This is a genomic window from Shewanella sp. SG41-3 (assembly GCF_014164545.1).
Classification (GTDB): Bacteria; Pseudomonadota; Gammaproteobacteria; order Enterobacterales; family Shewanellaceae; genus Shewanella; species Shewanella vesiculosa.
The window spans coordinates 461,372-519,042 of sequence record NZ_JACJFJ010000002.1 but is presented as its reverse complement, the minus strand read 5'-3'; the positions used below and the strand labels follow the sequence as shown (position 1 = coordinate 519,042).

The window sequence follows — 57,671 nt, the reverse complement described above, 5'->3', positions numbered from 1 at the left end:
TTGGTGCACTGGCTGTAGCTTCTGGCATGGCGGCCATTACTTATGCTATTCAAGCGTTAACTCAAGTAGGCGACAACATTGTCAGTACTAGCCAATTGTATGGCGGCACTTATAACTTATTTGCCCATACATTACCGCGCCAAGGCGTTGAAGTGCGTATGGCAGCCTTTGATGATTTCGATGGCCTCGATGCGTTAATTGATGACAACACTAAAGCATTATTTTGTGAATCAATTGGTAACCCTGCCGGCAATATTGTCGATTTACAGCGTTTGGCCGGTATTGCCCACAAACATGGGGTGCCGTTAATTGTCGATAATACTGTGGCCACGCCAGTGTTGTGTCGCGCATTTGATCATGGCGCCGACATTGTCATTCACTCATTAACTAAATACATTGGCGGCCACGGTACCACTATTGGTGGGGTAATTATCGACTCGGGTAAATTTGATTGGGTCGCCAATAAAAAACGCTTTGCGATACTTAATCAGCCTGATCCGTCTTATCACGGCGTAGTTTATACCGACGCCTTTGGCCCCGCGGCATTTATTGGTCGCTGTCGTGTTGTGCCACTGCGCAATACTGGCGCAGCATTATCACCACACAGTTCATTTTTATTACTACAAGGTTTAGAAACCCTAAGTTTACGCATGGAACGTCACTGCAGTAATGCGCTCACACTAGCGGAATATTTGCAGCAACACCCAAGCATTAGTTGGGTAAACTATGCCGCATTACCTGACAGCCCACACCATGCAACTTGCCAAAAAATCACTGGCGGTAAAGCCTCTGGTATCATTAGTTTTGGCATTAAAGCCGCTAATGCTGAAGCGGGTAAAGTGGCTGGTGGTAAGTTTATTGATGCATTGCAAATGGTGCTTCGTTTGGTCAATATCGGCGACGCTAAATCACTGGCTTGTCACCCAGCCAGTACCACTCATCGCCAACTGAGCGGCGCAGAGTTAGCTAAAGCAGGTGTATCAGAAGACTTAGTGCGGATATCTGTGGGTATTGAACACATAGACGACATCATCGCCGATGTTAGCCAAGCATTAGAGAAAGCAATTGTGTAAGCCTATTTTTACCTAAGCAATATAATGAAAAAGCCCCATCAATAGCGTTTATTGATGGGGGCTTTTTCTATTCTGTTATGTTTAATTCCTACCTTCTACAAAGTCTAGTTGGTATATAAGAGGAACCTGCAGTATCAAGGTGTCTGCGTCCAAAGTGTCCTAAATAGCATGATGAAAATGCCGTAGTGACATCATGGCCTTTATCACACATGCCTGTGTTTCAAGGCATGTAGACTCCTGTTTTGCAGATATGTAACAGGCTCGGGGGGCATGGTCGTTTTTTGACATCCATGTCATCACGACATCCGTCAGTCCATTCACATCAGATGTACCATCTGAGTCGTTGGGTGATTTTTATTATGCTATGAGGACTAACATTTTGCCGGAGCTGGCGGGGAGATCTAAGAGGGGGAACAGTTTTCCCCTTCTTGGTCTGGTGTGGGCGAAGCGCCACAACCTTAATAGTATTAAGCTATTTTAAATAGCTAATCGTCTCGTTGGGGTAATAATCACTGGTAAAGGCATATCCCAAAACTCGGTAGGAACTTGGCTCACTTGCTGACAATCGTGGGCAAAGCCTACTGCTAACGGCTTGTTATCGACCACTTGTGCCAAAGTGCGGTCGTAATATCCGCCGCCCATGCCCATACGGTTACCGTGTTCATCAAATGCCACCAAAGGGGTGATGATCATATCGAGTTTATCGACAGTAATAACATGCTGCACATTCAATTGTGGTTCTTTAATAGCGTATTGATTTTCAAGCATCACAGAATCGCGATCATAACGAATAAACAGTAAGTTGCCTTTACTGAACGGATGAAGCCGGGGCAAATACAGGTTAATGTCGAGATCCCATAATGCTTCAATCAGCTTTTGAGTCGCTAATTCGCCGTCTTGGGTAAAATACAAGGCAACATGCTTAGCCGATTGAGCTTGAATTTCAGCAAGCATATGGCGGCTAGCAATTAAGGCTAATTGGCTTTGTTCTTCAGGACTAAGGCTATTTCGCTCTTGGCGAACATGGCGGCGAATATTGTCGCGGCTCATGTCTGTGCTATCGAACAGCGGTTCTTGAAACTCAGAAGGGGTGGCAAAGTAGCTAATACGTGCCGAAGATGTTGACGTAACCGGACGATTTTCTGTGTTAGTCATAAAACGAGTGATGGTCATAAAATTAGAATGCTCCCCAAAATACCGCTGCCGGCGTAGCCCTTGAACCGTAGGTTCAAGGCGGGTAAATGTTCATTTCCTAAGGCTTCTCGGTACGAGCCGAGCATGCACAGTGTCAACAAAAGCATTCACCCTGGGTTTGTAATTATCGGCACAGGGACTTAGCCAACTGGCGAATATCTCAGGGAGCAAAACTGGTTGAATCAAGCTTTGCTTCATTCTTAAATCTTAGTCTAGCCTTCCTAGCGGCTTCGTTCAACCAACGATGTCTCCAAGGTTGATTGCAATAACGAAATACGCTCATCCATTTGCGCCATGTACTGCTTATTCTTTTGCTTTTCTTCGTACAGTTCATTACCAATGTTTAATGCTGCCATAATGGCCAGCTCTTCACGGCTCAAATTGTTAGTACGAGATTTTAAGGTTGTCAGTTGGTTTTCAACTTCTCTGGCTACCGTGCGCAAGGCATCTTCGCGTCCTTTTGGACATGCGATAGAGTAGGTGCGCCCTAATAGGGTGATATCAACAGCACTGTTACTCATAATGTCGCCACAGATCCTTAGTTAAACTCAAGCATGTGGCGAACTATATAGGGCTGAATTTAAAAGAGCAAGGCAACAACGCGCCTTTTTAACTATTTGCTGGTTGTCTGAACAAATACACTCATTGTCAATTATTATAGTCACTTTATGGCTCACAAATTTAACCACATTACACACTAGCATTTGGAGCATCATCCTAACTCTGCTAGCATTGATGCAGATATAGCGCTATTAGGAATTAACCATGGCAACCCCACCTTCATTATGTATTGAAAAACTAAAACAGGCCCTAGATTACGCAGAAGTTGGCCAGCATCCAGTAGAAGTGCACGGCGCACTGGTTGGGCTTATTTGTGGTGGCGTTAAACAAGAAAATTTAGCCTGGTTAACACCGTTAGTTGAGTTAATGAACGATGGGCAACCGTTAGAGCCTAATTTACAACTGCTGATCAGCGAATTGTATCAAGATACGGTTAATCGTTTAGTGGATTTCGAATTTGGTTTTACCCTCTTATTGCCAGAAGAAGAAGCGTCACTAAGCGATCGCGTCGAAGCGTTAGCCCTGTGGACTCAAAGCTTTTTAACCGGCATTGCCATTATTCAACCACAGCTAGCCAAAGCATCGCCAGATGTACGTGAAGTGATTAAAGATCTGGCCGATATTGCTCAAGTAGAATTTGATGTTGGTGATGATGAAGAGTCAGAAGTTGCTTACTTTGAGCTGCAAGAGTTTGTCAGAATGTCAGCTATTTTATGCTACTCAGAGTTTGGCTTAGACATGCCATTGAATGACACCGATGAGTCTTCAACTTTCCACTAACATTTTTGGTATAGGCAGCAACGCAGCGTATGACCACAGCACACACCATCACAGCACAGCTTAATGTTGATATTGCCATTGTCGGTGGCGCCATGGCCGGAGCCACGCTAGCCCTTGGGCTAGCTAAGTTATCTGCCACCTTGTCGCGTCCGCTGCGCATCGCCTTAATCGAAGCCCACCTAGCGAGCAATAATCACCCAGGTTTTGATGCTCGCTCCATTGCCATTGCGCACGGTTCTATTTTCGAACTGACTCGTTTAGGTATTTGGCCCAAGTTGCAGCATCTAGGCACGGCGATCGAAAATATTCATGTTTCTGATCGCGGCCACTTTGGTATGACCGAACTTAACGCTAAACCGCTTGGCTTAGGAGCATTAGGGCAGGTGGTTGAGTTAGCCCAAGTGGGCAAAGTGTTGTTTGAACAATTGGCTAAATCATCTGTTGAGGTGTTTTGTCCGGCTACCGTGACTGAGTTGCAGGCTCAAACCAATGGTCACTTATTAACTTTAGATAACGGCACGCAATTGCATTGCCAGTTATTAGTTGCTGCCGATGGTGCTAATTCCGTGGTGCGTCAACATCTTGGCCAACCCACAGAACAAATCAATTTCGATCAAACGGCCATTGTCGCCAATGTGAGTACTGACCAGCCGCACCAGCATTGGGCTTACGAACGCTTTACGCAAACAGGACCATTAGCTCTGCTGCCTATGAGTTCAGTGCCCATGACCGCTGCGGCGCATACTGCCGTGTCAGCCAGCCCTGCTCAGTCGCGTTTTTCCGTAGTGTGGGCATTACCGCCCGCTCAAGCAGAGCAACTAAAACATGCCGACAAAGCCGAGTTTTTAACCGCATTACAACAAGCCTTTGGCCATCGCGTTGGTCGCTTCGTTGATGTCGGTCAGCGCAGCAGTTATCCACTGACGTTATCGTACATGCCAAGACCGATTTACCATCGCTGCATCTTTATTGGTAATGCGGCGCAAACCCTACACCCGATTGCCGGACAAGGTTTTAATCTTGGCCTGCGTGATGTTGTGGGCTTACTGGATGTACTGAAACAGGCTTTCAGTACGTATCAATTAGCCCATCCCTCAACCGAGGTCGATGTCGGCAGTAATGCTATCTTGCATCAGTATTTAGCCGCACGCCAAGCGGATCGCGACAGCACGCTGAGTAATATCGAATTTTTAGTACGTGGCTTTTCCAACCAATATTGGCCGATGGTAGCGGGTCGCAATCTTGGTTTACGCCTATTGTCTTGGCTACCACCGTTAAAACGTCCCATCGCACAAACCGCAATGGGCTGGCGTTAACTCATTTTAAGGTAAGGATTGAGCATGTTTTCTACTCAAACATATGATGTTGCTATTGTTGGTGGTGGTATGGTCGGGCTGGCAACGGCAATTGGGTTAGCGAATGCCGACCTTAATGTGGTGGTCATTGATGCTGGCGAAACCCAAGCCGTGAGTGGTGAGCCCAAATTGCGTGTTAGTGCCGTTAACAAAGCCAGCCAACAATTGCTCGAAAATCTCGGTGCGTGGCAATACCTTGATGACAGCCGTGTTAGCCCTTACCAAAAAATGTCGGTTTGGGACAAAGACGGTCTAGGCAAAATTGAATTTGACGCTCACAGTATTAGCGAAGCCTATTTAGGTTCAATTATCGAAAATGATGCCATTAGCTATGCACTGGCTAAGCGCGCCAGCGAAATCAGCAATCTAACTCATTTACAAGGTCAACGCCTTGAACGCATTGCCTTTGGCGAACGTGAAGCCTGGCTAACCCTAGCCGGCGGCGACAACATCAGCGCCGCAGTGGTGGTGGCCGCCGACGGAGCCAATTCTTGGGTGCGTGAACAATGCAATATTCCGCTGACATTCTGGGACTACGGCCACCACGCTATAGTGGCTACTGTGCGCACTGAGTTAGCCCACGATGCGACCGCCAGACAAGCCTTTTTACCCGGTGGTCCGCTAGCCATGTTGCCCTTGTATGACGATAATTTATGTTCCATCGTCTGGTCGGTATCGCCCGATCAAGCTGAGCAGTTATTAGCATTAGACGATATCGAATTTGGCAAAACGTTAACCGCCGCGCTCGATGGCCGTTTAGGCCTGTGCCAGGTGATTAGCGAGCGGCAATCATTCCCATTACGTATGCGTTATGCGCGCCATTTTGCCCGCCATCGATTAGTGCTGGCTGGTGATGCTGCCCATACCATTCACCCGCTTGCTGGCCAAGGGGTTAACCTCGGCTTTTTAGACGCCGCCAGTATTATCGACACCTTTAGCCAATTGCACGAACAAGGCAAAGATTTAGGCGAATACAGTCATTTGCGCGCCCTTGAACGTTGGCGTAAAGCTGAAGCCATGGAGATGATTGCCACCATGGAAGGCTTTAAAAGATTGTTCGCCGGCAGCAATCCGCTTAAAAAAGCCATGCGCGACATAGGCCTAACCCTAGTTGATAATGTCGCTGGGCTGAAAACAGTGTTCATCAAACAGGCTATGGGTAACAAAATGACATTACCTAAACTTTGTCGTGAGCCAATTTCATCGTAGCGAATATAGAAACTTGTTTAATATCAGTCTATACAGCTAAGTCGGCGTTTTTATTGTAAAAAATTATGTAAATAAATTACAACAATAGATTAGCTAAACTAATGCAACAGGACTCGGATTAGAAAAATTTTTTGTATACAAAGTAGGTCTGCGGAGTATAATTTTGGCCGCATTTTATCAAAAACCTACATAAGAAAGGCCTCAAAAAAAGGGATAATAATGGCTAGCAAAACGGTACTTTTTAACAAGCATTTAGAATCTAAAGCCAAGATGGTTGATTTCCACGGTTGGGACATGCCGATTAATTACGGCTCTCAAATCGAAGAACACCACGCAGTTCGTCAAGATGCAGGCATGTTCGACGTGTCTCACATGACGGTAGTTGACGTTACCGGCAGCGATGCTTGTGCCTTTTTACGTAAGTTACTTGCTAACGATGTCGCCAAGCTTACCGTACCAGGTAAAGCCCTTTACGGCGGAATGCTAGACGAAACCGCTGGCATCATCGACGACCTTATCACCTACTACTTAACCGACACTCATTACCGTGTCGTGGTTAACTCCGCAACCCGCGACAAAGACATGGCTTGGATCAACAAGCAAGCTGCAGCATTTGATGTGGTGGTGACTGAACGTCCAGAGCTTGCGATGATTGCCGTGCAAGGTCCTAATGCTAAAGCCAAAGCGGCTAGCGTATTTTCTGCTGAGCAAAATGCTGCGGTTGAAGGCATGAAGCCATTCTTTGGTGTGCAATCTGGAAGCTTATTTATTGCCACCACAGGTTACACTGGTGAAGCGGGCTACGAAATCATAGTGCCAGAAGCCGAAGCAGAAGCCTTATGGCAAGCGCTATTAGATACAGGCGTTAAGCCATGTGGTCTAGGTGCGCGTGATACCTTACGCTTAGAAGCGGGCATGAACCTATACGGTCAAGACATGGACGAGTCAATTAATCCATTAGCCGCTAACATGGGCTGGACCGTAGCGTGGGAGCCAAGCGATCGTGACTTTATTGGCCGTGACGCACTTACTGCAATTAAAGCGGCAGGCACTGACAAATTAGTCGGTTTAGTCATGGAAGAAAAGGGCGTATTACGCCATGATATGGCTGTGTTTTTTACCGACGCTGAGGGTGTTGAACATCAAGGTGTGATCACCAGCGGGTCGTTTTCGCCAACATTAGGCTATTCTATTGCCATGGCCCGTGTACCTAATGGTATTGGTGCGATAGCTGAAGTTGAAATGCGTAAAAAGCGTGTTAACGTAAAAGTCATCGCCCCAAGTTTTGTACGTAACGGTAAACAAGCTTTCTAAAGATTCAATAAAATGAGTTGCGGTTTACCCAAAAAGAATTTATTGATTAAGTATTAGAACATCTGATTAAGGAACAACAATAATGAGCACTATTCCAGCAGACTTGAAATATGCATCTTCACATGAGTGGATCCGTAAAGAAACAGACGGAAGCTACACAGTGGGTATTACTGAGCATGCTCAAGAGTTACTAGGCGACATGGTATTTGTCGAATTGCCAGAAGTCGGCGACACAGTCACTGCCGGTGAAGATTGCGCCGTAGCAGAATCTGTTAAAGCAGCATCAGACATTTACGCACCGGTTTCTGGTGAGGTTATTGCGGTAAACGAAGCTCTAGAAGATTCACCAGAGCTTGTTAACAGCGATGCTTTTGGTGAAGGCTGGTTCTTCCGCGTTATGCCTTCTGACGAATCAGAAGTTGATGGACTGCTTGATGCCGAAGGCTATCAAGAAGTGATTGACGAAGAATAATCGCCAATGACACAGGAAGCTCCCTAGGGAGCTTCTTTGTTATGTGCAGCTAAAAACAATGACGAGCGCGCAACATAATAAACCCTAAACAGGTTATTCACGTATTACCCATTTTCACCCTAATCCAGTTCTGTGCCCTACAGCCATAACTGGTCGATTTGGAACAAGGTTTAACATGACCAAGCAAACCCTGACACAACTAGAACAGCACGAACTTTTCCTGACTCGCCACATCGGCCCAAGTGAAGCACAACAACAAGAAATGTTGAACTTTATTGGAGCAGAGTCACTAGAAGATCTCACCGCCCAAACCGTTCCTGGCAAAATTCGTTTACCCCAAGATCTCACCATAGGTGACTCATGTGGCGAAGCCGAAGGTATCGCCTATATCCGTAACATAGCTGACAAAAACACTGTATTTAAAAGCTATATCGGTATGGGTTACTACGGCGTGCAAGTCCCTAATGTCATTTTGCGTAATGTATTTGAAAACCCAGGTTGGTACACGGCTTACACGCCATACCAGCCAGAAATCGCCCAAGGCCGTTTAGAAGCGATTTTAAACTTCCAACAAGTGTCAATGGACCTTACCGGTCTTGACCTTGCGTCAGCCTCATTACTGGACGAAGCCACTGCAGCTGCAGAAGCTATGGCATTAGCCAAACGGGTATCTAAAGCTAAAAAAGCCAACATCTTCTTTGTGGCCGATGATGTATTTCCACAAACATTAGACGTCGTTAAAACTCGCGCTGAATGTTTTGGTTTTGAAGTGGTTGTTGGTCCAGCAAGCGAGTCTGTTAATTACGAATTATTTGGTGCCTTGTTCCAGTACACCAACCGTATTGGTCAAATTACCGATTACACTGAGTTATTTGCCAAGCTACGTGACAACAAAGTCATCGTGACTGTGGCTGCCGACATCATGTCATTGATGCTACTTAAATCACCAGGCGCCATGGGTGCAGACGTGGTATTTGGTAGCGCACAACGTTTTGGCGTACCAATGGGATACGGCGGACCACATGCAGCCTTCTTTGTTGCCCGTGACGAGCACAAACGTTCAATGCCTGGTCGTATTATTGGTGTGTCAAAAGACAGCCGCGGTAACAGCGCATTACGTATGGCCATGCAAACGCGCGAGCAACATATTCGCCGCGAAAAAGCCAACTCAAACATTTGTACTGCGCAAATTTTACTCGCCAATATGGCGTCGTTTTACGCGGTATTCCACGGCCCACAAGGCTTAAAAACCATAGCTTCACGCATTAACCGTTTTGCCGACATTTTAGCAGCAGGCTTAACCGCTAAAGGCGTATCACTGGTTAACACTACTTGGTTTGACACCATCAGTGTTAAAGGTGCCGACCTTGCTGCCATTAATGCCCGTGCGTTAGCGGCACAAGTTAACTTGCGTATCGATGCTGATGGCGTATTTGGTATCAGCGTAGACGAAACCACTATCCGTGCCGACATCGCTGTCTTGTTTGACGTTATCTTAGGCGCAGGCCATGGTTTAGACGTAGCAGCACTCGATGCAGACATCATTGCTAACGGCAGTCAGTCAATCCCTGAAGCCTTAGTACGTCAAGACGCTGTATTAACCCATCCAACGTTTAATCGCTACCAAAGCGAAACCGAGATGATGCGTTATATCAAGCGTCTCGAAAACAAAGATTTAGCCCTAAACCACTCCATGATCTCGTTAGGCTCGTGCACCATGAAGCTCAACGCGGCAGTGGAAATGCTACCGGTAAGCTGGCCAGAATTTGCTAACATGCACCCATTCTGCCCACTAGACCAAGCACAAGGTTACACCCAGTTAATTAACGAGTTGTCTGAGTTTTTAGTGAAAATCACCGGTTATGACGCTGTGTGTATTCAACCAAACTCAGGTGCACAAGGCGAATACGCGGGTCTGTTAGCGATTAAGAAATACCACGAATCTCGCGGCGACGCGCATCGTAACATCTGCTTAATCCCGCAATCTGCTCACGGTACTAACCCTGCATCAGCGCAACTGGCTGGTATGCAAGTGGTGGTGACTGCTTGTGACAAGCAAGGCAACATCGATTTAGAAGACTTACGTGCTAAAGCATCTGAGCTTGCTGGTAACCTATCGTGCATCATGATCACTTACCCATCGACTCACGGTGTGTATGAAGAATCTATCCGCGAAGTATGCGAAATCGTCCATCAATATGGCGGTCAAGTATACTTAGACGGCGCGAACATGAACGCACAGGTTGGTTTAACATCACCAGGCTTTATCGGTGCTGACGTATCGCATTTAAACCTACACAAAACCTTTGCTATCCCGCACGGCGGCGGTGGTCCAGGTATGGGCCCAATTGGTGTTAAAGCACACCTTGCGCCATTTGTAGCCGGTCACGTAGTGGTTAAGCCAGGGCGCGAAAGCGACCATAACGGCGCCGTATCTGCTGCACCGTATGGTAGTGCCAGCATCCTGCCGATCAGCTGGATGTACATTAAGTTGTTAGGCACTAAAGGGGTTAAGCAATCTACCCAAACTGCGCTATTAAACGCTAACTACATCATGAAAAAGCTCGCCCCACATTACCCAGTATTATTTACTGGCCGTAATGAGCGCGTTGCCCATGAATGTATTATCGACTTACGCCCATTAAAAGAAACTTCTGGCGTAACCGAAATGGACATCGCTAAGCGTCTAAACGACTACGGTTTCCATTCACCAACCATGAGCTTCCCAGTAGCGGGAACCTTGATGATTGAACCTACTGAATCTGAGTCTAAGGTTGAGCTGGATCGTTTCATCGAAGCGATGATTTCTATTCGCGGTGAAATTACCAAGGTAGAAGCAGGCGAGTGGCCAGTGGACAATAACCCACTGCACAATGCACCGCATACGCTGGCTGACATTATGGACACCGAGTTTGATTCACGTCCGTACAGCCGTGAAGTGGCCGTGTTCCCAAGCGCTGCAGTTAAGGCTAATAAGTTTTGGCCAACGGTTAATCGTATTGATGATGTGTACGGGGATCGTAATTTGATGTGTGCATGTGTTCCCTTAAGTGATTATGAATAATCATTATTAATAGTGGTTCCTGAATAGGAACTTCAATTTGAAAGCGACTGAAAGGTCGCTTTTTTATGCCTGTCGTTCCCATTTTTACGTCATTCCGGTAATGCTTTTGAGCCGGAATCCAGCTTGTTTCTTTTGTCTTCATCTTAGCTATGGCCTGCGGCCACTAACGTCGTGGTGCTTCGCCCACACCTGACCAAGAGGAAACCAACAGCTGTTCCCTCTTGACTCTTTTTAAAAGAATTAGCCCAGCCGCCCAGCAACATTTTCCTTTATGATTTAAATAACAGCGGCGAAAAGGTCGCCATGGGGATTGATCCAGCTTTTAATTTCGCTTGTAGTCTGCTTCGGCCTTCTTCGAAAATGCTAACGCTTCCGTGTACCGCGAAAGCTAGCCTGACGTCCTGTCAGGCTCACGCTATTTTCATTAACGATCTCAAGACAATAGTTGATTGGATATTACTAAGCGGTCCTCATGTCTATTTAAATTTCACTTGCCAAAAGATAAAATGTTCATTAATTTATAAGAAATCATTTTTATCACAGGCAGTAAAGCCTGTTAATAGATTAATGCTTAGTAAACTCGTAAGGGTGAAAAGCAGGGCTGGCAGCCTTTCTATTTGATACAAACCATGCGGTTGTATTGTGATATTCAATTGGGGCTTTCTTCTTAAGGAGTAGCCGGTTCGCATACAGAAGGCCATTATCTGGCATGCGGCATCAATTAAATATTGGATACCGCTATGCCTGTCAAAAATATTCAAAGAACCGCACCCGCAAATAAATACTATAGAAATACCTCTTTCGAAACCTTAGCTGTTAGTTGGTTTACCTATGATGGTTGGGAAGTTTTTACTCCCGTTATTGACCATGATATGAAGACCGATTTACTTATAAGTGATGGATTTAATTATTACCGCATTCAAATCAAGACGGTTGAAACAAACGATGAGGATTTTCAAGTAGAGAATAAATGGGGCAATGCTGGAATTGATTTCGTAATCTACTTTTCTAAGAGTGCCGATTGGGGGTATATCATGAAACCCTTTAGGCAGAAAAAAATGGCGTTAAGTGCGGAAGGTCATATTAGATTTCACCAGCATGCTAAGCCTTTTATTAGGGCATTTAATGAGATTTAAATAGCATTGATGTCACTTTTTACTGTTAATCAAATGATTGTATCATTTGGTTAACAGTATCAGTTTTTTGAGGAGTAAAAAGCAAATCAACATGATTTGTCATAAATACCCACGCGTGGATCTCGACATGAAATTTACGTGAATATTCTTTTAGCCAACCATCATAGGCTTTGAAATCTTGTTCAGCCGTGACGTTGGCTTGGTAAAATTATTATCTCGCTGAATAATATGTTGTGAAATTCCGATAGGGCTAACTCTTGGTTTGCTTTGCATGGGCAAGTTTCATGTGCAAAGAGACTTAATTAAAAGAGTGTAGCTAACCATGTTAAGTTTACTCTGTCCCCATTTATTCCAACTTATTTTAGCGTTGGTTGCGATAGCAGGCTGGGGTGATGCCGAAGACTTGTTTGAATTGGCTTGTCATATGGCTCTGGTGACTGAAACCAGTCTGAAGACTGATGTCGGCGAGGCTATCTTTGCCATTGAACAGCATTTTAGCTTGTTGCAAGCGACTTAGGGTGATGTACTGCGCTGGAGTGATGCCGAAGCTGATTTTAAACATACGTGCGAAATGAAAGGGGCTGAGATTGATGCGCTGGGCCAGTTCATCTAGGGTTAGTTTTCCGCTGAGACGGCAGTGGATCATTTCGTTGATAATTCGCATATGAGTCACAGATAGACCGCCACTGATCTGCTGTTTTTTAAGATGAAAAACATTGTGTTGTAACAAGAGTCGATTGAAAATTTCGTTACCGCATTGCTCCTGTGCCAGCAAGGAATAGGCACTCCTGTCGCGGCTTAGGTGCAGAAAACTTTTCATTAATAGCTGCAGCTGCGGCTCGTCGGCGTACAGTAAATCCCGCAGTTCGACGCAACGGACATCCACATTGAGCGTGCTGGCGGCAAACTGTTTCAACTCAGTATCGCTGATATAACAATGGATGAACTCGGTTGGTTGCTCAATATGCCATTGGCTATTGTGTGCTTGGGGCATGATAGAAACACAACCAGGCCCTCCCTTATGCAGTCGGCTATCCAGCCGATAACTGCCTTCGCCTCCCGCTAGGTAGAGGCTAAGGGTGTGCCCGCTACTGCGTTCATAGTTAACAGCTTGTTTATTGACTCGCCACTGTCCAGCAGTAATCCCTGTTCGGGCAATATCGTCAACCTGTAGCACAGGCGTGACAGCTTGATGGAAGGCGCTGCTATGACAGTCGTCTGGAATCTGCTTACTCTTCATCACTTATCTGCTGCTCCAGAGCTGCTAAGGTTTGTGCACATATTTTTCACCAATTGATTAGCGCTTCTAGCATCTACGTTTGAGGCTGCTTATCGAAGCTTAGAAATGAATATAGCATTATAACCGCAAGATCTTGATATCGACTTTGTAACCGCTGATGAACAATGCTCCTAACGCAAATGTTACTAATACAAACCCGAAAATACCTTTTGGGCCTATGGTCAATTTATCCGTAAGGAAGTCAAATTATGCAGCAAGTATTAAGCGGACCCTGTTTATCAGCCCCTCTGTTTGAGCCATATCCACAGAAACACAGGGTCACCTGGCCCTTGGCGTTGCCATTGGTGGTGTTTGCCTGTTTCATCCTAGGGCAAATGATCGCGGTTGTGCCAGTGGTGGAGCTTGGGTTAATTGACCGCGATGCCTTCGAAGCCTACCCCAATATCCTTTATACCCTAGCGGCTTCTTTTACCGCCGTCCTCTGCTTAGTCATACTGTGGGTTAAATTTTTCGAGCGGCGTTCATTGGCGAGTATCGGCTTAAGCTGCAGTAAAAATACGCCTAAAAACCTGCTGCTTGGCTACCTGACGGGGATAGGCATGGCAACGCTTATTGTGGGTTGTATTTATCTTGCAGGTGGTTATCAGCTGGAAGACCAGGCGCTGACCCGGGCCATGAGTCTGCTGCCTATTTTGCTGCTGTTGTTGACGTTCAGCGTGCAATCTTTCGCAGAGGAAATTATCTTCAGAGGCTATTTGTTCAGCCGTTTTACAGAGCGTTATGGCCTGTGGACTGGCGTTGCCGTTAACGCCATCCTCTTTACCTTGATACATTTACCTGGGTTTGATTTTGACAGCCGCAGCCTGCTCACCTTAATACTCTTTGCCTTTATGACACTGGTCTTTTCAGTGTATTTAAGCCTGAAAGTTATCGAGACTGGTAGCATCTGGTTTTCATGCGCCTGGCATGCTGGCTGGAACTGGCTATTCATCTGTGGCTTTGGTTTACCCACCACGGGCATAGCCTTAGATATCCGCCCACTGCTTGTGGATTTTGGGCTAGATACTCAGGCCAGTGACTGGCTGACCGGTGGCATAGGTGGGCCCGAAGACAGTATTGTTACCTCGATACTGTTAACTATAGTGTGCCTAGTGGGGATTTATCGCTGCCTTAAGCCGACCAGCCGGGCCGTATAATTGGGTTTATAAGTGGGTCCAGATTCTGACCCCACTTATTATTAACCTATCTCATTATTTTTATTCATTCTTTCGTGGGGATTCGTCAGACACTGACCCTATTCATTCCACTTTTTTGCATTTAAATATATAGTGTTATGCCACCTAATGCTAGTTTCAGAAATGTCATGCAACAATGTCATTTTATGACCTTCATTTCCGCTAACTTGTCCGTCGGCAGCGAACGTAATAGAAAATTTATCTAATAGAACGTGATGATTTGGGCATAAGCACAAGACATTCGATTCCTTGTCAGGCCCGTGATGTGGAGCACCCAATGGAATGATGTGAGCCCCTTCAGAATAACCCCCGCCTGGGGTGACTAGCTTAACCCCACATATTTGACATGAATTTCGGTATAACTTTTTTATTTTTTTTGAAATCTTGGTGTCACGTATAATCCTATCTATTGTCTGATTTTTGCGTTGGGCGCGAGTGTTATTGCTAGGCTCTGATTCTTCTTCATAATCTAAAGGAACAGCTCTAAATGTTTTACCATCGACATCTATTAGCTTCCTTTTCTCGATAACACTGTCAAATGCAATAGTTCTCGTCTCACCTTTGCTATTCTTCTTAGTCCATACCCTAAAAACTAAAAGCTCATACCCTTCATCAGATATTTTTTTTATATGTTTAATTGCTCGAGCATAACTATTAGCTGACCAGTTAGGGCTTAGAATAATGTCACCATTCTGGGCACCTAAACTAAATAGAACTTGCATCTTTGCGTCACTACAATATGAGTACCCTCCTTGAGTTGACCCTAAAGACAGTCCTAAGGTTCTATTGATGAAGCTCGTTTTTGTTTCTTTATTCAATTTTAATTCCTCACTGAATATTCCATTCTCAAATTGGCATTTTGTCTGTTAAAAATTAATGTAAACTGTATTATTTTTTTAAATCTAGCGTCCGAAATATAACGTTTTTTAGTAAATCAGCTCAATTATTTGTAGTCTTTGCCGTGCTTGATAGCACTAGTTCAAACAATGTTAGCTAGTACAGACGTAGGTAAGCCAAAAGATCATTGTGTTGTTTATTTATTGTGGGTGGCCATTTATTTCACTCATTTATTTTATTTTTGATAATTTTTAAATTTTCAAATATTTCATGTTTATATGATTCTATTTCTGAAAGTATATTTTGAATAACTTTTCCTTTAGGTAAGCATTTCTGTCCATTTGGGGCGAGATCATTTAATTTTAAATTATTAACACTTAATACTAGTTCTGCATTAGAATCTTCTTTTGATATAAACCCATTAAAGTCATATGTAATATTACATATACCTTTGTATTCCTGATTATCTAAATGGTAAAATCCTACTATTTTATATAATTGAATGTGTTCGTGAAATTTTTTATTTTTAAAAAATAATGTTGAGTGTAATTTTTTACCTTGTAGTGACATGTTTGAAACATTATCTTGCATCCAAGATATGTCACTTGGTAATGTAGAATTTTGTTCTGGTTTGAAGCCAATGTCTTTTGTATCTTTAAAATATAATGTTTCAGTGCCATTTGGTCTTTGACTTAGTTGTTTTAAAAACTCTATTCTGTTCCTATTTGTGAAAGAATTAAATCTTATCTTTATTAATTTTTCTCTTTCATTTACAATGCCTGATTTTTTTAGCTCGGATAGAAAATAAGATACAACTTTATTAGCAATTATTTTTGTTTCAAGTGATGAGTGTGAAGTGGTTGTTTTTATATCAATACCATTATTTTCTTTTTTTATTATAACTTTACCATTTAACTCTGTAATATTTTTATAACTGCTATTGGTCATTTGAAATCGTTCGATGCTGAAGTGTAACTCTATATGATCTTTACCGTTATCGATCGCTTTAAACGTCGGGATTCCAATTATTTTATAATTAGAAAAATCTTCTTGTGCGATACTATTTAGATCAAATGTTGTTGGTAATATATTAATCAGGTTACAATTTTTTGTTTGGCATCGTATAATTTGAGATTGATACTTAGGGTTTTCTTCCTTTGTTATTATGCTATCTATAATCTCACTTAATTCAGAAGGAGATATTCCAGTACTTACTAAAGATTGTACGTATTCTGGCTTGTCATTGTTACATGTGAAAATTCCTCTCTTACGAGAGATCTTCCTTAAAGTTGATGTCGTAACATTGCTATCATTTAGAAGATCTCTTAAGGAGTTACCAAAAAGAAGCTTTTCTTTTAGTTTTATTTTATTCATCGCCTAAACTCCAAAACTCATTTTGGAATGAGTGAATTTTTACAATAGTTCTATTTTGCTTTTTATTAAAACGTCCGGCTACTTTTTCGTAAATATTTTTATGTTCAAGGTTATCATAATCTGGAAATAATATAATTAGTTCATTAGTGAAGTCTTGGGAAATGTCACTAGCATAGGCGAGTATGCTATTTAAGTTTTCCTCAGAGAAATTATCATTTATAGATATTCCAAATATGGTTTCTTGATCATTTATCAATCTAAATGGAATGATGTCAGCAGTTAAATATTCTACCGGCATTATTGTGCCATACTTTATTATGTCAGGATCTGAAAAATTAGCATCACTCTGATTATAATGGAAGTTTACCTCATGATTTTCATATTTGTTTTTTAGATAGGTGATGGTTTTGTGAATAAATGAAACTCTGGAGTTGTCTACCAAATATATTTTTGAGAACTTAAGTTCCTTTGGTATTTCGATGTTGGCAACTTCTTTAACAATGTTCTGTTGAGATTTTTTACAGTTATTTATCCAAAACAGTACTCCTAAGTCATCAGCTTTTTTGATGCTTCTTTGATCATTGAACTCTGCAATAGAGTCTGTTCTCAAATTAGAACGAATAAAGCACTCTAGAGTTTGTGATAAATCTGTAATATGTTCTTTAAATTTAGTTGAAGGATATTTTGGGTATTCTGAGGCTGAGTATTTAACAGATATAACAATGTTGTCTAAAGTGTTTATTTTTAAATTTGATTTGTTTGCATAGAAATAGTCAATTCCATGGGTCTTACGTTCTTTTTTGGCTGTTGTTGATTTATGTTCTATTGAGTGCATACAGTTTATAGGAATATTTGACTGATACGCCACCCAGCCAATCAGCTCTAAGAACCTCCGAACTATAAGTTCACCTTGTTCACCAATGCTTTTTGAATCTTCACCCATATATACACCTTCAAATTAGTATTAAATGATTCGAATTTATCTCTATTTCCCCACACAATCAATCTCTTACCTTCTAGGTGGGGATTTATCAATATTTTTATAATGATACTTAAAATATTTCATCGCCAAAATGAACTCGAATTAAGAATTTAATTCCCATCATTTCCCCGTTTCGCTTTTACTCATACACCGCTGCGCAACTTGATACACAATCGCGTCTACTTGTTGTTGGCTGATTGTTTGAGTCCTAATCGAGGGCAAGGTTTTGACCAGCTGTTTGTGATTTAAAATGGGAAATGGTGGCCGTGTTTGGCTGCTGACGTACCAGCCGGGGAAGACCAGTACTGGGCTGGCGAACACTGGTTGGCCAGTGGCTCTGGTGAGCCATTGGCTGACCCACTTTGCTTGGCGTTCGGCTTGTTCGATTGGTTTGGTTTCCGTCCAAGAAGGGAAGCATAAGCGGCCGTCTTTATAAAATAGTTGGTAGTCTTTACCTTGGGTCGCGCTAGTCGTTTTACTGTCGCGTTTGCGCTTGTGGCGGCCTTTGGTTTCGATGGCGAATACGCCATTTTTACCTATGGCTAAGTGATCGATGTTAAAGCCGTCGGCTTGGATGTCGTGAAACACTTGATAGCCCAAAGCTTGCAAGCCGATGAGCTCATTGGCTGTGGCGATTTCTGCGGTGTGGCCTAAACGTAATTTGGTGAGTTTGGAAAAGTTTTTCCGCGTTTTGTGGCCGCAATATCCTAGGCCAAGGATGACAATCGGTGCGAAAGCGATTGGGAATGAGCTGTCGCTAATATGCTTGACGATACTTTCGTAGGCAAACGGAAACGTTACAACAATAACCGCCATCGTTAGGCCGGCGACGAGATCAAACTGTAAGTCTTGAATTTGTTGCTGTAAGCCATATGCAGGGATTCGCTGAAGTTGTTCGCGATCGACAGGCAGTTTTACCGTGTGGTCACGGTATTTAAGCATTAGGTGCATAATCAACACCATCAAAAACATACCCGAAAGCAAGATGATGGTGGCGAGTACATTAGTGAACAGGTTTGCCATTGTCATCCTTGAAATTTAGTGTGGTTATACAATCGGTTGCTAATATAAATCCATTATATGGCTTGATTAATATACTCCAGTTTTACAAAAATGTAATAAAAAGTAGCCCAAATGTGATTTTTTGTGCTTTAGCTCTAATTGTCACTGGAGATGACGCGTTTGCACGAGTTGATGCTAGCTAACATATGCGGGTATTTTGTGGTTATGGCAGCGATTAAGTGCTGCCACTGTTTGCTTTATTTTATGATTCGAAAGCATCAATAATTTATCGTCACGCTATGGTGCTTACTGCTGAAATATCAAAAAATGCTGTGTAATCAGTGCTGATACGGTAGACTTTGCCTTAACTTTTAGATAACAAATGGATTTATATTTAGATGCACGGTAAAAGCTTAGTTATTTTAACTCTACTCATCAGCGTGTTTAGTTCTGCGGTTTATGCTCAAGCAGAACCCATTAAACCTGTGTTGGCTGAAGCCAATCCATGGGCTCAGATTGCTCAAACGGACTTAACCTATATCTACCAAACGGTTAAGGCTAATCATCCCGGTGCCATAGATGATCAAAATTTATATTTTTCACAGTGGTTAGAACAAGGTTATCGTGAGGGGTTGGCGCGGGCAAAAAAAGCGACATCGTTACAGGATGTAACCAATAGTTTGAGCTATTTTGTGGCTGGTTTTGCTGATGGTCATTTTGGCATTGCGTTTAATCAACACCCTGATATGCAGTCTTGGGCTGGCATCGGTATTGAAAAACAATTTCAGGATTATAAAGTCTATTACACTGCCGAAAATTGGGGCGGGCGGCTTCCTGCGGTTGGTGCCAAGCTTATTTCTTGTGACAATATTGCGGTCGATACCATGATGAATGAGCATATTCTTAAATATCGATTCAACAACAATCAATTGAATGCGCGCAAAGTGTCTTATGCTAAAAAGTTACTTATCGATGATAAAATTGGTGAATTTACTAGACCAAATAGTTGTGTGTTTGAGTCAAAGGGTGAGCAAACTGCCTTTTCATTGCATTGGCAAAAAATTGATCGCAATGATTTATACCAAAGGCTTACTCCTGTGGCGTTACCCAAAGAATTTAGTATTGATGAATTTACACCTAAGCATTATTGGCTCCGGTTGCCCAGTTTTTATCCATCGGGTGCTGATGAAACCAAATTGCAAGCCATGATAATGGCGCTTGCTGGTTTGCGTGATGCAGAACTCGTGGTGTTTGATGTGCGTGGCAATGGTGGTGGCAGCTCGCAGTGGGGCCAAGATTTAATGAGTAGCCTTTATGGTAAAGCTTATATCGCGCAAGTAATGCAAAATAACCCAGATAATAGTTACGCTATGTGGCGTGCAAGTGAAGATAATCATGCTTACCTTGTCAGCTTGAAACCTATGTTAATTCGTCAGTTTGGCGCTGACAGTGATATCACTACTTCGTTTTTACAAACCACTTTAGATATGCGGCAAGCGATAGATAATCAACAATCACTGGTGAAAGAAGCGTTACCTAAAAATAGCCAAGCCTTGCAGGCTACTGCTGTTAATCGCCATCTGACTGAGAAAAGCCTATATCAAGGTCGTACGATTTTACTTACCGATAAATCTTGCGGCAGTGCGTGTTTAGATTTCGCCGATTTGAGTTTATCAATACCGCAGCTTATTCATGCTGGCCAAGAAACCTCTGCCGATACTGTGTATATGGATGTTCGCGGGATTAATTTACCTAGCAAACTTGGCGCTTTTTCACTGGCGCAAAAAGTATATCGAGATCGAAAAAGAGGCCATAACCAAAGTTTTGTTCCACAGTATCAGTTTAATGGTTCAATGACGGATACACAGGGATTACAACACTGGGTTTTAAGCTTGATCGCTCAGGAATAGTGGCTTAGATTTGCTGTGAGTGGGGGAGAACATTTCCCCCTCACTTAAAGTCATTACACTAGCAATAGCTTTAAATCCGCTTACAGTCTTTATCAATCACTTTTTAATGTTTTTGAGATGTTTAGATTGAACAAGTCATTACACAATAATGACTTGTGCGAAACGGTATTTATGTTGATCAGTTAATTCCCTACAAGGGTTATTGAATCGCAGCGACAACGCAATTGCGTCCTGCGGCTTTGGCTTGATATAGGGCGGTATCGGCGGCTATCAGCAAGCCTTGGGCGGTGTCTTCATTATGATGTAATATTGCATAACCTATGCTGATGGTGACGCTAAGTAATTGGCCCTTATCTTCAACTCTTAACTCACTGACTTTCTGGCGTAACTTTTCAGCTATCAGCATGCCGCCTTCTGCCTCAGTGTGGGGCAACACCACCACAAACTCTTCGCCACCATAACGGGCGACAAAATCTGCGGGTCGATTTAAGCTTAGTTGCAATTGTTTGGCGACGGCCACTAAGCAGCGATCGCCGCTCAAATGACCGTGCTTATCGTTAAACGCTTTAAAGTGATCAACATCGACAACCAATAAACACAGTGGCTCTTGGTATCTTTTGGCGTGGTCTATGTCTATTGCCAGTTGTGTTTCTAGATAACGGCGATTAAATAAGCCTGTTAACGTATCTTTGACACTTTGCTGATATAAGGATTCATTGGCCCTGTGGGCTGCGACATACAGACGGTTGACCTCCCATAACAAGGCGAACAGTAACGCCATAGAAGAAACCGAGCTGCTCACTCTTGCAGCATACCAACCTAAACTGAAGCGGGCGCCAGCCAATAGGGTTAACGTGACATCAATCAGGCTGGCCAGCAACGCCACACTCAGCCATGTGTAAAGCACATTGTTACTGCGTGCCCGTCTTACCATAAAGAATAATGCCAGCACATTTAATCCCCACACCATTAAGGCATAAGGGCTATTTAATAGCTGCTTATAGCTGTCTTTATCAATTAAGACGGGTAATAAATGGCTACCCCATGTGGCGAATAAGGCCAAACCTAAACTAACCAGTAGGGAAATAAATACAAAGGCAATCAGCCAATATTTGATATTGAGATCAGCAGGGTTTTGGTTAATGATTTTTTTCGGAGCAATTAATGCTAGCAAGAGCAAGATCGGAAACGATGCATGCCAAAATACCCAAATCCATACCGCACTTTGCTCCCCTGCATGCAGTAAACCACTAGGTGAAAAAACACCCGGAAACACTAAAAGTTGCACCGTCACTAAAGGGATAAGGAATAAATAAGCACAAGCAACAAACCCTGAGAAAACCTGCCGGTTACTGGCAAACTGCGACAGCAGTAAATAGGCCGTAATACTTTCAAGCAATACCACTGAAGTGCTGTATGCCGGAAAAAAAGGGGCAATATCGACCAAAGGTATTGAAATAAAAGGGCTAATTATCAGCGCTGAGATCAGTAATAATGAGGCGACAAAAAAAGCCGCCCGTTTATGTGGTTGTTTGGATACAAAAGGATAAATGCCCGGCACTACAGCTCGCTAATCGAATGTGTTTATGTGGCCACTATAGGAAAATATCCATGTATTTACCAGCATTTGCATCCAAAGACCCGTCAGCAAAGTGATCATCTGTGGCTCAGTGCTATTTGGGTTTTAGGTGTTTTATCCCCTCGTTGATGCTAGTTAGGTGCTCGGTTTATCAGTGTCATTATGCAAAGCCACTATGGCTGAATTAAAACACGTTTACGGCCTGACTATTTGTCTAGAATACGTGGTCAGAGTAAACTTTTAGCATTAACTCAAGTCTCCAGGTTTTATGTAAAATGCCTCAATAAACATCAAAACGGGTAGGGCGTTAAGCGAAGTATTGGCTTTGTATTAACGATAGCGCTGCGTTATGGTTTCTTACCTGACTGTTGTTCGTTCACGACTAGCCTGCTTAATGATTAGGAACCCATGAATAAAGAATACCAAGTACGGATCGATCGGGTGCTTCAATATATTGAGGCTAATCTGACTAACCAGATTTCACTAACAGAAGTGGCAAACGTCAGCTATTTTTCGCCTTATCATTTTCATCGTATTTTCTCTGCCATTATGGGGGAGACAGTTAATGATTACATTGTGCGCCGCAGGCTTGAGAAGGCGGTCAACATACTGATTTTTAAAACTCAACTGCCTATCACCCAGGTGGCATTAGACTGTGGTTTTTCATCCAGTGCTAACTTTTCTAAAGCGGTAAAACTCTATTTTGGCTTTAGCCCGACTGAAATAAGAAACCCAGATAAAATAAAAGATAGCAAGATTGGAAAAATATACAGCAAGTATGGAAAAGTGTTTTGCCCTGCTGATTTGTATCCTAGTCGTATCACCAATGAGGTGACGAAGAGCCCTAATTTAGAGGATACCAATATGAAAGTGGAAGTGAGAGATTTTGATAGCCGACGTGTATGTATTTTGGCTTCAAAACGCGGTTATGAACCTGAGTCGATATATACCGCATGGGACAAACTGATTGATTGGGCTTCAAGCAATGGCATAACGCAAGATGCGCAACAACGCTTTGCATTTGCTTATGATAATCCAACGATAACACCAGTGGATAAATGCCGTTATGATGCTGCGATAGTCATTGGGAGCAATATAGAGGTTAATCCTCCGTTTACCACATCTGAAATCCCCAAAGGTAAGTATGCGGTACTTTATTTTAAGGGCACCCCTGAAGACACGATCAAGGCTCAACTGGGTCTGTACTCTGATTGGTTGCCAAATAGCGGATTTGAACCTGATAATTTTCCGATGTTAGAACATTATTTGAATGACGCCAGAGTTGACGGTTATGTTGAGATGGAAATTCATGTCAAAGTTAAGACCATTTAATTGTGGTTACAAAAGTGGGGTGGGCAGAACCTGCCTCACTTTTTGTCGTTTAGGTTTTACCAGTGATTGTATTCATGTATAGGTGAAATATAGCTCTATGGCTAGCCGGAATAAAATGGTGAAAAAACCAATAATAAATGATAAAAATACTAAAAAAAATATAGGGGAATAAGCTAAAACGCCTTCATTTGCTCGAAGTGTTGCAATATGTATGATTCCGTAAAATATTACGGAATAGCCTATAAAATGGAGTACATAATAATCTATCGTAAATAAGATTAATACACAGTAGATAGCTACAATTCCCGGAATAAAAAAAGAGCATAGCCCTAGTACCAAATCATTAAGACTAGCAAACCAATTCCGTATTGAATGGCTTTTATATCTTTCGACTTCAAGCTGAATCTGTTCATCTAACGTAATGCTTTTTAGTTCCATTTCTTGACTTCTTTTGGTCAGGATTTTTCCTGATCGTTTGCTATCAAGCCAAATATTAAAGCCAAAAAGAAAAAGACAGGCAGCCATAAATATTAATGAATAATATCCATATTCAGCTTTAAAGTAATCACTGTATTTCACAGAAGTCCTTCTTATATAAATAATAAAAATTAGAGTGTAATGGATTATTTTTTTTGTTATTTGATAGCTTTTTATGAATATTTTAACTTAATTTTATAGCAGACTTATTAAGCATTCCTAGCATATTTCTGCTCCTTGCAAATAAGGATAATGATTATAATCCCCGTATTTAATAAGTAAACCATTTGTGATTAAAGAAGAAATAATGGATTTAAAACTCCTTTATTTATATACCCTTAATGATGTTTTTTGCTTTTAAATAGTTAATTTTGGATTGTTATTCATGTCAAGGGGTTACTGAAGTTAGGTAGTGGTTTCTCAGAATTTTACTCCCAACTGACGGCCTAGCAAATTTAAATCACTGTAAAACAAAAAAGCGACCGAATGGTCGCTTTTTTTTAGCTGAGAGATAATTGAGTAAAGCTAAACCCCAGTTTCGGTATTTGCTAGTTATTACAGGTTAGCTCAGTGCTTCGCCTGCTAATCGATTAACAACTTGAATCGTTTTTTTAAACACCCAACTAATAAACTCATAGCTTAGAGTTTCTACTTTACGGGTAGCATGACCTGCAAAAACTAACATGTGAGCTAATAGACCATTTAATTGTCCAGTAAACGTTGCATTATGCAAAGTGACATCAGATAGTACCATGGCGATTTGGTCATAAAAGTTTAAACCATTGGCGATACCGCTTTGTAAGCGTGAAGCAATGCCATGACCTAGTTGGCGTAATAGCGTTAATAGTGCTTCGCTTAAACGGTTCATCCAAAATAAATCGCGACTGACTTGATGGCTTAAACGAACATCTAACGTCACTCTTTTATGGCTATTAAAGCTCATTTTTCGTTGATATGAATTCCAGTCGTTGCTTTTCATATCTTGCATATAATACTTCACTCTATGCTTTATTGGATTTATAAAACCAGAGTTATCAACACGATATTCATAACCATTATATGGCGCATGAACGAAGGGCCAAACTGGAACCATAGGGACAGGATCGCAACCCTTGGTACAACGAAATATATTTTCCTGCCCCAGAGAATTTGTGTGCTTAAGCGCAAAATCGGCAAAGCCAACTTTAGGCGCACCAATACTATATAGTTTAACATTAAGAATTTTTTGCTTTGCCCAGTCGGCAATCAATGCCGCTATAGCTCCGCCTAAACTGTGACCAACACAATGAAGTGTTGCATTTGCTGGAAGCATGTTTATATATGGCAATAGCTCTTTTTTCATTGACTCAAAAACGGAATTAAAACCTGCATGTACTAAAGCACCACGTTCAGTAGAACTTGTGGAAGCGCGAGCATCGGTTGATAAATCATTTAAACTGGCAAAATTAGTCCCGCGAACCGCGATGACAATATCATCCTTGTATTGTTCGCTTTTCCCTTGTCCTATCAGGGCGAACCCAGTTTGTTGATTTTTTGCTTTGGCTACAAAGCCACCAGAGGTGCCCATGACAGGCTTTGAAAACGAATTAAAATTGAAGTGATTTGCTAAATTTTTACTTACATCGAAATCGAATCTCTTTGTTTTTTGTGTTTTTTGCACTGCATATGCGACAGTAGAAAGTTCTACTACCATATTCGGTGATAAGGTTCCCATAATTTCATCCTTAAAATTTAAAGTGAACAAATAGATCTAACAATTAGGGGGTATTCAGGTGCCTCCACATTGACTAATTCAAACACCTCTTCGTCATTGCATATATCTGGATTTAGATTACTTAAGTGTGACTTGCAAACATCAGGACAGGTAATGTTATGTTGATTTGTGGCCCAGATATAAGTTTCGCTATCATTGCCATCCAACGTAAACTCTAAAACTTGCCTAACAACAGGTTCATGTAAAATATTACCAGGTAAGCGTGATTTGATAGCTTTTGCTGTAAAACTAAATTCACCTTCAGCGTTAGTCATACAGTTATCTGAATATTCTTCATCTGCATAGGTTAGGCTACGTTCTATGAGTAGCTCTTTAATAGGGATGCCATTGTTTGTTATTTTTCCTGAAACTTCTGGGCATAATTCAACAGTATGTTTCTTAAGCATTCCTAGCATATCTCTGCTCCTTGCAAATAAAGATAATGATTATAATCCCCGTATTTAAGAAGTAAACTATTTGCGGGTAAAGAATAAACAATAGATTTAAAACTCCTTTATTTATATACCCTTAATGATGTTTTTTGGCTTCTGAATAGTTAGTTTTGGCGTATTTAACATGTCAGGTGATTGCTGAAGTTAGGTAGTGGTTTCTCAGAAGTTTACTCCCAACTGACGGCCTAGCAAATTTAAATCACTGTAAAACAAAAGCGACCGAATGGTCGCTTTTTTGTTGGTTGAAAAATGCAGCTTTAGCCTTAACCACTTAAATGAACCGTGGGTAAGTCAGTGACCATGTTTATTGCAATGACGCTACAATTTCACGGAAAAACGCGATGGTTTCTTGTTTTGAATTCAACTCATCAAGAAAGCCCAAATCGGCGCTATTTTTAACGATTACTACATTGTGTTTTTGGTTTACATAAATATATTGCCCGTATACGCCGACACAGAAAAATTCACCTTGTTCGGCTTCTGGCGGTAGCCAAATTTGATAGCCATAACCTAATTTGCCGACTTGAGGTTGTAGGTAATCAGCTTGTGGTGTGGTGGCGGCTTTAATCCAGGCTGCTGACACGATTTGCTTACCATTAAATGCGCCATTGTTCAGTAATAAGCGGCCAAAGCGGGCGTAGTCGCGGGTGGTAACATTTAAGCCGCCTAAGGCAAAGGCAGTGCCCTGGGAGTCGGTAAGCCAATAGGCATCGCTTTCCATGCCAATGGTGTTCCAAATATTTTGCTGTAAAAGCTCGACTAATGATTTACCGCTCACTCGCCTGAGTATCATGCCAATAACGTGGGTGTCCATGCTGACATAATGAAATGCTTTGCCTGGAGCGGACTCATTAACCAGTTCGCTGGTCATTTGATCTAACGAGCCGCCAATCGCCAGTACCCGGCCCATTTTATTAATGTCAGAGTAGAAGTCTAGGTAGTCTTCGTTCCACTTAACTCCAGATGACATTTGCAGTACGTGTTTCACTTTGACATTACCATAACCAGATGTGGCAAGCTCGGGCAGATAAAAGTCGACGGTTTTTTCGATATCAATCTTGCCAGCATCAACCTGCATACCGAACAATATCGACACAAATGATTTGGCCATTGACCACGAGATGCGTTTGTCATCACTTTTCGTGCCGAGAAAATATTGCTCAAAGGTTATTTTGTCGTCTTTAAGTACCAGTAATGCTGTTGTTGCCCTACGAGTGAGAAAATCATCAGTATTAGTCACGTGACCTCTATAACGAAATGATTCAGGTAAGGCGGCTAAGTCGACGTCGAACACATAGGGATCGCCTTGTGTGACGATTTTTTTGTTAAAAAAGACATTCTTCATATTGGAAAAATTATCTACCACGAGTGCCTCATCAAATAAGCTGACTACGCTGTATAAGCGAGTAACGCTTTGCCAATTAAACGCGACAAGGATGATGACAATAATAAAAATGCTTAATAAGACAGCTTTGATGAACTTAAACACAGTCGACATTGACGTTTCCAGATAGATAAAATTGATGTAATGACAATAACCTATAGCGATCATCGACATAAATCAAATGCTTAACAAGCAGGCCGTTGTCGCCCTTGAACGTGATGTGAACCATGCAATAGATCGTAATGTTAATCCCCAGAATCTGAAGCAATAATATCCTCACCGTGGTGTAGCAATGTAAGTTGCAGCTGTCTATTTCTATTTAGACACAGCGGTTCAATTTGCTCCGTAATTACAGCGCTTGGTTGCAGAACTAAAACCGCTGTTATGTCCAAGTTTTGTTTGATTATCCTCGTGGTTATTGAAGATATTATTTACTGTGTGTTTTAAATTAACGTTCAGTTGACGATTTTGTTACGTTTTTCTCTATTGCTAAAGTAGGTGTTGGCAGCGTTTAATACATTATGTGTGATGTATTTTGTTGAAAAATATCAATAACTTCATTTTGTTTGTTTATTTTAGCCCTTCATTACTTTAGAGTATGCGCCGCTAGGAAAGCAGGTTAGCCCGACGGTAAGGTTAGGCTACATTTGAGTTAATGGATAACCCCCACTTTTGATGATTTATCCATGCTTTATATCTGCTTGAACCTCCTAGCGTAAAATAATCAAATAAAGGAATGATTGATGAAAAACGTTACTGCATTAGCACTAGTATTAGGTTTTGTGGCTTTACCAGCTATGGCTGCACAAGATGCACCATTTCACCACGAAGCGGGTTTAGGATATTCTGCTAATACTGAAGAATTCGGTGATGGTCTATGGGACCTTAACTACCGTTTCTATCTTGACTCTGTATCACAAGAAAAAGGTCCATATGCATTAAATGGCTTTTTAGCACAATCTACCAATGTTGGTGCTAGCTATAAAATGCAAGATGATATCGACCTTGATATTTTCTCTGTTGATGGCACTTATGTTTTCGATTCAAAGTGGTTTGTTGGCGCTAAAATCGAACGTTATGATGTTGGTAGTTTTGATACTGACACTTATCAACTTGATCTTGGTTACTACTTCAACGACAGCTCAAAAGTTGCTGCATTCTATGTTGATGGTAGTGATATTGATTCAATCTACGGTCTTGAAGTTCGCAGCTTTATCGATCTAAAAAACACTACTGGTGTTGATTTAGGTGCTAAGTGGACTCATACCGATGCTGACGATATTTTCAATGTTAATGCTGATTGGTATGTAACTAAATCATGGTCTGTTGGTTTAGGTTATGACGATAACGGTTCAGACGATAACTTTACTGCCAAAACAGCTTATTGGTTACGTATGTCAGATGCTTTTTCAGCTACATTTGAGCTAGGAAAAGTACTTGATTCTGACGTAGACGGTTTGTTTGTTGGTGTGGGTGTTGTTGGTCGTTTCTAAGCGCTAGTTAGAAATGATTGATATGTAATTGTTGATATACATCGATGATTAATATAAAAATTAAGGAGCCTTTGGGGCTCCTTTTTTATTGTTTGGTTATGCGGCTATTTATTTTTCATCCTGATGTAAAGCATTAAGCATTAAGCATTAAGCATTAAGCATTAAGTCATTTGGGCCACGTTTAGGATTACGCATTCTGGCAATGCTTACATCTTTGTCATTCCGGTAATGCATTTGAGCCGGAATCCAGGTTTTGACTTTGTTTAAGGTGTCCAGTGTGCTTGTGAACACTCCGTGGTTTAGCCCTTTGTAGTTAAATCAAGTACGCGTAATCCACCCACTAAAACGGTCATTTCTGGCACCGTTATGTCAAGTTGGTCTGCTTTATTAACTAACATATCAACAGGCGACTTATAGCTTTACTCTGCGTCAAAGTGGTTCCTAAAACGCTAAAGTAAACTTAAGGTATTTACATCTGTCATCGCTTATATGGCATTACCACACTGGAATTAAATGGCACAGATATAGTAAAACCAACATCTTTAGCGGCATTTTTTATTGTAGCGGTATCCTCTAGAACAGTTAAGTAGACCTGTGATACTTTGTTTTTACGAATGAAGCTGTCTTTGTAGTCTTCTTGAATCGCTTTTAGTGTTGAATCATTCATGCTATCTAACTATCGACTTGATGTACCCGAAGATTAGAATCTGGTGCCAAATGACTAAGCGAAACTAGGGTATAGGAAAGTATCTAAATGGTTCGTCTCACAAAAAGTTCACAACGACTCGTGCCGTCGAAATTCTAATTAAAGTGTGCTTCCTTATGATTCAGCTCACTTATTCTATAAAAAATAGCTAAAGAACATACCCAATATAATATAAAATGTTCAATTTATTTAAGTTTAACTAATTACTTATAAGGTTATGTTGTTGTTTTAAAAGGATTTGATTTTTACATAGAAGTTAGTTACTCTCTATTAATGGATTTTTAGAACATGGAGAGTTAAAAGTGGGACTATTTACAGATCGTAATTATAAGCTTGAAGATGCTGCACATGAACCTGTTATTTACTTAGCTAAGTTAATGGAACTTGATCAATATTCAACTTATATTCGAAGTAATAGCGAAAAAATACTTCCGATATTAATTGGAGTATTACTCTATCGTCAATTAAGTAGACCTGAAAAAAATAAAATTTTACCGATGGCAAATAGCCTAAATAATCCTCAGTTCCTCAATTCGATTCAGGCTTTACTGTCTCAAAATATAGCTAATCCGAACTGGAACAAGTGGTGTTTATCTAACTCTGAATTAAGAGATTACTTCCAACGTAATAAAACTGTAAGTGAGTTTATTGGTACTTGGTTCTTCACAGTTGAACCTAAACTAGAGGTGAGTTTTTTAGCTAGTAGTATTTTTTCAGTGGCAGCATTAGGGGTAAGTGGTTTTGCTCTAGAGGCTTCTGGAGGTGCTGTTACTGAATCGATGGTATCTTCGTTATCAAAAAAAACAGGTTTAAATATTACAAAAAGTTCTGTAAGAGCTTTAGGTAGGAGCACAATCATTGTAATGATTCTAGCAAGCACAATGAAGATGCTGAGTGATAGTGATATGAAATTAGCTAAAAAAGAGCTCTTACGTAGAGGCTTATTGAATGTTGAGGATCTTTAATTGATATTTTGGATAATAGCTTATTTATTTTCTCTATTCTTAGTCTGTGTTCATTCCGTTTCTATAATAAAGAAATTAAAACTAAAACAGAAAATTAATTTTTTTGATAAATCTATTTTCTGCTTCACTTTGTGTTTGAATCTTTTCTCCATTTCAGTATTTTCAATAATATCTTTAGATTTTCTCAATGTTAGTTCTATATTCAAAGTTGCAATAGTCACTTTGAGTGGAATACCTCTATTTATGGTAGTGTTGTTTTCTATGTCGCTCTCAGAAAAGTCGTAAGGGATGGGTTCTGGTGCATAATGTTTTGAAATATAAATTTATTTTATTTATGGGCTTGTTTTTTTCGGCTAACGCTTATACTAGTGCTCTATCTACGATGACTTGTAAGATATTAGTCATTGCAGACACAGATATTGTCAGCAATCAATCAGAGTATGATCATGATATTAAGTATAATTTCCAATTTGAACATAAAAATCAGATTATAAGCGCTACGGTTGGTGTGATTAGACCCGAACATAAGTCCATATTGCTAAATAAACCTGCAAAAGAAATCTCCAGATTTGAAGTTATGGAAAATGCTTATATCGAATACGGAAGAATATTGGAAGAAGAGCTTTTCTATGATGTCAGATTAATATATACACAGAATGGTTCTTGGATCCAACATAATACCAAATTAACCTTTTGGGCGGCACAATTCCCAAGCGTACTCAATAGTCAGACATTATTCGGTTTTTGGTCAATGGCGACCGATGAAGAATTATTTACTATTACATTACTTATATCACCGCAGGCACCAACTTCTGATGAATATGACCTATTAGCCACTGATATAGCAATCGATATCGTCAATCAAATAATAGATCAATGTCAGATTCAATTACTTAGTGATGCAGTTTAATCTATGGCGCTCCGAGAGGGGCAGAGTTAAAGTATCAATTTTTAGCATACCTTATATTAATATATTTCATCAGCAACTCGCTATCGCTTAAATCCGCTTAAAATCCTTATCGAGCAGATTACTGACGAGCAATTGTCCTGCTTGATTGACTCTACATTCGCTATATTTTGCTTGTGCAAATTCCTCTGCTCGGCCTTCTTCAAAGAAAAATGCGTTACCGGCAAGTTTTACTCTGCCGTCACGAATGCGGTACTGAACCAGTCGCTGGGCGGGTGTTAATACCGCGCCACGATAAATGCTGTCGAATTGGGCAATGCGATTGTGGTCGAGAGTGACAATCATAAAGCCATCATGGTTATCGGAGTCTTGCTCGACTGACCAGCTGATCGCAGTCGCAATATCATAATTTAGCTCCATATAGTCGCCTTGCATTAGGGAGCGAGGATCGACGGGGGCCAGTTTGAACAGGATTATATCGCCATTAGCTAACAGCTGTTCTTGTTGATAGATTTTGTAGTTAATCAGGGCAAGTATCACCACTGCCGCAATAATAGCCCAAAGTGACCGCTTACTCAGCTGACGTGGATGGAGCACCCCCATGTTATTCGAGGTCATTATGCTTGCTCCTTATTAAGTGGTCTGGGCACTTGAGCACTTTCAACCATAGCGCTCACTTCAGCCCCATTTTCAGTGATATTGTTAGGCTTATTTTTACGCTTAGCGCGAGTATTTTTACTTATGGCAAATCTGAGCATTAGTAATACTATGCCGCTGGCCATTAACCATAAAGATTTATCAAACAAGTCGATGTGGAGTGAGTAATAATACATGCCGATAAAGGCGAGTAGGGCACATACCGAAATGATGACTAATTTTCGTTCGTTGTAAAAATAGCCCAGCAGGAGCATCAATACTGCGACGCTTAATCCGCTCATGACGATGGAAAGTAGGCCGATTAATATTGTCGCTAGGATCACCATTAACTTGTTGCGAGGACGCACAGTAACAACTCGATTGGTATAGCTATCGGTAGTTAAATTGAGCAGGTTAACAATGTGATTAATCAGCCATAGCGTAGATAACAAGCTTATTGCGATGGCCAAATAGTCACTGATGCTGGAGTTAAATGCCATCAATACGCTGGGTCTTTCTATGATATCGCCCATATCAGATAACATGAAATTGGCGAGGAGCAAATTAATAGCAATGGCATAACCTAACATTCTAAGACGCTGATAATACTGCGGCCATCGATAAACGTGCGACCAGATAACCACTAAACTCAGCAGCAATAATGGCAATATTAATAGCGTGACCTGGTTAATCACTAAGATAGCCAAAAAGCTAGGCACCATGGCTAATGCAGCCACAAATTGGTTGGTTTTATGAGGAATGATAATCCAGTGAATCATAAATGTGACCAGGTAAATAAGTGCAATCAGGGTCTCATTACTAGATTCTAGCCATTCGTAAATCCCCAAAAGCCACATTATTTGTCCGCTTAAGCTAAATGCAAATACCATCTGCAGAATAAACTCTTGCCGATTTGCGCCCAGACGGTAATAAACTAAACAGCTTAGACTTAGTGCGGCACCAAGGCCGATAAACGATTGGTCGATATCGCCAATGATGGATCCACTGACTAGCACACAGGCCAATAAAAACAGCGCCGCAACCCAGCCGCCAATAATTTGCATGGCAATAATGTACCAAGGGCTGGCGAGTGTGGTTTCTGGTATTGTATTAGTGTTTACCAGTTGGTGGTTAACCAGCGTTTGCCATAATGCCGTGGCGTTGAGGTTACTCATCGGTGGCTACCTCAGTTTTAACATCACTATTGCTCGCGTCTTTATGCTCAAGACTTGCCATTTCGCTGAACTGTTTCTGCCATTTTTTTAGCCAATATAAGCTGCCGCTGGTTACACCTACGACTACCATAGCAATCAGAAAAAAACTCGCTATTGAGTCGTTAGATTCTAATAGCGCTCTTGAAAGTAGTGACACAATAGCAGCGCTGATGCTGGTTAATACCAGGGCAAGTGGATATAAGGCGGGGGCGCGATAACGGTACCATATAAATAAGCTAGTCAGGGTGAGTAGGTAAAGTAGCGCATAATAAACAGCATGTTCACTGGCTTCATACTGATAGTTTAAGTCAAAAATGACCCAAATGATTAGCCAGGTAAATGCACTTACGCTAGCAAGTAAACTGCTTTTTTCAACCATGGGGCAGTTAAAGCGTAATTGGCCAGGCCATTTACAGCGTTTAGCTATGGTAAATGCTAGGTGGATGACTAAGTTCGTTACGCCAAAAATAGCGATTTGTTGGATGTCTTCCTGTAAAAAACTAAACACAGAAGCAAAGGATTGAAAATATAGTCCTTGGCTTATATTGATTAAGACCACCAGCAGTAACCACAACAGATCAAAACCTGCGATGTAGGCAAAGGGTAAAATTAACACTGCCCAAATAGCAAATAGTTGCCAAGGATCTGCGCCGGTTTGGTATGTTTGTCCCACCAGGGCCAGTAATGCCCCAAGCATTATGCTGGCACCGAGTAACATGGCATTGGGCAAGCTCCAGCCATAAACATTTTGGCTCTGTTGTTTAAGAGGTTTTTGCGGTGAATGCTGCTTTTTTTGCATGCGGTTAATTAGATAAAACCCACTAATAAACAGAGCAAATAACCCTTCGACTATGGCAAATTTACTCAGGTGCGCTAGTGCGTCCCAATTGAACGCCATGAAAAATATCATCCCAGCGCTAAGTAGCAATACCCCAAGATAGAGTAATATATTGGCAATTAATTGTTGCCAATTTTCTGTGTTTGGGTGTGGATAAGCTACTAACATTGCAGCTTTAAGGTTTGTGGGCTCGATTTTGTTGTCTAAAAACCATTGCCATATGTGTGAACGTTTTTCAATCATCCTTGTTCGTTATCCTTTTTCTGAATCAATAGCCGTCCAAGTTTGCTCGTACTAACTCTAATTCAAGCTCACGTTATTGATATGCAATTTATAGCTATGGAAAAAATCAAACAGCGTTTTAAACATAGCTCATCTGCTGAGTACTTTTCATTAATATTAGCCCTTATCATGAGAGCTTAAACTGGGACTCTTGCCTGACAGATGGCATCGCGAGTGTTGTGTAGACAGTAACCGATATTGATTGCGGCTATCAACGACTATTTTTCGATACGATACTGATTTTGCTATTAATATCATCACAGCTGCCAGCGCTTGGTCTTTGGAGTAGGCAACAAAATGGCAGTAATAGCTTTTATACCTCATATGCGTTACCTGCCGTGATGTAACACTGCGCTGATGTGCATGAGGTTACTGATTAAATCCGTTTTTAAGCCATTGATGAGACATCATTTATATTGGTATCTTTTAGTGGCGACTCACATTTATAGCAGTCGCTATTGAGCATCAGGCTGGTATTGCCTACAATAGCGCACGTTTTATTAACTACAGCACAAGACAATGAACGACACTACAGCTAAACCTGCTTTACCTGATCGCCTTAGCGTTAATCCACGTAGCCCACATCATGTGGAAGCCGTTTTCGAACACGAGATTGGTATTTTACTTAATGGCAAAGAGCGTAATGATGTTGAAGAATATTGCATCAGCGAAGGTTGGGTAAAAGTTGCCTCGCACAAAGCATTAGATCGTCGCGGCCAACCGCTTACGATGACAGTAAAAGGCAAGGTTGAAGCGTTCTATAAATAGAACTGAGCATTATCTCTGAGCCTATTTATTCACTGTGTAAAAAAGCGAACCTGAGAAGGTTCGCTTTTTTGTTAGGCGCTGTAGCTATGTTTTACCGCGGCGATGGCTTCTATTTCATAGCTTGGTCGCTGTGTTAAAGCCCATTACCTGAGTATATGTTGACTCGTTTGCTCATGCTCAAAAACACAGTTGCTCAACACTCTTTATGGCTAAGCATAGCCTTTACTCAAGTCATATAAACGATTTGATAACTCTGATGATGAACTACTGACATTCGCTAATTCAAGCGCATCTTTAGCATTTAAGTCATTACTGACTCTAATGTTTTCGGCTAGTTGGTTAATTTCGCCCGATACGCTTGATTGTTCACTGGCGGCCATCGCAATATGCGAGGTACTGCTACTGATGTCACTAAATACTTCAATAATTTCGTTAAACCCTGCAATTACTTTTTCTGATCGAGCTAAAGATTCTACGGATAAGGACTGTGAGCTGACGATGATGTTCACGCCCTGACTAGCCGATGTTTGCAGCTGCGCGATCATCGCTTCAATCTTACTGGCTGACTCTTGAGAGCGGCCTGCGAGGGTTCTTACTTCATCGGCAACAACCGCAAATCCGCGCCCTTGTTCACCCGCTCTAGCGGCTTCAATAGCTGCATTCAATGCTAACAAATTGGTTTGCTCTGAAATACTCTTAATCACATCTAACATGGTTCCCATTTGCTGGGAGTCAGAAGCAAGACGATTAATTATATCGGCTGTTTTTTGGAGTACTTGTGACAGCTCTTGGTTAGCTTTGCTGTTTTCTTCGACATCAACCATGCGCCGTTGAATAAGCCCTTGGGATTCGTCGACGGTTTCTGATGTTGATTTTGTGTTTCGTGCCACTTCGGCAGCGCTGGCAGACATTTCAGTGATGGCCGCTGCAAGCATGTGGTTTTCTGTGAGTTGTGATTCAGCCCGCTGTTTTAGCATAGAAGACATTTCATTGAGCTGTTTGGCTCTATCTTTGGCTTCTACCGCTTCGTTTGCTATTTGTCCAAGCAAGCCTTTGAGATGTTCACTATATTGATTAACCGCTTGTTTTAATTTACCTATTTCATCATAGCGATCTATCTTGAGAGTTGCAGCAGAACCGCCACTGATTAACATGCGAATTTGCGCAGTGGTCTCATTGACCCATTGCATCACTTTGTTAGCATTAAAAATTAGAATACCAACAAAGAACAGCAGCATGGGAATGAGCGTCGCATATAAACTAAAGCTTAAGTCGCTGATAGGTTTTTGGATAATGGGATCAGGCAAAACAATACCAATTTTCATGCCTTCTTCGGCCATGTCCATTATTGCCAACATAGAACCACTGTCTTCCACTACGCCCTCTGGTAAGTGGATAATGGTCTGGCCGCTGTTGATTGCGCTCAACAGCGGTTGAAGGCTGCTATCTTGGGCGGCGACCTCACTGAATTTTTTCATATCAAGTGATGATGAGCGAATACTTGGAAAGCTGATTATTTGATTGTTTTGGCCCAATACAAAATTAAAACCGCCTGATTCTTGGTTTTGGCGCTTAAATAATTTATCTAAACCCGCTAGCATTAAATCAACGGTTGCGACGCCCCAAAACTTACCTGCTCGATTGATCGCGACAGTACAGGTCACCATAGCAGTGCCACTGACAGGGTCTTCATAAGCTTCAGACCAACCACACTGTCCGGTTTTAAGTGAACGCCCAGCGATATACCAAGCTTCATTGTGATAGCCTGGACCGTCAGGCTTATTGTAATCATCAATTTTGTCTAATTGCCCTGAAGCATTGCGTGCCCAAAAAAAGGACTTTAATGCCACACCAGAGCTAAACGCATTAGGTTCTGGCCAAATCCCACCACCAGCGATATTGCCATTGCCAAATTGGTCAATGATTTTGGGAAATAACGCGCTAAATTGTTGCTCGTCTAGGGGTAAGGTTTCTGCTAATGAGGCTAAGCTTTGGGTTAGCACCGAACCTTTGCTTAGTTCAATTCTAACCTCGTTGACACTGGCTGAAATACGCAGTAATTCTTTCTTTTCAACTTCTTTTTGAATTACCGGTAATGCTAAGGTCTGCATTACGATATAAATAAGCATAATCACTGTGACTAATAAGCCCACACTAAGATACTTTGCTTTTTGTGCAATTAATAACGTTTGCTTTTCCATAAAAGGGTTACCCTACGCGAGCTCGCTGAACCGAATGTTACTTTAACTTTAGTCTAGGTTGTTGGTTTTATGTTAATACTTTAGTTACTATTTTTTACATTTATTGTTATATCGTCATCGACAACTGCCACGCTTAAGTCAACCTTGCCAAGGGGGTGTTACTTTTAGCTCATATTTAGCCGTTGTGGTTGCCTTAGCGTTAAACCACTAAGCCGCATCATGTGGCTGTAATTTTTGAATTTGAGATTTGATATGGGGATGGTGTTTAATGGCAAAGAGCGGACAGATGTTGCAGCAGATTGCAGTAGTAAAGGTTGAGTAAACGTCACCTCGAAAGCATTAAATCGTTGTGGCCAACCGCTTAAGATGACACAGACTTTAAGTAAGGCTTATTCCATCTTCACTAAGTGCTGAAAACAACAGGCTAGCCGTCATGACGGACCTGATATTTATTCACGGAATATTTTTTAACTTTATATACATGAAATATAATAGTTTATTGCTATTTTGTTATTATAACTAATTAGTCTGTTGTAACAGAAATAGCGAGTTCAAAGGTAGTGTCTGTTCATCATGTATTTCATTCCTTTATCTGTAAACAATCTCTGCCAACCATTACAGTGCTTAAACACTGGATGTTGCCCATCATGACTTTCATTCATGTTGAATAGCTGTAGAATCCGCGCCTTGTTTTACCGCTAACCAATATTTGTGTATTTATGATGATAGATCTGGCTTTGCTGCCTTTATATTTAACCACTGTGGTCGCGTTATTGTTAATCCCTGGGCCTGACATGCTGTTGATCGCCAGTTCGAGTTTGAGCTATGGTCGCAAAGTGGGTGTGTATGCCAGCTTTGGTAATGCGACTTCTGGTTTAATTTTAACCTTGCTTGCAGCTATGGGCGTTTCTGCTCTTGTGGCGATGAATCCAATTGCGTTAGAGCTGTTAAGGGTATTGGGCGGAGCGTATTTATTGAAAATGGGCTGGGATTGCATGCGCAGTGGTGCCAGCGATGCGCCCGAGTTTAGCCAGCAAGGTAATGTCGCTAAACTACTTTATCGTCGTGCGGTACTGAGCAATTTACTTAATCCTAAAGCACTGATCTTTTTTGTGTTGTTTCTGCCCCAGTTTGTTTCTACCCAACTCACTGCCAGTTCAGGTGAACAGATGCTTGCACTCGGTTTACTGCTGAACGTAATGGGCTTGACGTTCAATTTGCTGTTGGTGGCATTAGTGGGCAGTTTGGGCAAACCATTGCTGAAAAATGAAAAGTTTCGTGCTTATCAAAATAAGTTTATGGGGATAATATTTTTTGCTTTAGCCATTTGGTTACTGGCATCGCAAGTGCAGAGTATTGCTTAACCATTACGGTTAAAGAGGCCATTAACTAAAAACCACGGTCATTAGCCGTGGTTTTTTGATCTTATTGCTGGCGCATTCACATCGATAATGCATTTGGCGAGCGACGATTTATCGTTATGATCCACTTTTAGCGAGTTTAATCGCCGCTATCTCTTTTTCAACCGCGGCTACCACGGCATGAGGGCTGCTCAGGTATTGTGAATGGTCGATAAAAATAGCGTTATCATTAACTGTCATCACCAATACGGGAAAACCAGTGGTACCAATGATTTGTTGAATTTCTTCTATGCCTTCCAGTACGTATTCTGCATCCATACTGAGCTCATCTTTAAACACTTTATTTGATGGTGATAGCTTAAATTTTTCGACGATGTCATTAAAGTCGTGTTTATTACTAAGCGGATTGCCTTCAATGAAATGGGCTCTTTGTAGCGCATTGAGCACAGCTAATTGCTTGTCAGCTTGTTTGCCCTCTAACCAGGCCATAAAGTTTGCGGTTTTGATTGAGCTTTTAGGGCTGTTTGCGTAGCGAATATGGTCTCGACCAAATTTAAGTCCACTTATTTTTGCCGCTGCTTGCATTTGTTCTTCGCCAGCACTGTCTTTGCCGATGTAATGCGCACTGTGTAATAAGTGAATATTCATTTCTGGATAGGCTTGTTGCAATGCGTTCACCAAAGGTGTGGCGGCATAGCTCCAAGGGCAATGTGAGTCGTAGATAAAATAAAGCTCAGTGGTCATTAAATGAATTCTTGTTTGTGATCAGATGAACTGATCCTAAATAGTTTATCGCTATTATTCAATCAATCCTTGCAGTAATGACGACAACCGATATTGACAGACTGTCGTAGAGTGCTCGATGAGGTTAATACTCATGTACCTGCAATATATTAATAAGTAAGAAACCCAGCAATATCGGCGGTATTGCTGAGTTATACCACCAATGCTTGCGGATCAGGGGCGCGCATGCGATCCCACCATTCTTTGTTGGCAACAATTTGGCCTTGATCATCAATGGCTGGGTAGGGAATTTGCTTGCGTCGACAGGCTTTGGCGTAAACTGGATGACCTTGTTCAAACAACATAGTTTGGCAATAAGCGTGATCAAGTTTGCGGCTGCCGTACATATCGGCTTGCTCACGTTGGCGCTGGGCTTCATACATAACTAATGCTGCCGCTACAGACACATTAAGCGACTGCACCATGCCTCGCATGGGGATGATGATGTGTTGATCGGCCGCTGCAATAGCTTCTGCGCTCACACCATCACGTTCGTTACCCATCACGATAGCGGTAGGTTTGGTGTAATCAATTTCACGAAAATCCACGGCCGTGTTTGAAAAGGTCGTCGTAAGTACCTGCATTTTTTGTGCTTTAAAAACCTGATGAGCTTCTGCAAACGTGTAATGCTTAACCGTATTAACCCACTGTTGGCTACCTGAAGCGGTATTACCTGATACTCGCATATCGATATCTGGCCATACGGCATGAATTTCATGAATACCGACACAATCAGCAGAGCGAAGAACCGCAGCAATATTATTGGTCATATGCACTTTATCAAGGCAAATCGTTAAGTCGACTTGGCGATTATCCAGCATCTGGTTTATTCGGGCAAAACGTTCTGGGCTCATGGGGTAACTCTAGTTGATTTTTCACTCTATTTAACCTTTGCTTGCAGCAAAAAATGCGTTCAATGCAACGAATAAATGAGTAATATTGACAGTAAGATGATTATTTCGGCTGGTATTATAGCGCTAAAATGCCAGTGCTAAAAAGTCATTCATCGCGGTAACACCAAGACTTGCCGATTAATGTAGGCAATAATCACAAGATCGCTTTTTTAATGTATGGTGATAAGTAATAGGTAAATAACTGTTTTTAGCTAACTAAACTCATTTAAGCTAATGATAATAACAAGTAGATTTTACAGCAGGCCATGACTGAAGATATTACCATCCAATTACCTTCACTTATTCATCGAATCGGCGGTGAAAAAGCTAAGCAAGCCAGAGAGATTGCGTTGCAATATCAGTGTGATGTTAAGCGCGTGCGCCGTTCTCGAAATTGGGCCATTACAGGCGAGGCTATAAGTATTCAATCGTTTATAGAGCGATTAAAAACTGACAATGATGCTGGCTTTGGTTATCTAATTCAAAAAATTGCTACAGCGTTACTGGGTCATGCCGACAAGTTAGAGCCATTAGACATAAAGCTTAGGCGTTTAATTCGAGAGAATCCTAATTTGACTTTAGGCGAGCTAATCCAGCTTACCCAGTGCACGTTAGCTGAGGCGAGAGTGGCTCGTTTTGACGTTGACTGTTGATTATTTCAACCGTGTGCTTTCACTTTTTATGCTGAAGGAATGCAATCGTTTTTGATGGTAAACATTGCTGTGGTTTGGGGCTGGAATCGCACGTATTAGTATATTTTCGCTACAAGTTAATCAGATTGTCCTAGTATTGCAGTGGGTATAGTTGAGGCATAGATAAGATCGCAGAAACAAGACCTTTGTGTTTATTCATATGCCCTTGGATAGAAGATTTACAGTATTAATGTGAGCTTTAAATGGTAAACATAAATAAAAGGTGTAACGCAATTTGCATTACACCTTGATGACTATTATTTTTTAAGTCGCTGACGTTTTAAGCTGTCTAGTTATGCTTAAAAACGATATTCAACCCCGATACTCGCTTGTTTGAAATCTGTTTCTGTATCGGAACCGTTAGTAACATTATCTAGGTTAATTTCTGCGTCATACCAAGTGTACTCGGCATTAATTAAAAAACGGTCTGTTACTTTAAACCCGACACCAGCACCGGCAAATACACCTTCATCATCTTTATTACCAGACAACCCGACCACATCATAGTCAGTGGAATACCATAATTGGCCGCCTTTGGCATACAATTCTACTCGATCAGTAATTGGCAGTGTGACTTTTAGGCCTGCGGTATAACCATCTGTTTCAGCACGAGATAAGTTGTTGCCGTAATGACCAAAATCAATATAGCTACCTTCTAGAGCTAAGTATTTATTGAAGCGATAACCTACTAAGCCCTGGAGCACATCATTGTCGTCGTCAAACTCATCATCTCCATCGACTTTCAGGTAACCATAATTAGCGCCGACATAAACACCATTTTCTGCCACATCATTTTTTAAGTCATCAGCTTGAGAATAAGCACTAAAAGATGCTAATGAAATTAGTCCAGCTAAAGTAACAATAGTATTTCTCATAAGGTACTCCTAGTTAATTACGTAAATACATCTAGTACTCTACAAAACGGATGCCAACTTTATAAAAACAATGGAGTAGGGGGATTGCTGTTATCAATTTTTTAATTGAATATCATATGGTTATGCTTTGAGATTTTTTTAGTAAATGAAGTGGAACTGGCTATGCTATAAATAAAGTTGCTTAAATTTTATCTGTTAAACGAGGCGGAAATAGTGCGTAACGGTATATTTTTCTGATTGAATTGTAATTTTTTCATATTAAAAACATAATGTTACGAGGATGTTGTTGGTTTGGTGTGTTATCGTCACTTGTATGATTTGCTGCTGAGTATTTTATAATATGGTTACTTTTCTATAACTGAGCAAATCGAAGTCGTTAATTGGATATGTTGATTTCGCTGTTTAAAGTACAGGTTTGCACAATAGTGCCCAAGTGTGACAATTGAAGAACATGATCGACAACGACAACGATCACTACAAGTCTGATAGTGGAACCATTAACACAATAGGGTTGTATTAAGTTCTTATAAACATAGTAGAAGTGATTTTATGTGGTTTTTTGTTAGCGATTAAGACAGGCCTGAGGTTAATGCTGAATATCAGGTTTGCTGGGGCAATACTGTTTATCGTTATGATTCACTTTTAGCGAGTTTAATCGCCGCTATCTCTTTTTCAACTGCGGCTACCACGGCATGAGGGCTGCTCAGGTATCGTGAGTGGTCGATAAAAATGGCGTTATCATTAACTGTCATCACCAATACAGGAAAACCAGTGGTACCAATGATTTGTTGAATTTCTTCTATGCCTTCTAGTACTTATTTTGCATCCATACTGAGCTCATCTTTAAACACTTTATTTGATGGTGATAGCTTGAATTTTCGACGATATTATTAAAGTCGTGTTTATTACTAAGCGGGTTGCGTTCAATTAAATGGGCTCTTTGTAACGCATTGAACACAGCTAATTGCTTGTCAGCTTGTTTGCCCTCTAACCAGGCCATAAAGTTTGCGGTTTTGATTGAGCTTTTAGGGCTGTTTGCGAAGCGAATATGGTCGCGACCAAATTTAGTCCACTTATTTTTGCCGCGGCTTAATTAGTGAGAATCCTAACTGGAGTGAGCTAATCCCGCTTACCCAGTGCACATTAGCTGAGGCGAGGGTAGCTCGTTTTCTGGCCGATACTTGGTAATTTGTCCTCAAGTATCCGGTAAAGCAAATGTATTTGTGGTGTCGATTGGTTTAATGCCGCGAGAGTTAAGTGATAGTGCTGCAAATGTTTTGAGTCGATCTTGAGGCTTTAATCATCATAACAACACAGGCAAGCTATGATTAACCTAGACATAGGATTGAGTTTTAAATATCACAAATTATTTTGGAATAAAAAATCTCAGCAGCAAAAATTATTGTGCTGCCGAGATTGTGTTTGCCTATAGTAGTTAAGCTTATTAACCGTGAGCGATATTTATTAGCGCTATGTATTAGGCCTTTGGTGTGACGGTAACACTTGCATCTTTACCAGTGTAAGTGATTGATACATCATAGCTTTTGTTATCTTTGTCTGTTGCGGTAATTTTATCAGCAGCAAACTTGCCTTCAAGGTGCATGGCAGTTAATAGCGTGAAGCTTGTTGCTTCAGTTAATTTTGGAACCGTTAACTGTAACTCTCCAGCAAGATAAATGCTGTTTGTTGCATTAATGCTGGCATTGTGGACTAAATCCAGTGACAGGATTCCGCCGTCTTGCACTAAGTCACTTACCTGTAACGTACCCAGTTTTGCATCGGTTGCGCCTGCTGCAATTGCAACAGACAGCTTGCCGTCTTTTTGGTACACAGTATTAGTGCCAAATGCGCTTGCTGAAGCAGCGACTAAGCCACCTTGTTCTAGTAATGTACCGCCGCGGTAAGTGTTGTTACCTTCAAGATATAAGCTACCAGTGCCAACTTTTTCTAAGCGGCCTTCACCAGAGATATCATTACGCCAAATATCTTTCGCTGAAAATCCACCAGCACTGGCATCCATATCCACGATGATATTTTGATTAAATGCACCGTAACCATCAGCAGCAGTAACTAAATCTATACGTCCCCAACCACGAGATTGATTGATTATCGGATAATTAGACGCAATTTCAGTCGTCGCTAATACTGCACGACGTTGCTCTGCAGTTAAGTACGGTAGGCGCGTTTCTAACAGCTTTTCGGCACCTTTTGGTACTTCAGGTGCTTTTGATGCTTCTGGTAATGGATTAAAACCAAACGTCATATAAGCACGATATTTGGCTTTCATTGACTGTTGGTCGGCATATTCATCACCGGCGCTACATTTTACTTCATTATTGGTCGTACAATGGGCAAAGTCATTGATTGAGTCATAACCTGCGGCATTCGCTTGAGCTAGAAAGTAATCATGGGCTTGAGTAACAGCATCGCTGATCAAATTGGCATTGTTTTCATCGTTTAGCATTGCGGCTGTAATTGCCGTTGCCATAACGCGTCCACCAATCACATCAACAGGGGAGTGCATACCAGCAACAATGCGGTTTTGTCCTAAATCACCCGCTCGAGCAACCATTTCGGCAAATCGCTCTGGCATTGCATAAGCAAAGCCTAAACCACGGTCAAAGGCTTCTGCGGTATGACCGCTTGGGTAGCCGCCATCTTTAGCACGACCTGATACCCACATTTGGCCACCGGTCGCATCACTATAGCCTTCTGAATACGAATTATTGCCTTTGTCGGTGTAGATAGAACGTGCAGCACAGCGAAGACCATCAATAGCGGTCACTAAGCGATTCGCAGCAGCAGGTAAATCGTAGTATTTGACAGTAGTGCTGCCATCAAGGTTGTAACATGTTAATGGCGTTAATTCGCTAAAGTCGGTGTATGAGGCAACTGAGTAATCCGCTAAATTAATGCGCCAAGGTCTTGGTGAATCAAAGTGGTATTTAGGAGCTTCACTTGATGCGCCATAAGAGGCAATCGCGTTAAGCATGTTGACAACATTTGCCAGTTTTGTGGCTGAACCGTCGATTTCTGTGGTGCCATATCCGGTATTAGCCGCATCAACTTGATCACCTAGATCTTTATTCATTAATTTGCTGCTGTCAGTAATGTTGATCACTTTTCCGCCAACGGTAACATCACCATTGGCGTTTACTTTGTAAGGTGATACTGAGTTGGCACCGACTCGATAGGCTGCCGTTAATGGGCCAAGACCTGAGGTGATGCTGAAACCTTTGTCACGTTGATCGTCTAAATACGCATTAACTAATACTTGTTTGTTGTTTCTATCTAGATCGGGTTTAGCTTGTTTTGGTCGGGTTAACGTGGCGACGTAATCGAAGTTTTCTTGCCAGATTGTGTTGTTTAAAATGGCATTATTAGCAAAGTTAAGTTGCATTGCTTTAGATGTGCTTGTCGATGCACCGCCGTCAACCCCTGCATAGGCTTCATAACCTTCGGCAACCTTTAGACTATTTGAACCTGTGCTGGCCCAAGTATCATCACCGTGGGTCCAAATTGCTTTAAAACCACTTAAAATTTGCAGCATTGGACTGGTTGTTTCATCCAAGGCAACAACATTATGTGTATCATTCGTGATCGGAATATTACCGTCTACGATGGCGATATCAGAACCTGATAGGTCAGGTATGGCAATCGTTTCTGAGTAAGAAGTACCTACTGGTTCGCTTGGTTTTACGTAGGCATTATTATTATCGTCACTTGAATTACATGCAGTTAATGCACAAGCAATCGCCGTTAAGGTGAACATCTTACTTGCAGCTGAATATCTCATAATGTTGTTACTTTCCTTGAAGTGATCAAATTAGGATCGTGAGTTGTGAACTGACAATGGAAAATCCGCTATAAAGCAGCAGGTTTGCACTGTAATGCTAAAGAATGACAATTCGATTAAGGAATCATGACTATGCAGCGACAGCGAGATAGCTTATGTAACAACATGTTACATAAAGAGGGCTGATGGGATAGGCGACTTACTTATTGGAGAACAAGGTGAATATTTTATCTGCTTATATTGGGTATTCACTGGTGTTAAACCAGAATATAAGTAAGATTTGCTACAATCGCGGTGCTGCGAAAGTGAATTTCGGTTCGTTTTAGGATTAATCAATGATTTTAAGCCATCGGTAGCTTAACCCAATTAAAACCTTTACAAGCTTAGATATTGATGTATTATACAGTCTGCTCTGACATTCAGAGTTATTAATGAACATTAAGTAAAAGAAAAGCCTTAGAATCTCTTCGTTATCGTTGTTATCCTCTGTGTTTCCCTTAGCTTCATCGTGACATTCAATAATTCAAGCTTGAGCGCATCGCATTATCGCGACAGATTGATTAATTTTAAATATATAAGGGACAACAAAATGTCTAATAAAACAACTGGTTTAGTAAAATGGTTTAACGAAGATAAAGGTTTTGGTTTTATCACTCCTGATAACGGCGGCGCTGACGTGTTCGTTCATTTCCGTTCAATCACTTCAGAAGGTTTCAAAACTTTAGCTGAAGGCCAAAAAGTTTCTTTTGATGTTGAGCAAGGCCAAAAAGGCCCACAAGCTGCTAACGTAGTAGCTGTGTAACTCGACGTTATAAAGATAACGCAAACGGTTTAACGACTGTTTGCGTTTTTTTATGTCTAAATTTTAGTATTTCTATTAACTGTTACCTGCGTTAAGCAAATTTTCAACCTATCTCCCCGATTGTTTTATCCACTGTTATCCCATGCTGTACATTATCTCCTGGTCACTGACTTCTTGTGTCGAGCGTGAGGCAATCTTTGTTATTGCGAGTTGAGGTTATGTAGAGTTATATAGCTGATGATGAATTTATCGGCCATTTATAAGTAAAGTTTTTATTATTTTTTACTGTTAGCTGTTAATATAACAACGTTTTTTAGGCATACATATTAAGGATAATAGATGCAATCAATTCGAGTTAAACTGCTAGCATTTTTTTCTGCTCTACTTGTTTCATTTCCGACTTTCGCGGTAACCAATTGGGTTAATTTTGACATTATCAATGGCCATATTAATCTTCCTGTGACCATTAATGGTATTGAAGGTCGGGCCATTTTAGACAGTGGTTCTCAGCTCAATGCGATTAATTTAAGCTTTATCAATAAATATAATCTTGAGTTTGATAAAGGCAGTAAAATCGATGTCAAAGGCATTTATAGTACTGAATCCTCTCAACTTTATAATAATGTCACGGCAAACTTGTTTGGTGCCAATATTGAACTTGATCAATTGGCTGGTTTACGTTTAGGTCACTATGATGTGGAGCTTTTATTAGGCGCAGGTCTACTGGAGAAATTTATTTTCCAGATAGATTATCCCAATAGTCGTTTGAGATTATTTGGAAGAGATTCCATTGATTTAGCCAAACTTGAAAACATTGACATGCAAATGGATCGTGGCACTGGTCAACCGATTGTGAGAGTCGAGCTTAATGGGGAAAAGAATGCTTGGTTGATCCTCGATACTGGTAATAGTGGTGGCTTGTTTTTAAAACGCACTCTTGCCACCGACTCTGATTGGTTAACGCATTACGGTGCGCAAGCCACAAACTCATTTGGTGTCAATAATGCAGGCACAACGGAGAGTTTCCGATTGCCAAAAGTTAAGTTCGGTCCTTTTACGATTGAAAATGTGCAAACGAGCGTGCCAAGCGAAGGGCAGATTGAGGTGATTACAGGGCAAGATGATCGCAACAGCATATCCCATATTAAAGGTAAAAATATTAAAGGTCTTCTTGGCTTTGATATTCTTAAGCACTTTGTGTTGACCATAGATTATAAATCTGGACATATGCACGTAGGCTTACCTGAAGACTCTTAATCCAACTCAGATTAAATTGAGTGTGCTTGACGATATTGTAATGTCATTAATCTTGCATCATCCCGTGTGATAGAGACGTTATTTTTGTCACACGGTTATTCAATGTAATCAGCTTCATCCATGTCTTTTGTGTGTTTTTTCACCTCAACAAATCAGTATCTTGCCAACTTTTGGTTAATTAACCCAAGACTATTGGGTCAAAAACACCGATAATTCACCTCAATTAGATTAGTAGGCCGTTTGGCCGCGTAAGACTGTGGACATATTCAATGGAAATCAAAGTAAACTTTCTCGACAATTTGAAACTCGAAGCCAAATTTGACGACTTTACCGTTACGGCAGACCAACCTATTCGTTATAAAGGTGATGGCTCAGCTCCAAGTCCTTTTGATTATTTCTTAGCTTCGTCAGCGCTTTGTGCTGCCTACTTTATTAAGGTTTATTGTAAAGCCCGTGATATTTCTACTGAAAATATCAAGCTTTCGCAAAACAATATTGTTGACCCAGAAGATCGCTACAACCAAATTTTTCAAATTCAGGTTGAGTTACCAGACGATATTTCTGACAAAGATCGTCAAGGTATTTTACGTTCAATCGATCGTTGTACTGTTAAAAAAGTGGTTCAAACTGGCCCAGAATTTAAAATTGAAACCGTTGAAAACCTTGATGCTGACGCCAATGCCATGCTGATGGGACAACCGGCTGGCGACACGAGTACCTTTATTTTGGGCAAAGACTTGCCACTCGAGCAAACCATTCAAAACATGACCCGTTTATTGGCTGATTTGGGCATGAAGATCGAAATATCTTCATGGCGCAACATAGTGCCTAACGTATGGTCGTTACACATTCGTGATGCCGCCTCACCTATGTGTTTTACTAATGGTAAAGGCGCCACAAAAGAAAGCGCACTATGCTCGGCTTTAGGTGAGTTTATTGAGCGTCTTAATAATAACTTTTTTTATAATGATCAGTTCTTTGGTGAAGAGATCGCCAATAGCGAGTTTGTGCATTATCCCAATGAAAAATGGTTTGCACTGGAAGAGGATGATGCACTTCCATCAGGTTTGTTAGATGAATACTGCTTAGATATTTACAATCCAGATGAAGAGTTATGTGGCTCGCACCTAATTGATACCAACTCAGGTAATACTGACCGAGGTATTTGCGCGATTCCATATACCCGTCAATCTGATGGTGAAACGGTATATTTTCCGTCTAACTTAATTGAAAACTTATTTCTAAGTAACGGCATGAGCGCGGGTAATAATCTGCAAGAAGCGCATGTACAGTGTTTATCTGAAATTTTTGAGCGTGCTGTAAAACGTCAAATCATTGAGCAAGAAATTGTACTGCCAGATGTTCCTATGACAGTACTTGAGAAATTCCCTAGCATATTAGCGGGTATTAAAGGCCTTGAAGAACAGGGTTTCCCTGTCGTGGTGAAAGATGCTTCGTTAGGTGGTCAGTTCCCAGTGATGTGCGTCACTTTAATGAACCCTAGAACCGGCGGTGTATTTGCCTCGTTTGGTGCGCATCCAAGCTTTGAAGTGGCGTTGGAGCGTAGTTTAACTGAACTATTACAAGGCCGCAGTTTTGAAGGCTTAAATGATGTGCCAAAGCCGACATTCAATAGTATGGCCGTCACCGAGCCTGAAAACTTTGTTGAGCACTTTATTGACTCTACAGGGGTTATCTCTTGGCGCTTCTTCAGTAGTCAGTTTGACTATGAGTTCTGTGAGTGGGACTTTAGCGGCACCAGTGAAGAAGAAGCCGCAGGCTTATTTGGTATTTTAAAAGCCATGGGTAAAGAAGTGTATATTGCTGAATTTACTGATTTAGGTGCATCAGCTTGCCGCATTTTAGTGCCTGAATATTCAGAAGTGTATCCTGTTGATGATTTGATTTGGGACAATACCAATAAAGCGCTTCATTACCGTAAAGACATCTTGAACCTGCACTCACTAAGCACTAAAGCGTTATCTAAGTTAGTGAATCGCTTAGAAGAGAGTCAATTAGATAATCAGACCGATATCCGTACTTTAATCGGTATTGTGTTTGATGAGAATACGGTTTGGGGCCAGTTAACCATTATTGAATTAAAAATTCTGATTTACCTCGCATTGGGTTCTCATGAAGATGCGATTGAGTTAGTTGGTGAGTTCTTGCAGTTTAACGACAATACAGTACAACGTGGCTTGTTTTACCAAGCTGTCAATGCTGTGCTTGAAGTGACCCTAGATGACGACTTAGAGCTTGAGCATTTTATGGGTAACTTTAACCGCATGTTTGGTCAAGAAGTGATGGACAATGTGGTTGGTTCGGTTAATGGCACAGTGCGCTTTTATGGCCTAACAAAAACTAGCATCAAGCTAGAAGGTATTGAGCCACATTTACGCTTGATTGAAAGTTACAAAAAGCTACACCAAGCGCGGAAAGCTAAAGCGGGTATTAGTGCTTAGTTAAGTATTAGACCGTGATAAATTTGATAGAGAAAAAGCGAACCTAACGAGGTTCGCTTTTTTATTGTGGCAGTTACCTTATTTTTATTGCTGATGTAAATCGCTGTCTGTTGTCGTGGCTCGAGTTAGAGCCTTGTCTTCAAGCTTGTCGATGGGGACCAAGACTTGTTGATGATGACTATTTAAGTGCTGAGAATAACCGAAGCTCAACACGATCGATAAATGAGTTTACAGTTAGGCTATTTAACTTTAGGTTAGTGAATAATCAAAATATGAATGTGTGTAATAACATGATGTTATTTACTAACAAACAAGGACGATAAATGAAACTGTCACTTTTATTGATTGGATGTATTATTTGCAGCCCTGCATTAGCAGATAACCCATTACCACCTATTTTAGATTTTTATCCTCAATGCGTGCCTCAGGTTATTAACACTGCGAGTAATAAAATCATTTATGATATTGATCCTGCATTGGCGACTTCTTCTACGTCCGGTGTAATGGCACATAGAGAGATGTATTTACAGCGGGCATTGGTGGATATTCAGCGCCAAGCTCAAATCGACAATGCTGATGCCGTGATTATCCAACGGCTCAATGTTACTGGGGTTGATAGAAGCATTAATCTTCAAGATAGCAGTGGCAAAGTAAATTCCAACATAAAACAAATTCATGTGTCATCTACTGTTGAACACCTTAAATTGTGTGATGATAAACAACTCACCGCTAATTCAACCCCCTATAACAGTAAAGGTAAGGCCGTTTCATTTACTGAAACCGTAGTGAAGCTTGCTTTACCTGAAGATGGCAGTTTATTCACACAGGCACAAAAACACAGTGCGCCCGATGCCGCCATTACCATTGATAGCGCTTATGGAGTGCATATAGGTGATAGCGTTGACGGTTTGCAAAGTGCGTTAGGGCCGCACAGCATTCAGTTGCAACTCAGTGATGGGACAATCGCTTATGGTTATGGTCGTAACTTATGGTTTTTTGTGAAAAACGCTTATGTCGTAATGATTTCACAAGACCCAGGACTAGTAAATAATCATGGCAAAAACCAAATTGCATTAAGCGAGAATTATGACAATGATGATTGGATTATTGAAGGTAAAATCCATCCTGGTGATAAACAGGAAACCGTAGCGAAATATTTATTACTCAATAAACATAATGGTGATTACCGCGTTACGGATAAAAACAGTCAGCTGATATTACAGTTTGAAGATTATAATGAAAGTATAACTAAAGCCGCAGTGTCTAGACTTAACCGTTTTGCCATTATGCCCTTAGTCGATGCCAGTCATAAGCCTCAAGTGAACTTTGCCAATTTTGATAATATTGATATTGCAAAGATTATCGCACTGGATCATAAGCAGACTTATACCTTGCAGCCGCAGCAGCTGGTGAATCAAATTCAGCTTAATGAAAACGGACCTAAGGTAATAGTAAACAGCAACGTGTTACTTGGGTTTAATGAGCAAGGTACGATCAATAGTCTTAAGGTGACTGAGTCAATGTTTGAACCGCAAGACATCAATGAGTTTAAAAAAGTATTAGCGACTTATCAAATCCCTACCACCAAGACGGCCTTCTTGGCGCGTTATCCTGATGCCGAAGATAACTTTGATAATGTCATGATCACTAAAGGGACAATATTAATGTCGGTTAACTTTGATTCCTATGACGATGATGCTGAGTTAATTGATTTAAGCATCGTTTTTTAATATTCATATTATCCTGGAAGGTATATCGAACGCCTATGCTCAGGGCATCGGCGGTACCTTATTTATTCTCAATGCGCTAAAATATGTGGTAAACGAGTTAAGCCTATTGGGTAATAAATGAATATTGAAAATGATGTGATCGACAATTTAGCTGAATTAGAACGCTTTTTACTGTCGGTGGAAAAGGGCGGTTTAGGTTTAGAAGGCGTTGCCGGTGTCGGTATGGCAACCAGTAATGCCGATGGTCGTCATTTTGTTGCGGTATTTGGTGATAACCACAAGCTATTACTCGGTCGCTGGGTGACACCTGAGGTCTTCGAAAACGGTCAAGACATAGTTAAAAATGGGGTTAAATCGAAGCACTGATTAATTATTCCCCCTTTAAAGCCTTGTGACAAAACAGGGTTGGGTTTATGTCATGTTTAAACGCTAAAGTGTGTTTTAATCTGTTTTGGTGATGCTGTGACAACTATATGGGTGTTATCTAGCACGTAGTTAGACGATACTGTGTCTTCAGAAGTATTGCGGTTCACATTAATTATCACTGTAATGATGAGTAAAATACATAATTTAATCAAAATATTATCTATAGATAGATGTTTTTTGATTTTTCGTCTTAACGTGGATTTTGGTGCCTGACTGGCAGAGTATGATTGATTTGCTTTTTTATGTTTATAGATAATGTCACGCGCGATACTTTCTATGTCATCTCGGTCTAGCTGGGTCGCGTCATCTAATGTGTTAAGGTAATCAAATGTTATTTCTTTTACTACATAGCTACTAGTTCCGAAGCGTTCAGCATCTACTTTAAGAACCTGCTGAATAATTTCATTAATAATAGTATTAGATTGATTATTTACATATTGCTGCATTGTACTTCATCCTTGAATTCTTGCCGATAAAACAGAACAACTATCACCCTAATCTAGTGATGAGAAAACTTTACCAGATAAGACTGGAGAATTAAAGTGAGTGTTTAATTTTTTTGTTCATAATACTATGATTATTAATGCTTTAGCCTTAGTAATACAGACGACGTTGCATCAATATAAGCGCTGTCGTCGTAATACCTCGTTATAACTTCGTACTCACTTACTGTAAATTATTTCAATTTCAGCGGAGTAATCAAATCGTAACTATTTCTAGATTACTTATCTGAATTGGTTGAGCCAATTTTATGAATGGCTAAGTCTGCACCAATAAATTCATCTTCTTGGCTCAGGCGTAAACTCGATAGTTTATTCACTAAGCCATAGATGATAATACCGCCAACTAATGCGACAACGACCCCGGCAATAGTGCCAACAAGTTGCGAAGTAAAGCTCACTCCGCCAAGACCACCTAAGGCTTGCTGACCAAAAATGCCTGCAGCAATTCCCCCCCAGACACCGCATAAACCATGTAAAGGCCATACACCTAAAACATCATCAATTTTACTGCTGCGTTGTAATTTGGTGTACACCAATACAAATAACCCGCCAGCCACACCGCCAACCACAAATGCGCCAACCGGATGCATTAAATCAGAACCGGCACACACAGCCACTAAGCCTGCTAGTGGTCCGTTATGAATAAAACCAGGGTCATTTTTGCCAACAATAAGCGCCACAATAGTGCCACCCACCATGGCCATTAAACTGTTTACTGCCACTAAACCGCTGATCCCGCCAAGCGTCTGTGCTGACATGACGTTAAAACCAAACCAGCCGACAATCAGCACCCATGAGCCTAAGGCTAGAAACGGAATGTTCGATGGCGCAAAGGCAATGCCGGGTTTACGGCCGCGGCGGGCGCCAAGCAAATAAATAGCGACTAGTGCTAACCATCCGCCCATGGCATGGACGACGACAGAGCCAGCAAAATCATGAAATTGAGCACCAAATTGGCTGTCTAACCAAGCCTGAAAACCAAAGTTACCGTTCCATATAATCCCTTCAAACAGGGGATACACAAAGGCAACAATCAATGCTGAAGCCAGTAAGAAAGGCCGAAAGCTCCCGCGTTCAGCAATCCCCCCGGATACAATTGCTGGAATGGCTGCTGCAAAGGTTAATAAAAAGAAGAATTTAACCAGTTGATAACCGTTATCTGTGCTTAATGCTTCTGCGCTGACAAAGAAGTGGTTACCGTAAGCAATTTGATAGCCAATGACAAAATAAGCTAGGGCTGAAAAAGCAAAGTCGGTTAAAATTTTTACCAAAGCATTAACTTGGTTTTTGTGTCTTACAGTACCCATTTCTAAAAATGCAAAGCCAGCATGCATGGCTAACACCATAATTGCACCAAGTAAGATAAACAAGGTGTCCGCGCTTTGTGCAATTACGCCAATAGCATCACTAATATTATTCATTTTAGTTTCCACAAAACAATTCTCTATTAAAATTCATGCGTTTATAGAGCAAAAATCATTCCTAAATCACAGGCCACCTATCATTTAGTTGATCTCTCGTGGTGCAAACGTATGAAAATATTGCTTAAATAATCTATAAAATGTTCAATATGAGTGCATTTTTTGGGCAGGTGAATGCTGAAAAGTAACACGTATGACTGATAATTATGCTGTTAATGCTTTAGTTTGGTGCATTGTCGCTTGCATTTGGTGCGTTGCATAATCAGCCGATTAACTTTATGTTAACAATATTATTTAAGATAAATCGTTTAAGTAATCAGTCGACAATCAGACGTTTTATGACTGTTCGAGTTTACGCTTTTGGTTTCTAGTTCTTAATGTTAGGTTCTTAATTCCAATCGTTAGAAATCTTAATGCTTTATCAGTACTAACAAGTCACTAGCATGCCCAATAATAACTAAAATGGCGGGAGTAATATGACAGCAGTAAGAGTGGCAGGCGTGGGGATGATCCCCTTTTGCAAACCGGGCCATCATCAACCGTACCGAGTTATGGCGGCTAAAGCGATTAGGTTAGCATTAACCGATGCCAACCTTGATGCTAAATTGATCGAGCAGGCTTATGGTGCATATATTTATGGCGATAGTACCTGCGCTCAGCATGCATTTTACGATGTCATTCAAAGCGGTATTGCGATCATTAACGTCAACAATAATTGCTCTAGTGGTTCGACAGCGTTATTTTTAGCGCGCCAGGCGGTATTGTCAGGCCAAGTGGATTGCGCATTAGCATTTGGCTTTGAAGAAATGCAACCTGGAGCATTGGGCTCTCACTGGACAGACAGAGAAAGTCCGTTCGAGCGTCTTGACCCCGTGTTACAACAATTCAATGCCCCACAAGGCCCAATCGCACTTCGCGCCTTTGGTGCTGCCGGGCGTCACTATATGGACCAGTATCATGTAGGCGCTGATATTTTTGCTAAGGTAGCTGAAAAGTCGCGGCGTCATGCATTACAGAATCCGTACTCTATGTTTTCAACGCCATTAACTTACCAGCAAGTGCTTGATGATAAAGTTATCTATGATAGTTACTTAACTCGGCTTATGGCATGTCCACCAACCTGCGGTGCTGCTGCAACCATAGTGTGCAGCGAGCAATTTGCTCGCAAACACGGGATTACATCCAAGGTAAATATTATTGCGCAGGCAATGGCGACGGATACCGAGCTGTCGTGGCAAGATCCAATTTATGCCGTTGGTAAAGGCATGACACAACGGGCAGCTGAGCAGGTTTACCACCAGGCCGGTATTGGTCCTGCTGATATCGATGTGATTGAGTTACATGACTGTTTTACTCCTAATGAAGTGATCACGTACGAAGCATTAGGTTTATGTGCTGAAGGCGGCGCTGCAGAATTGATTGCCAACGGTGACAATACCTATGGTGGCCAATACGTTATTGGTCCCTCTGGGGGCTTGATGTCTAAGGGGCACCCTATTGGTGCGACTGGGCTAGCACAATGTACTGAATTAACGTGGCATTTACGTGGCCAAGCCGGAAATAGGCAAGTGGATAATGCCAAATTTGCCCTACAACACAATGTTGGCTTAGGTGGTGCGGTGGTGGTGACCTTATATGGCGTTTAACTAACGGTTTTATTGCATGCTGCGCTACATTGCCGTCGATATATGAGGGAAATGAAGCGCAACACTGTGGGCCGTTCGTTAACTGGCTTTTTTACGACTAAAAGTACGGCGGGAAAAGGTCACCACACTGAATGAAAGAATCAAGGTGCCAATAAGCGATACCAAGGTGATCAGCATGACATAACTGGCAGGCATATTAAGTCCATCATGTAATGGTCTAACAAAGCTAGCCACTTTACCTGCAAATGATCTGTCACTGTGTTTGAGTACCGATTCAATTGTACCTTGTTGGTAATTGATGCTGATACGGTCGGCTTCTCGTAACCAAACACCCTGATGTTGATCAAATTGGATGCTGTATACCAGCTGTTGTGGCATGTCGCTATCAGGCTGTGGGCCTTTATTCGGTGTTGAGCGAGGCTTACTCACAGAGATCAGTTCTGCCTCAGGCCAAATTTGCTGTGCGCTAGTGAGCTGACTTAACCAATCGTTTGCTTGGCTAACAGGATAAGCAACTTGCTCGAGTGCGGCTTTTGGTTTGAGAGCACCAGTCCATAAACTGTTATAAGTAATTAAAAAACCACTGACACACAATATAAATAACGGTACTGAAATGAACAGTCCTAATTGAATATGGCTTTTAAGCAAACTGCTTGAGCGAGTATTTTTAGGCAAGCTCTGCTTTAGTCGAAATCCCTTACGAACTCGCCACCACAGATAAATACCAATTAAGGTGACAATACCGCCAGCCAGCGAAGCCCAAGCATTGATGTATTTACCGCCATTATCGATCAGAAAATTACGATGTAACCAGAAAGCCGTTTCATAGAAAGGTAAATCAAATGAAGAGCTACTGCTGAGTTCATTGAGTTGATTGTCTAGGGCTATCGCTTTACCCCGAGTGCTAGCTTGAATATATGGAGTATGCTCGGTCGGAAAACGAATGGTACTCATGCTAGGGTAGCGTTCGAATAAACGGCTTACCGTATCGGCTTTTTGTTCAAGGGTGAGCGGCACAAATGCCTGACCTTTGTTGTCTGTGCGTTTAAGTAAATCAACGCTCCCTAAATAAACGCCTGTCGTTAATACAATTAGCATTGTGATACTAATGAAAAAACCTACCCAGTTATGAAACCATTTTAACGCCGAAACCATGCTCATTTTGTTTACTCTATTACACACTGTCGAATTGCAGCTGGTTATAAACCAGCTGATTTTTATTGTGTTTTCAATTTAATCATCAAACCACAATCTGGGGAATGATAATTAATCTCATTTAATTATTCAATTAAAGAAGTG

At 41.2% G+C, this 57,671-nt stretch carries 48 protein-coding genes, 1 other RNA gene and 1 pseudogene (1 of these 50 cut by a window edge); 23 read left to right on the top strand and 27 right to left on the bottom strand.

Annotated elements, in window-relative coordinates:
• Positions 1-1,073 carry the 3' portion of an O-acetylhomoserine aminocarboxypropyltransferase/cysteine synthase family protein gene (locus H5164_RS05515; RefSeq protein ID WP_182755262.1) on the top strand. The gene continues 220 nt to the left of window position 1, outside the view, so the window shows 1,073 of its 1,293 coding nt (coding positions 221-1,293); its start codon lies off the left edge, out of view; it ends in the stop codon at positions 1,071-1,073.
• A 477-nt stretch (positions 1,074-1,550) separates the two neighbouring features.
• Here the strand turns inward: H5164_RS05515 and H5164_RS05510 are convergent, their stop codons facing one another.
• The 3 genes from H5164_RS05510 to H5164_RS05500 all read right to left on the bottom strand — a co-directional run bounded on the left by H5164_RS05510 (position 1,551) and on the right by H5164_RS05500 (position 2,788).
• Entirely contained in the window at positions 1,551-2,246 is a 696-nt protein-coding gene (locus tag H5164_RS05510; RefSeq protein ID WP_124015460.1) for a 5-formyltetrahydrofolate cyclo-ligase, read from the bottom strand.
• A gap of 9 nt (positions 2,247-2,255) precedes the next feature.
• A non-coding RNA gene (gene ssrS, locus H5164_RS05505) (6S RNA) lies at positions 2,256-2,437 on the bottom strand.
• 51 nt (positions 2,438-2,488) lie between these two features.
• A complete protein-coding gene (locus H5164_RS05500; protein ID WP_101086040.1) occupies positions 2,489-2,788 on the bottom strand; it encodes a cell division protein ZapA in 300 nt (99 codons plus the stop codon).
• Between the two features lie 244 nt (positions 2,789-3,032).
• Here H5164_RS05500 and H5164_RS05495 point away from each other — a divergent pair, with 244 nt between their 5' ends.
• The 7 genes from H5164_RS05495 to H5164_RS05465 all read left to right on the top strand — a co-directional run bounded on the left by H5164_RS05495 (position 3,033) and on the right by H5164_RS05465 (position 12,158).
• Positions 3,033-3,608, top strand: a complete 576-nt coding sequence (locus tag H5164_RS05495; protein WP_124015461.1) for a UPF0149 family protein — start codon at positions 3,033-3,035, stop codon at positions 3,606-3,608.
• Positions 3,609-3,637: 29 nt separating this feature from the next.
• Complete coding sequence (gene ubiH / locus H5164_RS05490; RefSeq protein ID WP_182755154.1) at positions 3,638-4,924, top strand: 2-octaprenyl-6-methoxyphenyl hydroxylase; 1,287 nt, start codon at positions 3,638-3,640, stop codon at positions 4,922-4,924.
• Between the two features lie 24 nt (positions 4,925-4,948).
• Positions 4,949-6,172 carry an FAD-dependent oxidoreductase gene (locus H5164_RS05485; protein WP_182722633.1) on the top strand — a complete coding sequence of 408 codons (1,224 nt, stop codon included), beginning with the start codon at positions 4,949-4,951 and terminating at the stop codon, positions 6,170-6,172.
• Positions 6,173-6,391: 219 nt separating this feature from the next.
• Positions 6,392-7,486, top strand: coding sequence for a glycine cleavage system aminomethyltransferase GcvT (gene gcvT / locus H5164_RS05480; protein WP_124015464.1), 1,095 nt, complete (start codon positions 6,392-6,394; stop codon positions 7,484-7,486).
• Positions 7,487-7,568: 82 nt separating this feature from the next.
• Positions 7,569-7,958, top strand: coding sequence for a glycine cleavage system protein GcvH (gene gcvH, locus H5164_RS05475; protein ID WP_124015465.1), 390 nt, complete (start codon positions 7,569-7,571; stop codon positions 7,956-7,958).
• A 175-nt stretch (positions 7,959-8,133) separates the two neighbouring features.
• The gene (gene gcvP / locus H5164_RS05470) at positions 8,134-11,022 is read left to right on the top strand and encodes an aminomethyl-transferring glycine dehydrogenase (RefSeq protein WP_182755152.1); all 2,889 of its coding nucleotides are present in this window, start codon (positions 8,134-8,136) and stop codon (positions 11,020-11,022) included.
• Positions 11,023-11,762: 740 nt separating this feature from the next.
• The gene (locus tag H5164_RS05465; protein ID WP_182755150.1) at positions 11,763-12,158 is read left to right on the top strand and encodes a hypothetical protein; all 396 of its coding nucleotides are present in this window, start codon (positions 11,763-11,765) and stop codon (positions 12,156-12,158) included.
• 25 nt (positions 12,159-12,183) lie between these two features.
• On the opposite strand, the pseudogene H5164_RS20015 reads toward H5164_RS05465, so the two are convergent.
• Both H5164_RS20015 and H5164_RS05455 read right to left on the bottom strand, forming a co-directional pair.
• Positions 12,184-12,300, bottom strand: a pseudogene (locus tag H5164_RS20015) (transposase); the annotation flags it as partial.
• A 219-nt stretch (positions 12,301-12,519) separates the two neighbouring features.
• Complete coding sequence (locus H5164_RS05455) at positions 12,520-13,398, bottom strand: AraC family transcriptional regulator (RefSeq protein ID WP_182755148.1); 879 nt, start codon at positions 13,396-13,398, stop codon at positions 12,520-12,522.
• Positions 13,399-13,646: 248 nt separating this feature from the next.
• On the opposite strand from H5164_RS05455, the gene H5164_RS05450 reads away from it, so the two are divergent.
• Complete coding sequence (locus tag H5164_RS05450; protein ID WP_182755146.1) at positions 13,647-14,594, top strand: CPBP family intramembrane glutamic endopeptidase; 948 nt, start codon at positions 13,647-13,649, stop codon at positions 14,592-14,594.
• Positions 14,595-14,692: 98 nt separating this feature from the next.
• Here the strand turns inward: H5164_RS05450 and H5164_RS05445 are convergent, their stop codons facing one another.
• The 4 genes from H5164_RS05445 to H5164_RS05430 form a co-directional block, all read right to left on the bottom strand.
• Positions 14,693-15,451: an HNH endonuclease gene (locus H5164_RS05445; RefSeq protein WP_182755144.1), complete on the bottom strand. Its 759-nt coding sequence runs from the start codon at positions 15,449-15,451 to the stop codon at positions 14,693-14,695.
• 241 nt (positions 15,452-15,692) lie between these two features.
• The gene (locus H5164_RS05440) at positions 15,693-16,844 is read right to left on the bottom strand and encodes a hypothetical protein (RefSeq protein ID WP_182755142.1); all 1,152 of its coding nucleotides are present in this window, start codon (positions 16,842-16,844) and stop codon (positions 15,693-15,695) included.
• A complete protein-coding gene (locus H5164_RS05435) occupies positions 16,837-17,787 on the bottom strand; it encodes a hypothetical protein (protein ID WP_182755140.1) in 951 nt (316 codons plus the stop codon). Before H5164_RS05435 ends, H5164_RS05440 begins: the two co-directional genes overlap by 8 nt.
• A gap of 159 nt (positions 17,788-17,946) precedes the next feature.
• A complete protein-coding gene (locus H5164_RS05430) occupies positions 17,947-18,849 on the bottom strand; it encodes a nuclease-related domain-containing protein (protein WP_182755138.1) in 903 nt (300 codons plus the stop codon).
• A 377-nt stretch (positions 18,850-19,226) separates the two neighbouring features.
• Between H5164_RS05430 and H5164_RS05425 the strand changes: the two genes are divergently transcribed.
• A complete protein-coding gene (locus H5164_RS05425; protein WP_182755136.1) occupies positions 19,227-20,738 on the top strand; it encodes a S41 family peptidase in 1,512 nt (503 codons plus the stop codon).
• A gap of 199 nt (positions 20,739-20,937) precedes the next feature.
• On the opposite strand, the gene H5164_RS05420 is transcribed toward H5164_RS05425, so the two are convergent.
• Complete coding sequence (locus tag H5164_RS05420; protein WP_182755134.1) at positions 20,938-22,299, bottom strand: sensor domain-containing diguanylate cyclase; 1,362 nt, start codon at positions 22,297-22,299, stop codon at positions 20,938-20,940.
• A gap of 426 nt (positions 22,300-22,725) precedes the next feature.
• Here H5164_RS05420 and H5164_RS05415 point away from each other — a divergent pair, with 426 nt between their 5' ends.
• The gene (locus tag H5164_RS05415; RefSeq protein WP_182755132.1) at positions 22,726-23,649 is read left to right on the top strand and encodes a GyrI-like domain-containing protein; all 924 of its coding nucleotides are present in this window, start codon (positions 22,726-22,728) and stop codon (positions 23,647-23,649) included.
• 72 nt (positions 23,650-23,721) lie between these two features.
• On the opposite strand, the gene H5164_RS05410 is transcribed toward H5164_RS05415, so the two are convergent.
• The 4 genes from H5164_RS05410 to H5164_RS05395 form a co-directional block, all read right to left on the bottom strand.
• Entirely contained in the window at positions 23,722-24,228 is a 507-nt protein-coding gene (locus H5164_RS05410; protein WP_182755130.1) for a hypothetical protein, read from the bottom strand.
• A gap of 460 nt (positions 24,229-24,688) precedes the next feature.
• Entirely contained in the window at positions 24,689-25,840 is a 1,152-nt protein-coding gene (locus H5164_RS05405; RefSeq protein WP_182755128.1) for a lipase family protein, read from the bottom strand.
• A gap of 17 nt (positions 25,841-25,857) precedes the next feature.
• Positions 25,858-26,295: a DUF6795 domain-containing protein gene (locus H5164_RS05400; RefSeq protein ID WP_182755126.1), complete on the bottom strand. Its 438-nt coding sequence runs from the start codon at positions 26,293-26,295 to the stop codon at positions 25,858-25,860.
• A gap of 340 nt (positions 26,296-26,635) precedes the next feature.
• Positions 26,636-27,829 carry a serine hydrolase gene (locus H5164_RS05395; RefSeq protein ID WP_259396741.1) on the bottom strand — a complete coding sequence of 398 codons (1,194 nt, stop codon included), beginning with the start codon at positions 27,827-27,829 and terminating at the stop codon, positions 26,636-26,638.
• Positions 27,830-28,458: 629 nt separating this feature from the next.
• On the opposite strand from H5164_RS05395, the gene H5164_RS05390 reads away from it, so the two are divergent.
• Complete coding sequence (locus tag H5164_RS05390) at positions 28,459-29,208, top strand: putative porin (protein ID WP_182697555.1); 750 nt, start codon at positions 28,459-28,461, stop codon at positions 29,206-29,208.
• A gap of 147 nt (positions 29,209-29,355) precedes the next feature.
• Here H5164_RS05390 and H5164_RS05385 read toward each other — a convergent pair whose 3' ends face one another.
• Positions 29,356-29,499, bottom strand: a complete 144-nt coding sequence (locus tag H5164_RS05385; RefSeq protein WP_182755124.1) for a hypothetical protein — start codon at positions 29,497-29,499, stop codon at positions 29,356-29,358.
• A 187-nt stretch (positions 29,500-29,686) separates the two neighbouring features.
• Positions 29,687-29,875 carry a hypothetical protein gene (locus tag H5164_RS05380; protein WP_182755122.1) on the bottom strand — a complete coding sequence of 63 codons (189 nt, stop codon included), beginning with the start codon at positions 29,873-29,875 and terminating at the stop codon, positions 29,687-29,689.
• Between the two features lie 341 nt (positions 29,876-30,216).
• On the opposite strand from H5164_RS05380, the gene H5164_RS05375 reads away from it, so the two are divergent.
• Positions 30,217-30,879 carry a hypothetical protein gene (locus H5164_RS05375; protein WP_182755120.1) on the top strand — a complete coding sequence of 221 codons (663 nt, stop codon included), beginning with the start codon at positions 30,217-30,219 and terminating at the stop codon, positions 30,877-30,879.
• A 298-nt stretch (positions 30,880-31,177) separates the two neighbouring features.
• Entirely contained in the window at positions 31,178-31,789 is a 612-nt protein-coding gene (locus H5164_RS05370) for a hypothetical protein (RefSeq protein ID WP_182755118.1), read from the top strand.
• Between the two features lie 87 nt (positions 31,790-31,876).
• On the opposite strand, the gene H5164_RS05365 is transcribed toward H5164_RS05370, so the two are convergent.
• The 3 genes from H5164_RS05365 to H5164_RS05355 are packed head-to-tail and all read right to left on the bottom strand — an operon-like array spanning position 31,877 to position 34,717.
• Positions 31,877-32,404 (bottom strand): GDYXXLXY domain-containing protein, encoded by a 528-nt coding sequence (locus H5164_RS05365; protein WP_182755116.1) that lies wholly within the window; start codon positions 32,402-32,404, stop codon positions 31,877-31,879.
• Entirely contained in the window at positions 32,404-33,597 is a 1,194-nt protein-coding gene (locus H5164_RS05360) for a DUF4401 domain-containing protein (RefSeq protein WP_182755114.1), read from the bottom strand. Before H5164_RS05360 ends, H5164_RS05365 begins: the two co-directional genes overlap by 1 nt.
• Complete coding sequence (locus tag H5164_RS05355) at positions 33,590-34,717, bottom strand: DUF2157 domain-containing protein (protein WP_182755112.1); 1,128 nt, start codon at positions 34,715-34,717, stop codon at positions 33,590-33,592. Before H5164_RS05355 ends, H5164_RS05360 begins: the two co-directional genes overlap by 8 nt.
• 558 nt (positions 34,718-35,275) lie before the next feature.
• Here H5164_RS05355 and H5164_RS05350 point away from each other — a divergent pair.
• Positions 35,276-35,524, top strand: a complete 249-nt coding sequence (locus tag H5164_RS05350; RefSeq protein WP_124015478.1) for a DUF3297 family protein — start codon at positions 35,276-35,278, stop codon at positions 35,522-35,524.
• Positions 35,525-35,733: 209 nt separating this feature from the next.
• Here the strand turns inward: H5164_RS05350 and H5164_RS05345 are convergent, their stop codons facing one another.
• Positions 35,734-37,725, bottom strand: coding sequence for a methyl-accepting chemotaxis protein (locus tag H5164_RS05345; protein WP_124015479.1), 1,992 nt, complete (start codon positions 37,723-37,725; stop codon positions 35,734-35,736).
• Between the two features lie 719 nt (positions 37,726-38,444).
• Between H5164_RS05345 and H5164_RS05340 the strand changes: the two genes are divergently transcribed.
• Positions 38,445-39,089 (top strand): LysE family translocator, encoded by a 645-nt coding sequence (locus H5164_RS05340; RefSeq protein WP_124015480.1) that lies wholly within the window; start codon positions 38,445-38,447, stop codon positions 39,087-39,089.
• 114 nt (positions 39,090-39,203) lie between these two features.
• On the opposite strand, the gene H5164_RS05335 is transcribed toward H5164_RS05340, so the two are convergent.
• Both H5164_RS05335 and trmH read right to left on the bottom strand, forming a co-directional pair.
• Complete coding sequence (locus H5164_RS05335; protein WP_182755110.1) at positions 39,204-39,830, bottom strand: protein-disulfide isomerase; 627 nt, start codon at positions 39,828-39,830, stop codon at positions 39,204-39,206.
• A 191-nt stretch (positions 39,831-40,021) separates the two neighbouring features.
• Positions 40,022-40,723: a tRNA (guanosine(18)-2'-O)-methyltransferase TrmH gene (gene trmH / locus H5164_RS05330; protein ID WP_124015482.1), complete on the bottom strand. Its 702-nt coding sequence runs from the start codon at positions 40,721-40,723 to the stop codon at positions 40,022-40,024.
• Positions 40,724-41,028: 305 nt separating this feature from the next.
• Here trmH and H5164_RS05325 point away from each other — a divergent pair, with 305 nt between their 5' ends.
• Positions 41,029-41,415, top strand: a complete 387-nt coding sequence (locus tag H5164_RS05325; protein WP_182697548.1) for a ribosome recycling factor family protein — start codon at positions 41,029-41,031, stop codon at positions 41,413-41,415.
• 338 nt (positions 41,416-41,753) lie between these two features.
• Here H5164_RS05325 and H5164_RS05320 read toward each other — a convergent pair whose 3' ends face one another.
• Positions 41,754-42,329 (bottom strand): porin family protein, encoded by a 576-nt coding sequence (locus tag H5164_RS05320; protein ID WP_182722649.1) that lies wholly within the window; start codon positions 42,327-42,329, stop codon positions 41,754-41,756.
• Positions 42,330-43,806: 1,477 nt separating this feature from the next.
• A complete protein-coding gene (locus H5164_RS05315) occupies positions 43,807-46,125 on the bottom strand; it encodes a phosphatase PAP2 family protein (protein ID WP_182755108.1) in 2,319 nt (772 codons plus the stop codon).
• 589 nt (positions 46,126-46,714) lie between these two features.
• Between H5164_RS05315 and H5164_RS05310 the strand changes: the two genes are divergently transcribed.
• From H5164_RS05310 to H5164_RS05290, 5 genes are all read left to right on the top strand, one after another.
• Positions 46,715-46,927 (top strand): cold-shock protein, encoded by a 213-nt coding sequence (locus tag H5164_RS05310; RefSeq protein WP_011636218.1) that lies wholly within the window; start codon positions 46,715-46,717, stop codon positions 46,925-46,927.
• 339 nt (positions 46,928-47,266) lie between these two features.
• A complete protein-coding gene (locus tag H5164_RS05305) occupies positions 47,267-48,184 on the top strand; it encodes a pepsin/retropepsin-like aspartic protease family protein (protein ID WP_182755106.1) in 918 nt (305 codons plus the stop codon).
• Between the two features lie 269 nt (positions 48,185-48,453).
• Positions 48,454-50,646, top strand: a complete 2,193-nt coding sequence (locus H5164_RS05300) for an OsmC domain/YcaO domain-containing protein (RefSeq protein WP_182755103.1) — start codon at positions 48,454-48,456, stop codon at positions 50,644-50,646.
• A gap of 323 nt (positions 50,647-50,969) precedes the next feature.
• A complete protein-coding gene (locus H5164_RS05295; protein ID WP_182755101.1) occupies positions 50,970-52,376 on the top strand; it encodes a hypothetical protein in 1,407 nt (468 codons plus the stop codon).
• Positions 52,377-52,493: 117 nt separating this feature from the next.
• Positions 52,494-52,742 (top strand): hypothetical protein, encoded by a 249-nt coding sequence (locus tag H5164_RS05290; protein ID WP_124015488.1) that lies wholly within the window; start codon positions 52,494-52,496, stop codon positions 52,740-52,742.
• A 56-nt stretch (positions 52,743-52,798) separates the two neighbouring features.
• On the opposite strand, the gene H5164_RS05285 is transcribed toward H5164_RS05290, so the two are convergent.
• Both H5164_RS05285 and H5164_RS05280 read right to left on the bottom strand, forming a co-directional pair.
• Positions 52,799-53,248 carry a hypothetical protein gene (locus tag H5164_RS05285; RefSeq protein ID WP_124015489.1) on the bottom strand — a complete coding sequence of 150 codons (450 nt, stop codon included), beginning with the start codon at positions 53,246-53,248 and terminating at the stop codon, positions 52,799-52,801.
• 275 nt (positions 53,249-53,523) lie between these two features.
• Entirely contained in the window at positions 53,524-54,726 is a 1,203-nt protein-coding gene (locus H5164_RS05280; RefSeq protein WP_182755099.1) for an ammonium transporter, read from the bottom strand.
• Between the two features lie 476 nt (positions 54,727-55,202).
• Here H5164_RS05280 and H5164_RS05275 point away from each other — a divergent pair, with 476 nt between their 5' ends.
• Positions 55,203-56,372, top strand: coding sequence for a lipid-transfer protein (locus H5164_RS05275; protein ID WP_124015491.1), 1,170 nt, complete (start codon positions 55,203-55,205; stop codon positions 56,370-56,372).
• Positions 56,373-56,450: 78 nt separating this feature from the next.
• Here the strand turns inward: H5164_RS05275 and H5164_RS05270 are convergent, their stop codons facing one another.
• Positions 56,451-57,533: a PepSY domain-containing protein gene (locus H5164_RS05270; protein ID WP_182755097.1), complete on the bottom strand. Its 1,083-nt coding sequence runs from the start codon at positions 57,531-57,533 to the stop codon at positions 56,451-56,453.
• Positions 57,534-57,671 lie beyond the last annotated feature (138 nt).

Coding starts and splice junctions, on each gene's coding strand:
- H5164_RS05300 (WP_182755103.1), top strand. CDS start 48,454: ATGGAAATCAAAGTAAACTTTCTCGACAATTTGAAACTCGAAGCCAAA.
- H5164_RS05275 (WP_124015491.1), top strand. CDS start 55,203: ATGACAGCAGTAAGAGTGGCAGGCGTGGGGATGATCCCCTTTTGCAAA.
- H5164_RS05465 (WP_182755150.1), top strand. CDS start 11,763: ATGCCTGTCAAAAATATTCAAAGAACCGCACCCGCAAATAAATACTAT.
- H5164_RS05335 (WP_182755110.1), bottom strand. CDS start 39,830: ATGACCACTGAGCTTTATTTTATCTACGACTCACATTGCCCTTGGAGC.
- H5164_RS05510 (WP_124015460.1), bottom strand. CDS start 2,246: ATGACCATCACTCGTTTTATGACTAACACAGAAAATCGTCCGGTTACG.
- H5164_RS05285 (WP_124015489.1), bottom strand. CDS start 53,248: ATGCAGCAATATGTAAATAATCAATCTAATACTATTATTAATGAAATT.
- H5164_RS05270 (WP_182755097.1), bottom strand. CDS start 57,533: ATGAGCATGGTTTCGGCGTTAAAATGGTTTCATAACTGGGTAGGTTTT.
- H5164_RS05325 (WP_182697548.1), top strand. CDS start 41,029: ATGACTGAAGATATTACCATCCAATTACCTTCACTTATTCATCGAATC.
- H5164_RS05395 (WP_259396741.1), bottom strand. CDS start 27,829: ATGTCGACTGTGTTTAAGTTCATCAAAGCTGTCTTATTAAGCATTTTT.
- H5164_RS05500 (WP_101086040.1), bottom strand. CDS start 2,788: ATGAGTAACAGTGCTGTTGATATCACCCTATTAGGGCGCACCTACTCT.
- ubiH (WP_182755154.1), top strand. CDS start 3,638: ATGACCACAGCACACACCATCACAGCACAGCTTAATGTTGATATTGCC.
- H5164_RS05425 (WP_182755136.1), top strand. CDS start 19,227: ATGCACGGTAAAAGCTTAGTTATTTTAACTCTACTCATCAGCGTGTTT.
- gcvT (WP_124015464.1), top strand. CDS start 6,392: ATGGCTAGCAAAACGGTACTTTTTAACAAGCATTTAGAATCTAAAGCC.
- H5164_RS05450 (WP_182755146.1), top strand. CDS start 13,647: ATGCAGCAAGTATTAAGCGGACCCTGTTTATCAGCCCCTCTGTTTGAG.
- trmH (WP_124015482.1), bottom strand. CDS start 40,723: ATGAGCCCAGAACGTTTTGCCCGAATAAACCAGATGCTGGATAATCGC.
- H5164_RS05390 (WP_182697555.1), top strand. CDS start 28,459: ATGAAAAACGTTACTGCATTAGCACTAGTATTAGGTTTTGTGGCTTTA.
- H5164_RS05290 (WP_124015488.1), top strand. CDS start 52,494: ATGAATATTGAAAATGATGTGATCGACAATTTAGCTGAATTAGAACGC.
- H5164_RS05440 (WP_182755142.1), bottom strand. CDS start 16,844: ATGAATAAAATAAAACTAAAAGAAAAGCTTCTTTTTGGTAACTCCTTA.
- H5164_RS05400 (WP_182755126.1), bottom strand. CDS start 26,295: ATGCTAGGAATGCTTAAGAAACATACTGTTGAATTATGCCCAGAAGTT.
- H5164_RS05455 (WP_182755148.1), bottom strand. CDS start 13,398: ATGAAGAGTAAGCAGATTCCAGACGACTGTCATAGCAGCGCCTTCCAT.
- H5164_RS05315 (WP_182755108.1), bottom strand. CDS start 46,125: ATGAGATATTCAGCTGCAAGTAAGATGTTCACCTTAACGGCGATTGCT.
- H5164_RS05310 (WP_011636218.1), top strand. CDS start 46,715: ATGTCTAATAAAACAACTGGTTTAGTAAAATGGTTTAACGAAGATAAA.
- H5164_RS05345 (WP_124015479.1), bottom strand. CDS start 37,725: ATGGAAAAGCAAACGTTATTAATTGCACAAAAAGCAAAGTATCTTAGT.
- H5164_RS05320 (WP_182722649.1), bottom strand. CDS start 42,329: ATGAGAAATACTATTGTTACTTTAGCTGGACTAATTTCATTAGCATCT.
- H5164_RS05305 (WP_182755106.1), top strand. CDS start 47,267: ATGCAATCAATTCGAGTTAAACTGCTAGCATTTTTTTCTGCTCTACTT.
- H5164_RS05405 (WP_182755128.1), bottom strand. CDS start 25,840: ATGGGAACCTTATCACCGAATATGGTAGTAGAACTTTCTACTGTCGCA.
- H5164_RS05360 (WP_182755114.1), bottom strand. CDS start 33,597: ATGAGTAACCTCAACGCCACGGCATTATGGCAAACGCTGGTTAACCAC.
- H5164_RS05295 (WP_182755101.1), top strand. CDS start 50,970: ATGAAACTGTCACTTTTATTGATTGGATGTATTATTTGCAGCCCTGCA.
- H5164_RS05280 (WP_182755099.1), bottom strand. CDS start 54,726: ATGAATAATATTAGTGATGCTATTGGCGTAATTGCACAAAGCGCGGAC.
- H5164_RS05435 (WP_182755140.1), bottom strand. CDS start 17,787: ATGGGTGAAGATTCAAAAAGCATTGGTGAACAAGGTGAACTTATAGTT.
- H5164_RS05340 (WP_124015480.1), top strand. CDS start 38,445: ATGATGATAGATCTGGCTTTGCTGCCTTTATATTTAACCACTGTGGTC.
- H5164_RS05495 (WP_124015461.1), top strand. CDS start 3,033: ATGGCAACCCCACCTTCATTATGTATTGAAAAACTAAAACAGGCCCTA.
- H5164_RS05430 (WP_182755138.1), bottom strand. CDS start 18,849: ATGGCAAACCTGTTCACTAATGTACTCGCCACCATCATCTTGCTTTCG.
- H5164_RS05415 (WP_182755132.1), top strand. CDS start 22,726: ATGAATAAAGAATACCAAGTACGGATCGATCGGGTGCTTCAATATATT.
- H5164_RS05380 (WP_182755122.1), bottom strand. CDS start 29,875: ATGAATGATTCAACACTAAAAGCGATTCAAGAAGACTACAAAGACAGC.
- H5164_RS05350 (WP_124015478.1), top strand. CDS start 35,276: ATGAACGACACTACAGCTAAACCTGCTTTACCTGATCGCCTTAGCGTT.
- gcvP (WP_182755152.1), top strand. CDS start 8,134: ATGACCAAGCAAACCCTGACACAACTAGAACAGCACGAACTTTTCCTG.
- H5164_RS05485 (WP_182722633.1), top strand. CDS start 4,949: ATGTTTTCTACTCAAACATATGATGTTGCTATTGTTGGTGGTGGTATG.
- H5164_RS05355 (WP_182755112.1), bottom strand. CDS start 34,717: ATGATTGAAAAACGTTCACACATATGGCAATGGTTTTTAGACAACAAA.
- H5164_RS05365 (WP_182755116.1), bottom strand. CDS start 32,404: ATGACCTCGAATAACATGGGGGTGCTCCATCCACGTCAGCTGAGTAAG.
- gcvH (WP_124015465.1), top strand. CDS start 7,569: ATGAGCACTATTCCAGCAGACTTGAAATATGCATCTTCACATGAGTGG.